The 57671-nt window shown below is 35.2% G+C and carries 55 protein-coding genes (2 of these 55 cut by a window edge); 10 read left to right on the top strand and 45 right to left on the bottom strand.

The window, feature by feature from the left end; genetic code table 11:
- From ACLI50_RS08350 to ACLI50_RS08335, 4 genes are all read left to right on the top strand, one after another.
- Positions 1-1059: the 3' portion of a S41 family peptidase gene (locus tag ACLI50_RS08350; RefSeq protein WP_411413557.1), read on the top strand. It extends 582 nt beyond the left edge of the window; 1059 of the gene's 1641 nt are visible here — the last part of the coding sequence; the start codon falls outside the window, past its left edge; the stop codon is at positions 1057-1059.
- Between the two features lie 132 nt (positions 1060-1191).
- The gene (gene porX / locus ACLI50_RS08345; protein WP_110010007.1) at positions 1192-2736 is read left to right on the top strand and encodes a T9SS response regulator signal transducer PorX; all 1545 of its coding nucleotides are present in this window, start codon (positions 1192-1194) and stop codon (positions 2734-2736) included.
- A gap of 118 nt (positions 2737-2854) precedes the next feature.
- On the top strand, positions 2855-3232 hold the full coding sequence (locus ACLI50_RS08340; protein ID WP_411413556.1) for an MliC family protein: 378 nt from the start codon (positions 2855-2857) through the stop codon (positions 3230-3232).
- An 88-nt stretch (positions 3233-3320) separates the two neighbouring features.
- Positions 3321-4085 (top strand): exodeoxyribonuclease III, encoded by a 765-nt coding sequence (locus ACLI50_RS08335; protein ID WP_202840999.1) that lies wholly within the window; start codon positions 3321-3323, stop codon positions 4083-4085.
- A 62-nt stretch (positions 4086-4147) separates the two neighbouring features.
- Here the strand turns inward: ACLI50_RS08335 and ACLI50_RS08330 are convergent, their stop codons facing one another.
- The 39 genes from ACLI50_RS08330 to ACLI50_RS08140 form a co-directional block, all read right to left on the bottom strand.
- Complete coding sequence (locus ACLI50_RS08330; RefSeq protein WP_202841000.1) at positions 4148-4519, bottom strand: septal ring lytic transglycosylase RlpA family protein; 372 nt, start codon at positions 4517-4519, stop codon at positions 4148-4150.
- A gap of 566 nt (positions 4520-5085) precedes the next feature.
- Positions 5086-5733: a hypothetical protein gene (locus ACLI50_RS08325; protein WP_202841001.1), complete on the bottom strand. Its 648-nt coding sequence runs from the start codon at positions 5731-5733 to the stop codon at positions 5086-5088.
- Positions 5734-5814: 81 nt separating this feature from the next.
- Positions 5815-6441 carry a phage tail-like protein gene (locus ACLI50_RS08320; protein WP_202841002.1) on the bottom strand — a complete coding sequence of 209 codons (627 nt, stop codon included), beginning with the start codon at positions 6439-6441 and terminating at the stop codon, positions 5815-5817.
- A gap of 371 nt (positions 6442-6812) precedes the next feature.
- On the bottom strand, positions 6813-8114 hold the full coding sequence (gene rimO, locus ACLI50_RS08315) for a 30S ribosomal protein S12 methylthiotransferase RimO (protein ID WP_202841003.1): 1302 nt from the start codon (positions 8112-8114) through the stop codon (positions 6813-6815).
- Between the two features lie 95 nt (positions 8115-8209).
- Positions 8210-8755 carry a dTDP-4-dehydrorhamnose 3,5-epimerase gene (rfbC, locus tag ACLI50_RS08310; protein WP_110010014.1) on the bottom strand — a complete coding sequence of 182 codons (546 nt, stop codon included), beginning with the start codon at positions 8753-8755 and terminating at the stop codon, positions 8210-8212.
- Between the two features lie 14 nt (positions 8756-8769).
- Positions 8770-9339 carry a sugar transferase gene (locus ACLI50_RS08305; RefSeq protein ID WP_202841005.1) on the bottom strand — a complete coding sequence of 190 codons (570 nt, stop codon included), beginning with the start codon at positions 9337-9339 and terminating at the stop codon, positions 8770-8772.
- A 15-nt stretch (positions 9340-9354) separates the two neighbouring features.
- Positions 9355-10491, bottom strand: coding sequence for a DegT/DnrJ/EryC1/StrS family aminotransferase (locus ACLI50_RS08300; protein WP_202841007.1), 1137 nt, complete (start codon positions 10489-10491; stop codon positions 9355-9357).
- A gap of 20 nt (positions 10492-10511) precedes the next feature.
- On the bottom strand, positions 10512-11105 hold the full coding sequence (locus ACLI50_RS08295) for an acetyltransferase (RefSeq protein WP_110010017.1): 594 nt from the start codon (positions 11103-11105) through the stop codon (positions 10512-10514).
- 9 nt (positions 11106-11114) lie between these two features.
- Entirely contained in the window at positions 11115-11717 is a 603-nt protein-coding gene (locus ACLI50_RS08290) for a sugar transferase (protein ID WP_202841009.1), read from the bottom strand.
- A 21-nt stretch (positions 11718-11738) separates the two neighbouring features.
- Positions 11739-12944, bottom strand: a complete 1206-nt coding sequence (locus tag ACLI50_RS08285) for a glycosyltransferase family 4 protein (RefSeq protein WP_202841011.1) — start codon at positions 12942-12944, stop codon at positions 11739-11741.
- Positions 12941-14077 (bottom strand): non-hydrolyzing UDP-N-acetylglucosamine 2-epimerase, encoded by a 1137-nt coding sequence (gene wecB, locus ACLI50_RS08280; RefSeq protein ID WP_343639498.1) that lies wholly within the window; start codon positions 14075-14077, stop codon positions 12941-12943. Before wecB ends, ACLI50_RS08285 begins: the two co-directional genes overlap by 4 nt.
- A 4-nt stretch (positions 14078-14081) precedes the next feature.
- Positions 14082-15155 (bottom strand): EpsG family protein, encoded by a 1074-nt coding sequence (locus ACLI50_RS08275; protein WP_202841015.1) that lies wholly within the window; start codon positions 15153-15155, stop codon positions 14082-14084.
- Between the two features lie 3 nt (positions 15156-15158).
- Positions 15159-16277, bottom strand: coding sequence for a polysaccharide biosynthesis C-terminal domain-containing protein (locus ACLI50_RS08270; RefSeq protein ID WP_202844137.1), 1119 nt, complete (start codon positions 16275-16277; stop codon positions 15159-15161).
- Positions 16278-16279: 2 nt separating this feature from the next.
- Positions 16280-16702: a WxcM-like domain-containing protein gene (locus ACLI50_RS08265; protein WP_202841016.1), complete on the bottom strand. Its 423-nt coding sequence runs from the start codon at positions 16700-16702 to the stop codon at positions 16280-16282.
- 3 nt (positions 16703-16705) lie between these two features.
- Positions 16706-17740 carry a polysaccharide biosynthesis protein gene (locus ACLI50_RS08260; RefSeq protein WP_343639502.1) on the bottom strand — a complete coding sequence of 345 codons (1035 nt, stop codon included), beginning with the start codon at positions 17738-17740 and terminating at the stop codon, positions 16706-16708.
- On the bottom strand, positions 17724-18854 hold the full coding sequence (locus ACLI50_RS08255; protein WP_411413555.1) for a glycosyltransferase family 4 protein: 1131 nt from the start codon (positions 18852-18854) through the stop codon (positions 17724-17726). Before ACLI50_RS08255 ends, ACLI50_RS08260 begins: the two co-directional genes overlap by 17 nt.
- Positions 18851-19486, bottom strand: coding sequence for a hypothetical protein (locus ACLI50_RS08250; protein WP_343639504.1), 636 nt, complete (start codon positions 19484-19486; stop codon positions 18851-18853). Before ACLI50_RS08250 ends, ACLI50_RS08255 begins: the two co-directional genes overlap by 4 nt.
- 710 nt (positions 19487-20196) lie before the next feature.
- Positions 20197-21315 (bottom strand): glycosyltransferase family 4 protein, encoded by a 1119-nt coding sequence (locus ACLI50_RS08245; protein ID WP_343639506.1) that lies wholly within the window; start codon positions 21313-21315, stop codon positions 20197-20199.
- Entirely contained in the window at positions 21308-22549 is a 1242-nt protein-coding gene (locus ACLI50_RS08240) for an MATE family efflux transporter (protein WP_411413554.1), read from the bottom strand. The genes ACLI50_RS08245 and ACLI50_RS08240 overlap by 8 nt, the downstream gene beginning before the upstream one ends.
- Before the next feature lie 11 nt (positions 22550-22560).
- Positions 22561-23202, bottom strand: a complete 642-nt coding sequence (locus ACLI50_RS08235) for an LbetaH domain-containing protein (protein WP_202841024.1) — start codon at positions 23200-23202, stop codon at positions 22561-22563.
- Positions 23192-24148, bottom strand: a complete 957-nt coding sequence (locus tag ACLI50_RS08230; RefSeq protein ID WP_411413553.1) for an NAD-dependent epimerase/dehydratase family protein — start codon at positions 24146-24148, stop codon at positions 23192-23194. Before ACLI50_RS08230 ends, ACLI50_RS08235 begins: the two co-directional genes overlap by 11 nt.
- 32 nt (positions 24149-24180) lie before the next feature.
- Complete coding sequence (locus ACLI50_RS08225; RefSeq protein ID WP_343639513.1) at positions 24181-25287, bottom strand: DegT/DnrJ/EryC1/StrS family aminotransferase; 1107 nt, start codon at positions 25285-25287, stop codon at positions 24181-24183.
- Positions 25288-25289: 2 nt separating this feature from the next.
- On the bottom strand, positions 25290-26303 hold the full coding sequence (locus ACLI50_RS08220) for a Gfo/Idh/MocA family protein (RefSeq protein ID WP_411413552.1): 1014 nt from the start codon (positions 26301-26303) through the stop codon (positions 25290-25292).
- An 8-nt stretch (positions 26304-26311) separates the two neighbouring features.
- The gene (locus tag ACLI50_RS08215) at positions 26312-26884 is read right to left on the bottom strand and encodes an acyltransferase (protein WP_202841031.1); all 573 of its coding nucleotides are present in this window, start codon (positions 26882-26884) and stop codon (positions 26312-26314) included.
- Between the two features lie 12 nt (positions 26885-26896).
- Complete coding sequence (locus ACLI50_RS08210; RefSeq protein ID WP_343639518.1) at positions 26897-28021, bottom strand: DegT/DnrJ/EryC1/StrS family aminotransferase; 1125 nt, start codon at positions 28019-28021, stop codon at positions 26897-26899.
- Between the two features lie 31 nt (positions 28022-28052).
- Entirely contained in the window at positions 28053-29243 is a 1191-nt protein-coding gene (gene lhgO / locus ACLI50_RS08205) for an L-2-hydroxyglutarate oxidase (RefSeq protein ID WP_202841035.1), read from the bottom strand.
- Between the two features lie 6 nt (positions 29244-29249).
- On the bottom strand, positions 29250-30545 hold the full coding sequence (locus ACLI50_RS08200; RefSeq protein WP_202841036.1) for a nucleotide sugar dehydrogenase: 1296 nt from the start codon (positions 30543-30545) through the stop codon (positions 29250-29252).
- Entirely contained in the window at positions 30545-32935 is a 2391-nt protein-coding gene (locus ACLI50_RS08195) for a GumC family protein (RefSeq protein WP_343639521.1), read from the bottom strand. Before ACLI50_RS08195 ends, ACLI50_RS08200 begins: the two co-directional genes overlap by 1 nt.
- An 8-nt stretch (positions 32936-32943) precedes the next feature.
- A complete protein-coding gene (locus ACLI50_RS08190) occupies positions 32944-33765 on the bottom strand; it encodes a polysaccharide biosynthesis/export family protein (RefSeq protein WP_411413551.1) in 822 nt (273 codons plus the stop codon).
- Positions 33766-33805: 40 nt separating this feature from the next.
- On the bottom strand, positions 33806-35734 hold the full coding sequence (locus tag ACLI50_RS08185) for a polysaccharide biosynthesis protein (RefSeq protein ID WP_202841042.1): 1929 nt from the start codon (positions 35732-35734) through the stop codon (positions 33806-33808).
- 356 nt (positions 35735-36090) lie between these two features.
- Positions 36091-36549: a regulatory protein RecX gene (locus ACLI50_RS08180; protein WP_202841043.1), complete on the bottom strand. Its 459-nt coding sequence runs from the start codon at positions 36547-36549 to the stop codon at positions 36091-36093.
- A 57-nt stretch (positions 36550-36606) separates the two neighbouring features.
- Entirely contained in the window at positions 36607-37872 is a 1266-nt protein-coding gene (gene glyA / locus ACLI50_RS08175; protein WP_343639526.1) for a serine hydroxymethyltransferase, read from the bottom strand.
- A gap of 150 nt (positions 37873-38022) precedes the next feature.
- Positions 38023-38925, bottom strand: a complete 903-nt coding sequence (locus ACLI50_RS08170; RefSeq protein ID WP_411413550.1) for an NAD(P)/FAD-dependent oxidoreductase — start codon at positions 38923-38925, stop codon at positions 38023-38025.
- Between the two features lie 129 nt (positions 38926-39054).
- Entirely contained in the window at positions 39055-40581 is a 1527-nt protein-coding gene (locus ACLI50_RS08165; protein ID WP_411413549.1) for a glycosyltransferase family 39 protein, read from the bottom strand.
- A gap of 50 nt (positions 40582-40631) precedes the next feature.
- A complete protein-coding gene (locus ACLI50_RS08160; RefSeq protein WP_202841046.1) occupies positions 40632-41198 on the bottom strand; it encodes a hypothetical protein in 567 nt (188 codons plus the stop codon).
- Between the two features lie 125 nt (positions 41199-41323).
- Positions 41324-42535 (bottom strand): efflux RND transporter periplasmic adaptor subunit, encoded by a 1212-nt coding sequence (locus tag ACLI50_RS08155; protein ID WP_202841047.1) that lies wholly within the window; start codon positions 42533-42535, stop codon positions 41324-41326.
- Between the two features lie 106 nt (positions 42536-42641).
- A complete protein-coding gene (locus ACLI50_RS08150; RefSeq protein WP_110010041.1) occupies positions 42642-43913 on the bottom strand; it encodes an ABC transporter permease in 1272 nt (423 codons plus the stop codon).
- 71 nt (positions 43914-43984) lie between these two features.
- Positions 43985-45214: an ABC transporter permease gene (locus tag ACLI50_RS08145; RefSeq protein WP_343639537.1), complete on the bottom strand. Its 1230-nt coding sequence runs from the start codon at positions 45212-45214 to the stop codon at positions 43985-43987.
- 91 nt (positions 45215-45305) lie between these two features.
- Positions 45306-45995, bottom strand: coding sequence for an ABC transporter ATP-binding protein (locus tag ACLI50_RS08140; RefSeq protein WP_034699055.1), 690 nt, complete (start codon positions 45993-45995; stop codon positions 45306-45308).
- Between the two features lie 424 nt (positions 45996-46419).
- Between ACLI50_RS08140 and ACLI50_RS08135 the strand changes: the two genes are divergently transcribed.
- From ACLI50_RS08135 to ACLI50_RS08115, 5 genes are all read left to right on the top strand, one after another.
- Positions 46420-47394, top strand: coding sequence for a ribonucleotide-diphosphate reductase subunit beta (locus ACLI50_RS08135; RefSeq protein WP_411413548.1), 975 nt, complete (start codon positions 46420-46422; stop codon positions 47392-47394).
- A 108-nt stretch (positions 47395-47502) separates the two neighbouring features.
- Complete coding sequence (locus ACLI50_RS08130) at positions 47503-47793, top strand: hypothetical protein (RefSeq protein WP_202841051.1); 291 nt, start codon at positions 47503-47505, stop codon at positions 47791-47793.
- Positions 47794-47848: 55 nt separating this feature from the next.
- Positions 47849-49507: a ribonucleoside-diphosphate reductase subunit alpha gene (locus tag ACLI50_RS08125; protein WP_062673967.1), complete on the top strand. Its 1659-nt coding sequence runs from the start codon at positions 47849-47851 to the stop codon at positions 49505-49507.
- A 162-nt stretch (positions 49508-49669) separates the two neighbouring features.
- Positions 49670-50560 carry a DUF72 domain-containing protein gene (locus ACLI50_RS08120; RefSeq protein WP_411413547.1) on the top strand — a complete coding sequence of 297 codons (891 nt, stop codon included), beginning with the start codon at positions 49670-49672 and terminating at the stop codon, positions 50558-50560.
- Positions 50561-50675: 115 nt separating this feature from the next.
- Positions 50676-50906, top strand: a complete 231-nt coding sequence (locus ACLI50_RS08115) for a hypothetical protein (protein ID WP_137905090.1) — start codon at positions 50676-50678, stop codon at positions 50904-50906.
- A gap of 43 nt (positions 50907-50949) precedes the next feature.
- Here ACLI50_RS08115 and ACLI50_RS08110 read toward each other — a convergent pair whose 3' ends face one another.
- Positions 50950-51543 carry a hypothetical protein gene (locus tag ACLI50_RS08110; protein WP_110010046.1) on the bottom strand — a complete coding sequence of 198 codons (594 nt, stop codon included), beginning with the start codon at positions 51541-51543 and terminating at the stop codon, positions 50950-50952.
- 68 nt (positions 51544-51611) lie between these two features.
- On the opposite strand from ACLI50_RS08110, the gene ACLI50_RS08105 reads away from it, so the two are divergent.
- Positions 51612-52847, top strand: a complete 1236-nt coding sequence (locus ACLI50_RS08105) for a porin family protein (RefSeq protein WP_411413546.1) — start codon at positions 51612-51614, stop codon at positions 52845-52847.
- Here the strand turns inward: ACLI50_RS08105 and ACLI50_RS08100 are convergent.
- From ACLI50_RS08100 to ACLI50_RS08080, 5 genes are all read right to left on the bottom strand, one after another.
- Positions 52844-53488, bottom strand: a complete 645-nt coding sequence (locus tag ACLI50_RS08100; protein WP_110010048.1) for an HD domain-containing protein — start codon at positions 53486-53488, stop codon at positions 52844-52846. The two genes, ACLI50_RS08105 and ACLI50_RS08100, sit on opposite strands and share 4 nt — an antisense overlap.
- Complete coding sequence (locus ACLI50_RS08095; protein WP_411413545.1) at positions 53485-54330, bottom strand: alpha/beta hydrolase family protein; 846 nt, start codon at positions 54328-54330, stop codon at positions 53485-53487. Before ACLI50_RS08095 ends, ACLI50_RS08100 begins: the two co-directional genes overlap by 4 nt.
- A 90-nt stretch (positions 54331-54420) precedes the next feature.
- A complete protein-coding gene (locus ACLI50_RS08090; protein ID WP_411413544.1) occupies positions 54421-55311 on the bottom strand; it encodes a PfkB family carbohydrate kinase in 891 nt (296 codons plus the stop codon).
- A 67-nt stretch (positions 55312-55378) separates the two neighbouring features.
- Positions 55379-56014, bottom strand: coding sequence for a DUF4241 domain-containing protein (locus ACLI50_RS08085; protein WP_343639558.1), 636 nt, complete (start codon positions 56012-56014; stop codon positions 55379-55381).
- A gap of 86 nt (positions 56015-56100) precedes the next feature.
- Positions 56101-57671, bottom strand: the 3' portion of a protein-coding gene (locus ACLI50_RS08080) for a valine--tRNA ligase (RefSeq protein ID WP_343639560.1). Its footprint extends 1045 nt past the window's final position; only the last 1571 of its 2616 coding nucleotides appear in the window; its start codon lies off the right edge, out of view; the stop codon is at positions 56101-56103.

The following is a 57671-nucleotide window of genomic DNA, read 5'->3' as shown; positions in this document are numbered from 1 at the left end:
ATGATTCCCAAATTTCTATTGGTTGATAATGATGAAAATTTTCACTTAACATTAGCAGAACTAGTGGCTAAAACGGATGATTCACACGCTTATCTTTCTTCAAAGGAGATTCAGCTTCATCTGTATGGTCAACGAAAAGTTCCTGTAGAATATATTTATGCTGAAGGAAAACTAGTGATTACAAAAGTTAATGACACACGGCCTGAACATCAAGGCCCACTGCATACCGGAGATGTTATTTATGATATTGAAGGAAAAACTATTCCACAGATGATCAACAGTTTGGGAAAGTATGTACCTGCCTCCAATTCATGGGGCAAGGTCAGCAAAATAAAAGACAAGCTGCTTTTCACTAGCAATGATTCTGTTTCTTTAAAGATTGAAAGAGAAGGACAAAATATAGAAATAAAAACCAGAACATATCTTAGTAAGAATATTATTCGTGAAAAGAAACCTGTTGTAAAAAAGTGGAAATTGATGGATGATGAAAAGACAACCGGATATGTTAATATGGGGATGATTGAAAAGGATGATCTTGATGAGATGTACAGCAGTTTAAAATCCACAAAATCCATTATCTTTGATCTCAGGAATTATCCAAAACAAACGATTGTACCCTTAAGCTTTCTTCTTCTTCCCAACCCGGTAATCTATTATCAGTTTACTTTTCCTGATACCAGCTATCCCGGCAAATTCTACAGCAGAAAAAATGTCATCGGCAGGAAAAATCCTGAATACTATAAAGGAAATGTCATCGTTTTAGTAGATGAGAATACACAAAGCCAGGCAGAAACCACGACAATGATGTTCAAACAGCATCCGAAAGCTAAAATTATTGGTAGTAATACTTCAGGAGCCAACGGAGATGTCATTATGTTTAAAATTGCTGATCTCAATACACGGTTTACAGGCCTAGGTGCTTATTATCCTGATGGCAGGGAAACCCAAAGAATAGGAATCATTCCCGATATTCTGGTAAAACCAAGTATTGAAGGGATAAAAAACGGAAAAGATGAAGTGCTGGAAAAGGCTTTGGAGTATATAAAAACCACTAATTAAGTGAAGTGAAAATGTGAATTATCCTACGCCATTTTCATTTAACTTATATTTAACTTTTAATCTTTTGAATTTGTGAGATTTTAAAAGGATTTGGTCAACATTTTGATACAATAACCATGTAAAAAATAAATTATGTCAGAAAAGATATTATGGATAGATGATGAAATAGATTTACTTAAACCTCATATCGTATTTTTAGAAAAGAAAGGTTATCAGGTAACGCCTGTTAACAATGTAAATGAGGCTTTGGAACTTATGGATTCAGAGAAATTTGCTTTAACGCTAATTGATGAAAATATGCCGGGTATTTCCGGTCTGGAGGCAATTCCTATGATTAAGGAAAAAGATAATGCCTTAAAAATCGTCATGGTAACCAAAAGCGAAGAAGAACACATTATGGAAGAAGCGATCGGTTCCCAGATTGCCGATTATATATTAAAGCCTGTAAATCCCAATCAGATATTACTGTCTTTAAAGAAAAACCTTCAGCAGGATAATCTTGTGGAACAAAAAACAATTTTACAATACCAGCAGGAATTCAGAAACCTTTCCATGGAACTTTCTTATTTGAGAACGTATCAGGAATGGGCTGAGTATTATAAAAAGATTCTTAGCTGGGAAATCAAATTTGATAAGGTAGCAGACAATGAATTTGCCGATCTTCTGCAGTCTCAGAAGGAAGAAGCCAATATTCAGTTTGCCAAATTCATTGAGAAAAATTATGAAAACTGGCTTACAGATTCAGACAAACCGATGATGAGCCACACGCTTTTCAAGGAAAAAGTGAAGCCTGAAGTGGAAAAAGAGAAAGTTCTTTTACTGATGGTGGATAATCTTCGGTATGATCAGTGGAAAGTAATCGAACCTTTATTTACAAAATACTACAATAAAATATCGGAAGATTATTATTATAGTATTCTTCCGACAGCAACACAATATGCAAGGAATTCTTTCTTTGCAGGATTAATGCCGTCTGAGATAGAAAAACGCTTCCCTGATAAATGGTTTAATGATAACGAAGAAGGAAATAAAAATGAGTTTGAGCGTGACTTCCTGGAAGATCAGATGAAGAGAATCGGTCTTGGTTCAAAGTCTATGAAGTATCTTAAAGTACTGAACGCTGATTTTGAAAGAAAGATCTATGACGATTTCAACCAGCATAAAAATAATGACCTGCTGGTTATTGTGTACAACTTTATTGATATCCTGTCGCATGCAAAAACAGACAATCATATTGTAGACCAGCTGATTCGTGATGATAAGACTTTCCGTTCCCTTACCTTCAACTGGTTTGAAAACTCTTCTTTATTGAAGATCATTAAGGCAGCTGCAGAAAACGGATATAAACTGGTGATCACAACAGATCACGGTACTGTATATGTTAAAAAGCCAAGTAAAGTGGTAGGAGACAGAGAAACTTCTACGAATATCAGATATAAAACAGGCAAAAGCTTAACGTATGATGACAGTGACGTATGGGCTATTACCAATCCGGAAAAGCTTTTCCTGCCCAAAGGAAATTTAAGTTCGAAATATATTTTTGCTAAAAACAATATATTCCTGGCGTATCCTAAAAATTACAATCATTTTGTTAATTACTATAAAGAAACTTACCAGCATGGTGGAATTTCACTTGAAGAGTGTATTATTCCTATCAGTATTTTAGAACCCAAGTAGTTTTTTTCATAGTTTATTTAATTTTGGGTTTAAAGGCGGAAAAAATCGCAAGATTTTTTCCGCCTCTTTTTTAAGGCACTTATTTTGCATATCAACAGACAACCTTAAATATATATTTATGAAAAAACACATTTTTATTGCAGCAGCATTCTCAGCATTATTTTTAACCTCATGTAATAAAGAAAAGACAACAACAGATTCCACTCCCGCTTCTGTAGACAGTGTTGTATCCAAGCCATCTGATTCAGCAGCTGTTTCAGGTACTCAGGATGAAATTGTAAAAAGTACTTCGAAAGACAAGAACGGGAAAACCCTGGATATGACTTTCAACAATACCAAAAATACGGCTACTGTAGTATTCAACAATGAAACCATTGAGCTTCAGGGACAAAAACCTGCATCAGGAATATGGTACAAGAATGACCATTATGAACTGAGAGGAAAAGGCGAGGAAATAGAACTGACAAAAGACGGTAAAACAGTTTTTAAAAATTAAAATCACTTACTCAGTATATAAAAGTCGGATTTGAAATTCAGAACCGGCTTTTTTTATTTCCCTACATTTGAAAAAATTTATTTTGTTTATGAGATTAATCACCTACAATGTTAATGGAATCAGGGCGGCTTTTACGAAAGATTTTCTGGGCTGGCTGAAGACTGCCGATCCGGATATCATCTGTATTCAGGAGAGTAAGGCCGGAAACGATCAGATAGACATCGAAAGCCTTGAAAAATTGGGATATCACAGTTATTGGCACTCAGCGGTAAGAAAAGGCTACAGCGGGGTCGGAATTGCCTCAAAAATAAAACCCAACCATGTAGAGTATGGTTGTGGTATCGAAAGCTATGATAATGAAGGAAGAATCATCCGTGCAGATTTTGACGGATTTTCCGCGATTTCGGTATATGTTCCTTCTGCATCTAATATTGAGAGGTTAGATTTTAAAATGCAGTTCTGCCATGACTTTCTTGGGTATATTAAAAATTTAAAAAAAGAAATTCCTAATCTTATTATCTCCGGAGACTTTAATATCTGCCACGAGGCTATCGATATTCACAATCCTGTCGGTTTAAAGAATGTTTCAGGGTTTCTTCCTATGGAAAGAGAATGGATGACCAATTTTATCAATGAATGCGAACTGATTGACAGTTTCAGGTTCTTTAACAATGAACCTGACAATTATACATGGTGGAGCTACAGACAAAACTCAAGGGAAAGAAATAAAGGCTGGAGACTGGATTATAATTTCACTTCCTATAGTTTAAAGGATAAGCTCAGCAGGGCTGTCATTTTAAAGGAAGCGGTACATTCCGACCATTGTCCTGCTTTAGTCGAACTGGATGTATAAAACAGATATCCATACAAAAAGCCAGCTGAATCAGCTGGCTTTTTTTAATTTAAATCATAAAATTAATCGACAATTTCATATTCGACTGGAATAGTACCATGACTGATATCTCCAATCTCATCGAACGCAGCTTTAGACATATCTAAAGATCTTGATGAATGGTAAGGCCCTCTGTCATTAATTCTCACTATTACCTCTTTACCATTTTTAAGGTTGGTTACCTTAACGTTTGTTCCAAATGGAAGCGTTCTGTTTGCTGCAGTAAACTTTGAATTATCAAAGATTTCTCCACTAGCGGTTTTTCTACCGTTAAATCTATCGTGGTAGTACGATGCATAACTTGTTTTTTTCGCATCTAAGGTATTACTTGTAAATGAGTAAACACCTAGGGTTGAAATCATCATTATGATTACGAGAATGAATCTTTTCATCATTTTGAACTTTTATTGGTTTTGACGGGACAAAAGTATCAGGAATCTTCAGAAAACCCTACTCCATATGTTAAAATCAGTTAACAAAACACTAATAAAAAGTTAACAATCCTTGCAAAGCACTATAAATAGGGCTTTTAAGTTACACTGTTAAAAAATGTTAAAAAAAGATCTAAAAAGTTAACATAATTAACTAATTCATGCATAATTTAAAAACAACAAATCTAAAATAGATTGATAATCAATATTTTACAAAAATCATAGAGTTAAAATAAAATTTCAAAACTACTTGTTAAAATTTTAAAGTCTTAAAATTCAACTTTAGGAAAAAACTTTTCTCAGAAGCTCTTTAGCTTCATCTGTTGAGATTATGCAATTGATTTTTAACACCTTTTTATTTTGTTAAAATGTAAAGTCTGATTCATTATCAGTCCATATTTGATTTCAATTGTTCAAAAAGTGATTCAATCACGATGTATTACCCGAAAAAATAAAAGAACATCCTTCTCTGTAAAAAGCAAAAAACCAATGATTTCTCATTGGTTTTTATTATATAATTAAGTATTATACTATTTTAAATATTCTAAAACATAATCATATGTACCACTTGGATATACTACAGACATACTAGGAGAACCTGTAACAGCAGCTCCAGTAGATATATCATATGAATACAATTCTCTGGAATATACATTATTAGTACCTGCCTTATAAATAGTAATTCCGTACAATGCTGTAATTCCACCTGGCGCTGGGATTGTTACTGCAGTAGTAGTTCCATTTGCAGTAAAAGTTCCTTTGATACCATAAATCTGCGCATTATTTACTTGTCTGTTTGTAACAGTTTCAGTAGTAAGAATATTTTCTTTCGGAGCAGACCCTAATGGTAACCATTGTCCTGAAGCCGAAGAGAATGCTGGTGTTGGAGTAGGGTTGCTGAAATAGTAAAAACCTACACCTACCGTTTGGTTTCCGATACCTGATCCTGTAGCAGGAGTAGTACCAGCAGTGGAGTTATATACAATCATCCCATCATATGCTGTAGGGAAATTAAGTGCACTAGTTACTGGTGTTACAAAAGTGAACGTAGTTAAATTTGTTCTAGGAAATGCTAATCCTTTACCATTACTAGTTGATGTTGTAAAGCCGTTTGCAGAAGCATCTAAGAATACGGATTGTGTAGCTACTGTAGCACTGACAGTACCATTTGATCTCAATTGAGCGAAAAAAGTGCTTGATGCCGCAACAATGGCAAACAATGCTGATGTTAAATATACTTTCATAATTGTGTTTTGTTATTAGAATGAACTATAGCTATACCAGTTTGTCCCATCACAAATATAAGACAAAGATCCACCTGATTGAAGAGGTGTCGTTGAAGCAGTACTATGAGCTCCCGATACACTAAAGAAGGCTCCATTGGTTGCATCTATAAATGTAATAGTTTTACCGTTGGTTTTCGTTAATGTAGCTAAGTTAAATGTAACATTTGAAGTAACCAGGATTGCATTATTCAAGTCTGCATCTGAGATTGTAGAAGCTGTTTGTGCTCTTACAGTCATTCCTGAAGGAGCTGCACCACCCCCAAAAGGCTTCCATTCTGGAACCGTATTATCAAAATAATAGAAACCAGGGCCAGTAATTTTAGCTTTTCTAGCTCCTGTACCGGTTCCTGAAGTAATGTAAACAATGGCTCCATTTTGAGGCGCAGCATATGTTCCACTAGTATCATCCTTAGCGGATAATTCGGCTGCTGTCATACGAGGGACTAATAAGGCGTCAGGTCTTGCATTATCCGTAGTGTTTGCTACTACATCTAAAGTCGCGGCAGGTGTGGTTGTGTTAATCCCCACTCGCCCCTGTTGAGCTTTAGAAACAGCCGAAAGGCCAACAAGCATAATTGCTGTTAATAAAAATTTTTTCATAAGTTTTTAAAGATTTTTAATTACATTTTTTTTCATCAATATTTCCAAAAAGAGATGATACATCTCAACTTGTGAACATTAAAACAAAGCCAAAGTAATACAATAACTATTTCAATTGACTTTTAGCTTATTTAATGATTAACTTGCTGAAAGCACATGATTTAAAAATATTGCTTCTTGCGCAAATTTAAGGATAATTTTCGATTTTAATTACATTATAAAAGAAAATTAAAAATTCTTAATTACACAAAAAACTCTAATTATATGATTATCAATAAAATAAAAATATATTACCGAGAAAATTCTATGTTAATTTTCATTAATAATTTGATTTTGGAAATACTATTTTGACTTGATTAGTAAGCCTTTAGCTAAACTAACTCTCCGTATAAGTCAAACTCTTCGGCAGAAGTAATTTTCACGTCTGCAAATTCACCAATAGAAATATAAGTATCTTCAGCTGAAACCAAAACCGTATTATCTACATCCGGTGAATCGTACTCAGTTCTTCCGATGAAATAATTACCTTCTTTACGGTCAAAAATACATCTGAATACTTTACCGATTTTTTCCTGATTTTTTTCCCATGAAATCTGAGACTGCAATTCCATAATTTCTTCTACTCTTGCCTCTTTTACTTCCTGTGGAATATCATCTTCCAAAACATAAGCTGTAGTATTCTCTTCATGCGAATAGGTAAAACATCCTAATCGGTCAAACTTCTGCTCTCTTACCCATTCTTTAAGTTCCTGGAATCTTTCTTCTGTTTCACCGGGATATCCAACAATAAGCGTTGTTCTGATTGCCATATCAGGAACTTTCTCTCTGAATTTTCCTAAAAGGGCATCTGTTTTCTCATGCGTAGTTCCTCTTTTCATAGATTTCAACAAGTCTGAATTGATGTGCTGAAGAGGAATATCTATATAATTACAGATTTTAGGTTCTTCGCGGATAATATCAAGAACATCTTCAGGGAAACCGCTTGGGAAAGCATAGTGAAGACGAATCCATTCTACTCCTTCTACTTTTACCAACTCTTTTAAAAGATCACCTAATGCTCTTTTTTTATACAGATCCAACCCATAATAGGTAAGATCCTGGGCAATAAGAATTAATTCTTTTGTCCCTTTTTTTGCCAGTTTCTGAGCTTCCAAAACCAGTTTTTCGATGGGTGTTGAAATATGCCCTCCTCTCATCAAAGGGATGGCGCAGAAAGAGCATGGCCGGTCACAACCCTCAGAAATTTTAAGGTATGCGTAATGTTTTGGAGTTGTTGTTAATCTTTCTCCTACCAGTTCATGTTTATAATCTGCTCCCAGATGTTTTAAAAGTACCGGAAGATCTCTTGTTCCGAAATATTGATCTACATCCGGGATTTCTTTGATCAGATCCGGTTTATATCTTTCAGACAGACATCCTGTAACGAATACTTTTTCCACCTCGCCTCTGTTTTTAGCGTCAACGTAATCGAGGATCGTATTGATAGATTCTTCTTTGGCATTATCAATAAATCCGCAGGTATTGATGACCACAATGTCCCCACGGTCTTCGTGAACCACTTCTTTGCCATTGGCTTTCAGCTGGCTCATTAATACTTCAGAATCATATACATTCTTGGAACATCCAAGAGTGACTACATTGATTTTCTTCTTCCCTACAGATTTTGTACGCATCGTTTTGATTTTGAGTCTGCAAAGATACAAAATATTGGAGAGTTAGGATTAAAAAATAAAAACCACTTTATAAAAGTGGTTTTCAGGGATATGCTTTAAAAGTTTTTTTCTTTAAATCCAGGAGCGTTCTGATCTTTTTCGGAAAGTATGGCATCTTTTTCATCTACCTTCCAATCGATATTAAGATCAGGATCATTGAATTTTACACTGCCTTCTGACTCTTTATTGTAAAAATTATCACATTTATACGAAAATACAGCATGGGTACTTAATACAGAAAAACCATGTCCGAAACCTCTCGGCACATAAAGCTGTAATTTGTTTTCAGCAGTAAGTTCTATTCCGAACCATTTTCCGAATGTAGGAGAATCTTCCCTAAGATCTACAGCCACATCCCAAACGCTTCCTTCAAGACAGGAAACCAGTTTTGCCTGGGCATGTTCTCCTTTCTGAAGATGCAGGCCTCTTAATACTCCGTAGGAAGATCTGGAAATATTATCCTGCACAAAGTGCCCGTTCATTCCGGTAAGTTCTTCGAATTTTTTTTCATTAAACTTTTCAAAGAAGTAGCCTCTTTCATCTTCAAATATGGTAGGCTCTATGATGTAGCAGTCTTTAAGCGGGGTTTCTTTAATTTTCATAATAGTTAAAAACTCTATTTCAATGTGGTTATTAATGTTTTAAACAAGATCTTTATATCGTTTTTGAAAGACATCTTTTCAAAATAGTCCAGATTCATTTTTACTTTGTTCGGAAATAACACTTCATCATTGTAAGCTAAAGGATCTTCCTGGTTTTTCAGAAGGTATTCTTCGTCTCTATATTTAATACTTGCTTCACAGGTAAGCCCGGGTTTCAGCTCCAGAACTTTCCTGTCTTCTCCGACAAGTTTATCGTAATATCCTTCAATATCAGGCCTGGGACCTACAAAACTCATATCACCTTTTACAATATTAAACAATTGCGGAAATTCATCGAGCTTAAATTTTCTGAGAGTCTGCCCTATTTTTGAGCATGTTCTCTTCTGTTCATGAATTGTTTTAATCTTAAAAATGGTAAAAGGCTTTCCATACTGCCCTATCCGGGTCTGAAAAAAGATTCCGTTGGAAGATGTATCCAGACTTGCAATCACAAATAAAATAATCAGTACAGGCATAAGAAAAAGGATCAATATTGCCGATAAGACAAAATCAAAAACTTTTTTCCAATATTTATACTGATTCATTAAGTTCAAATAATATTAAAGTCCAAAGTAAGAATGAACAACCTTTGCTATTCTTTCTTTGTCATCCTCTGACAGATTAGAGCCTGAAGGAAGGCATAATCCGTTATCAAAAAGTTTTTCAGAAACATTCCCGCCATAATAAGGAGAAGTTTCAAAAACCGGCTGCAAATGCATAGGTTTCCAAAGCGGTCTTGATTCTATATTATCTTCTAAAAATGCAAGTCTTAAACCTTCTCTGTTTTTTCCTGTCATTTCCGGATCAACAATCACTGCAGATAACCAGTGGTTGGAATAAAAATCATCATTCGACTCTGAGAGTACAGTTACCCCTTCAATATTGCGGAAAAGGTCAACATAGAAATTGTGCATTGCTCTACGGGCAGCAACCCTGTCCTTAAGCACTTCCATCTGTCCTCTTCCTATTCCTGCTACAATATTGCTCATTCTGTAGTTGAAACCGATGTGTGAGTGCTGATAGTGGGGAGCATTATCTCTGGCCTGTGTAGAAAGGAAAACGGTTTTATCTTTATCTTCCTGAGTATGACAAACCAAAGCTCCACCTCCTGAAGTGGTAATAATTTTATTTCCGTTAAAACTTAAAATTCCAAAACGGCCGAATGTACCGCAAGCCTGTCCTTTATAAGTTGAGCCCAGGGCTTCAGCAGCATCTTCTATCAAAGGGATCTGGAATTCCTGAGCAATGGCAGTAATTTCGTCCATTTTTGCCGGCATACCATACAGATGTACTACAATGATTGCTTTAGGTTTTGTTCCTTTTTGGATTCTGTCTTCGATGGCTTCTCTCAGTGCTTTAGGGCACATATTCCATGTAACCGGTTCACTATCAACAAAAACAGGAATTGCCCCACAATACGCAATTGGATTGGCTGAAGCAGAGAAAGTCATGGATTGACAGATCACCTCATCGCCATGTACAATTCCGCATTCGATAAGAGCAAGGTGTAATGCTGCAGTACCTGCAGACAGCGCAGCCACTTTTACACTTCCACCTAAAAACTGCTCCAGATCACCTTCAAATCCGTTAACATTAGGTCCCAACGGAGCTACCCAGTTTTCTTCAAATGCTTCGTTGATGTATTTTTGTTCATTCCCTCCCATATGCGGTGAGGACAGCCAGATTTTAGTATTCATATTTTTGATTAGTAACTTGTTTATATAATATTTTTCTTGATAATTCTCCCCGGATTTCCCACAATAACTGAGTAATCGGGAACATCGGTAATGATGACTGCACCGGCACCAATTACACACCATTTTCCTATTTTGATTCCCTGGATTACAGAAGCTCCTATTCCAATCTGAGAGCCTTCACCTACTTCCACTCCTCCGGCAAGTGCTGAGTTGGGAGAAATATGAACAAAATCTTCAATCACACAATCATGATCTACAGATGCATTGGTATTGATGATACAATGTTTTCCAATGGCCGTATCTGCATTAATTACCACGCCTCCCATGATTACTGTTCCTTCTTCTATTTTCACAGAACCTGAAATGATTGTTTTGGGATGTATTAAAGTGCCAATTTTATGATTAATCTGTTCTGCGATTTTCTTACGGATCAGATTGTTGCCAATTGAAATAATCAGTTTTTCTTTATCATCCGGTAAATTATTCAAAACCGGAGATCCATAGCATTCCTTTTTAGTGACATCCTGATCTATAAATGCCTTAATTTTTATGTCATTAGCAGCAGCAATATCTGCAATTACCTTTCCATGTCCGCTTGCTCCAAATAAATACATAGCTATTAATTAATTTCCTTGAAATGGTTCTATGGTAACGTGTCCATCGGCTGAAATACCTTCTTTTATAAAAACTTTCTTTATAGTAAGAAATATTATTTTCAGATCCAGGATAAAGGATACATGATCCACATACCAGACATCTAAATTAAACTTTTCTTCCCAAGAAATAGCATTTCTACCGTTAATCTGTGCCCAGCCGGTAATTCCCGGTCTTACTTCATGTCTTCTTGCCTGATGATCATTATAAAGCGGCAGATATTGTACCAGTAACGGTCTTGGCCCTATTAATGCCATATCTCCTTTCAAAACATTAATCAGTTGAGGAATTTCATCTATAGATGTTTTACGGACAAACGATCCCACTGCCGTAAGTCTCTCTGCATCTGGCAATAGATTACCTTCAGAGTCTGTTTTGTCATTCATTGTTTTGAATTTTATAATGGTAAAAATTTTACCGTTTTTGCCAGGTCTTTTCTGAAAGAAAAAAGGTTTCCATTCATTTGCGATGGCCAAAGCAATAAAAAAAACAATAAACACAGGACTTATTATAAGCAAACCGGTTAAGGCTAATATAAAATCAAAAACTCTTTTTACAAAAACACGATACATCTTTTTCTTTTCTCTTTATTTTTAAGCGTTAATAATTTTATCATAAGATTGTTGTACCAAAAATTCTCTTTCCAGGAATTTTCTGCTGTTTTCTCTCATTTCTTCAAAATCATTACTGTCCATTTCTACAAATTTATCTATTGCTTTTATCATCTCCTGAAGATTTGCCGAATGCACGGCTATGCCACAATTATTCTTAACTACATCTGTTCCGATATCTGTAGAAGAGTCTGTAGCTGTAAGGACCGGCAATCTGAACTCAAGATATGAGAGTAAACGAGATGGATAATTCGGGATGGTGAAATCTTTATGCAGAAAGATCAACCCGACATCACAGGACTGTACCAGCAGGTCATACTCAGTTTTTGGAATAGCAGACAAAAGCAAAGCATTTTTGGGGCGGAAAGTATCAAACCACTTCCTCATTTTGCCAAATTCTGTTCCTGAGCCCACTATCACAAAAAATAATCTGTCATCTTCTGATTTAGTTTTTAAGGTTTCTATCACAAAATCAATTCCCTGAGGTTTTCCCAAATTCCCACCATAAATAAAGATTTTCCTATTTTCAGGGATGCCATACTTAGCATGAATTTCTTTATATTGGTAACTCATTTCTTTATTTATAGGTAAGAGCTCAATAGCATTTGGATTTACCTCCAGTTTTTCTTTGGGAATAAAAGGATTATGCTCCATCACAAATTTTAGATTGGCATCAGACATACACCCAATTTTATCTGAAATCAAATATAATTCTTTTTCTTTATTTCTAAAGTAGTTGTATAGTAATCCTTTCTTAGACATCAGCTGCATATCAACAGCATTCTGGGGGAAGATATCCTTTAGGAGCAGATATGTTTTAGCCTGATCTCTTTTTTTGATATATTTAATAAGGTTTGTAAAAGTAATAGGAGGCGTGGCATAAATAATCAGATCAAATTTTACTTCTGGCAAGTGTTTATTGATGGCTCTCAGAAATAGTTTATCGATTGTTAAGGTAGAAATTCCCTTTTCAATAAAGTTCGTTTTCTGGATATTAAGTGTCTTTACATTCAGAAAAACAGTATTCCCTTCTTTTTTCACATTAGTTTTTTGATTTTCGCATCTTTCAACAGGGGAAACTATATACAGGTAATGCCCATGCTGGGAAAATTCCCGCATTAAATCTTGATAAATACCACGTTCTTTTAAGGTATTTATCTTCACTAAGGTAAGAAACATTATATTCATAATTTACTCCAGACTACTCTGTTAACGTAATCGGTATAGCTTACAATAATTCTAACCGTTTTTTCTGACACATTGGGCATAGAATAATCTGCCACAAGTCTGTAGTTTCTATTTTCTCCTGTCTGCTGCTGCTTAAGCTGTACCAATCCCTGCAAAATTCTCTCAGGAGATAATCCCACCATCATAACAGAAGCTTCTTCCATAGCTTCAGGTCTTTCATGTGCTTCTCTGATGTTAAGCGCTCTGAAATTAAGGATTGAGGATTCTTCTGAAATAGTACCGGAATCCGACAGTACAGCATAACTTCTCATTTGAAGAGCATTGTAATCATGGAACCCAAGGGGTTTTAGAAACTGAATTTCAGATCTCACCTGCACCTGCATTTTATCAATCATATTTCTTGTTCTGGGATGAGTTGAAAAAATGATTGGATATTGATATTCTTCTGCAATTGCATTAAGGCTGTTGATGAGTCCTCTGAAATTTTTATCTGAATTAATATTTTCTTCTCTATGGGATGATACTACAAAATACTTTCCTTCTTCAAGATTTAATCTAGTAAGAACATCGGAATTTTTAATTCTGGGAAGATAATGATTCAGAACCTCGTACATCGGGGATCCCGTCTTAATGATTCTGTCAGCAGGAAGTCCTTCTCGCAAAAGGTATTCTCTGGCAATATCAGAGTATGTTAAATTGATATCTGAAATGTGGTCTACAATTTTCCTGTTGGTTTCTTCGGGAACTCTTTGATCAAAACACCTGTTTCCGGCTTCCATGTGGAAAATCGGAATCTGTCTTTTTTTGGCAGGAATAGCACATAAACATGAGTTTGTATCTCCGAGTACTAAAAACGCATCTGGCTTCACTTCCTCGAGAAGCGGATCAATTTTAACCAAAATATTTCCAATTGTTTCTGCAGCTGTTTTTCCTGCTGCTTCCAGGAAATGGTCAGGTTTTCTTAAACCTAAATCGTCGAAAAAGATCTGGTTAAGTTCATAGTCGTAATTTTGTCCTGTATGGACTACAATGTGTTCTACTGCTTCAGAAGTATCTAAAGCGGTTAACACTCTTGATAATCTAATGATTTCCGGCCGTGTGCCCACGACTGTCATTACTTTTAATTTCATCATATGGTTATAAAAAAGTTATTCTTATAAAATGGAGAACTACAAAGGTAAAAAACGCGAGTAAAGTTTGCGAGAACAACCTGTATTTGTTTCTCAATTTTTCATCGTTATTAATAAAAAACGGATAAAAAATGATTAATGAAGCTAAAAACCAGGATAAATAGGCAAATCTATGAGCGTGATTTACTCTTACCAAAAATAAAAATATAGTATTTGTAAAAATAAAAACATTCACTATCCTATGATAAGTGACATCTTTTATCTTTTCAATGAATATAAAATAATAAGAAATTGCCATGATAACCGAACTATAGGCAATCAGATCCCAACGGAATACCTGCTCATCAATATTTTCTATAAAATATTGTGCTCTTTCATCCGGGATTAAGTTGGCAACAGTATGTTCAATTTCAATTCCAAAAAAATAAGAAGCAGGAATTGCCAATCCCCAAATCCAATAGAATTTTCTATCAACTTTGCTTATCAGTCCTGAGAAGATATATACCAATACCGGAAGTCCCAAAGAAAAATGAGATCCAAATGCTAGTAACATGAGTAAAGACTTCCACCATTTGTTTTTAATAAAAACCCCATATAAAAACATGACGGATGCCATCCCCTGTCTGATACCATATACATTATAATTCCAGTAATAAAGGGAAGCTGTATGACAGATAAAAAATAATATCCAGTGCTTTTTAGAAATATGTTTTGATACCAATACCAACAGTGCTACCGATACTAAACCACATAAGATAAAAAAACCTCTCTCATTGGTAATATAAGAGGTAAACAAAATAAAATACCCGAAAAACAAATCCTTATTCGGCATGGGCGAAATACCTTCTACACGTGCTATATCAAAGAATTCCCTATACATTTCGGAGTCTGTGAAACCAGTGATACCTACGGGTCTGAAACCAATAAGGATAACTAAAAACAGAGGAATAAGATAGAAATAGCCTGTATTTCCATCTATACTGAGTAACCGTTTTTTTGAATAACTATCTATCACAACTGCTGTGACCAGCAATGATGTAAACAGATAGAATACAATTGAAAAAGCAACCGGTGTATACATTGATTATACTTTTACGAAATATGTATCAGGATCTTCCGGGTTGAATGCTTCGTTAATCCAAAAAATGGTATAAAGATCTTCATTTCCTATATTCTTAATATTATGGGTATACCAGATAGGCATATCTACATAAGCGGGCTCATCCCCTTTCAGATAAAAATCGAAAATTTCATCAGTATCAATTTTTCGCAACTGGATAAGTGCTTCTCCTTTTATTACTGCGAACCTTTCAATTTTTCTGGTATGAAAATGGTCTCCTCTCGTAATTCCGGGAACTGTTGTAGAGAATGAACACTGACCGCCTATTCCAAGTCTGATCACCTCTACAAAAGCTCCTCTCGGATCTGTATGTTGTGTGAATTTGACAGGATAATGGTTTTTAATATCAAAATAACAACGGAAAGTATTAAACAAGTTCAGATCAAAAGCTGATGTAAGCTGTGGAACCTCACCATTATCAAAATATAATTTTTTATAATTTTCAAGTTTTAACAATACTTCAGAGACTTTATTTACTGAAGTATGCTCTACTTCGTAAAACTCTTTGGAATCTGACGCTTCTATCTGGCCGATGATTTCCTGTACGAGCTCTCCTACGTAGATTAGCTTCACTTCGCCGTCATTATCAATAACAGGGGTTTCACCATGTGTAAGCTTGTAACAGAAGGTGGCAACGAAAGAGTTATAGTTTGGCTTTCCAAAAGGTCCGAAAACATTAGGAATAATCATTCCTGTAAATTTTCCGCCAGCTTTTTTTGCCCAGTCTGCCAAAAGCATTCTTCCTTCTTTTTTCGATTTTCCATATAGATTATCTCTTTCTTCCTGAGAAGATGATGAAAATAAAACATGAGCCTTTGATTCTGTTCGTTCCAAAGAATCTATTAATTTCCTTACGAGTTCAATATTGTTACTGAAAATCACTTCAGGATCCGGATGACGATTCATTGCTGCAAGATGTACAATGACATCACATTGTTTTGCAAATGCATCCAGCTGATCCGGATGATCAAAAAAAGATCTGTCAAACTCAATCCTTTTATACCGCTCAGGCTTTAGCCCCAGTGTATTGTACAGATGTGATCCTACAAAACCGTTTTGTCCGGTTATTCCTATTTTTATCATCATTACATATTTTCAAAATAATCCAGAGGGAAACGATGGTCATCATCAATTTCACCTAAAGAATAATTTACCATTACTAAAAGTTTCGATCCCTTTTCTTTTGCCTGAATTGCAGAGGCATACCCTGCCGGCATATGAAGTACATCCAATTTTTCGTCATTCAACTCAAAAGTAAGAATCTGAAGATCTTTTGAGGGTTCACCCCAGTGATCAATTTTTACCAATTTAATCATAAAAGCTCCCTGGATGGCTGTAAACCAACGTTGTTCTGTCTTATGTCCGGCCCATCCTCTTATATAATCGATATTACTATTCTCAATGCAATATATTCTTTTTATTGCAGAAGCATTATAATTATTATTGAAAAACAGATTTCCTCTTTCATCAGCATATTTTCCACCCTCAATAATTTCCGGATTATTCATTTTTTAGTCCGGATATTGCATTACATCTTCTCCTAATACTTCTTTTCTGATCAAAGGAAGCTTCAAAAGAAGTTTTTTCATTCCTTCAACATCCTGCTGCTTCGTATTATGAGAATGATAATCTTCTATTTTTGAAATGTCTTTCATACCTTCTGAAAAATACTTATCATAATTAAGATCTCTGTTATCTGCAGGAATTCTGTAGAAATCTCCCATATCTTCTGCCTTCAGCATTTCTTCACGTGTACAAAGAGTTTCATAAAGCTTTTCCCCATGTCTTGTTCCAATTACTTTTATCGGACTGTCTGCTTTAAACAATTCTTTAAGAGCCTGAGCCAGATCACCGATAGTTCCTGCCGGTGCTTTATTGACAAATAGGTCTCCAGTATTTCCATTTTCAAAAGCAAATAAAACAAGTTCGACAGCTTCCTCCAATGACATTAAAAATCTCGTCATCTTTGGATCTGTAATAGTAATAGGTTCACCGTTTTTAATCTGTTTAACAAATAATGGAATCACAGAACCTCTGGATGCCATAACGTTTCCGTATCTCGTAAGACAAACTGTTGTATTTTTCAAATTTCTGGAAGCTGCTACTACTACTTTTTCCATCATTGCTTTGGAAATACCCATAGCATTGATAGGATAAGCTGCCTTATCCGTACTCAAACAAATCATTTTCTGAACATGATTTGCTTCAGCTGCATCAATTACATTCTGTGTTCCTTCTACATTGGTTTTTAATGCCTGCATCGGGAAAAACTCACACGAAGGTACCTGCTTCAAGGCTGCAGCATGAAAAACATAGTCTACTCCTCTCATAGCCTGTTCAATACTTCTGTAATCTCTTACATCTCCGATATAAAATTTCAGTTTATCATTTTTAAATTGATTTCTCATATCATCCTGCTTCTTCTCATCACGGGAAAAAATACGGATTTCTTTAAAATGATCGGTATTGATAAATTTTCTTAGAACGGCTGTTCCGAAAGAACCTGTTCCTCCAGTAATTAGTAATACTTTATTTTGAATATTCATGGAAAATTTTTATTATATTATTATAATGACTGATAAAAGAATAGCTGTTCTTAAAATGTTTCTGAGCATTCAGACTCATTCTTTTAAAGTCTTGTTCATTCACGTTACTGATCATTTCTGCAATAGCCTCAGGATCGTTATAATTTACAAAAAAACCTGTTTCTTTATCCAGATTCATATACTGAATGTCTCTGTATTGGGTTGTAATCAGCACACAGCCATTCTTTAATCCTTCTATCAGAGATATAGGCTGCCCTTCTGCATTATAATTGGTGGGTAGAGTCAAAAAGTCAGCATTCTTTAAAAGCTGATCTTTGGCTTCACCCTGAACCAACCCTTTATAGACAACATTGTCTTCCAGCTTATTTTCTTTCACAAAATTATGAAAGTAATCTTTTGCTTTTTCAACGCTGTCAAAAGTCACATCATCCGAGTTACTTAAAAAGTTTCCACAGAAATAAACTTGTGGAGAAATATTATATTTTTCTTTAAGAATCAGGGACGAATGCAAAACATCCAGATAGCCTTTACTCTCAATAAGATTAGAAAGATACAGGATCACCGGTCTGGTCGGATTATATTTTTTTTCTATTGACTCGTCGTTATCAAATTCCGGAATTCCATTAGGAACTACCTTTACTTTTTCTTTATAGTTATCTACAAAATCAAAAAGATCAGTATATACTCTGGACAAAACAATAATACAGTCACATTGGTCGTATGTTTTTTTAATTATTTTCTGAAGGAAAGGAGACTGTTCAAGATAGAATGTTTTAAAATTGCCTCCATGCAGGTGGGCTACGATTTTCTTTCCGAATAATGCAGAAATCCAGACAAACATAAAATCTCTGTAAAAGCCCAGTCTGGACTGTGCAACTGCAATGTAGATAATCTTTGATTTACCCATTGTCTTCATATAAAAGTAAATCAGTTTGATGCAGGCTGTAAGATATTCCAGTACCTTCTGAAAATTACTGTCGGTATCTACGCTTACTGTGATATACTTGAACGGAATCATTTGCTTTTTCAGTTCGTCCAAAAGCATATCAAAACATATAGACTGACCACTTATATTTTTAGGGGAGGATTTTACTCCCATTAAAACAAATTTCATCTTTGTAGTTTTATATTACCCGGGCTAAAAATTCTGATAATAACAAATACAATTACCAGGGTAATAGAGTTAATAATAATATTAAGGAGACCAATATTCGAAAAGGCAACAGATCCCGAAATAAAGAGTGTATAAAAATAAATATATTTAAATCGTCCTTTCTTACATCCCTGATAGAGAGTATTGGCAATTCCTCCAAGAAGAAAGTAAGCCAATAACAGTCCTATAATTCCAAAGTTCATATAGGCTGCATAATTACCTACAGGAAAGGAAGTCATATAATCATCATCTACACGGTAAGGTTTATCAATAAACCGTTTTTCGTTTGACATTACTGCCAGGTAAAGGCCATCATCTCCTTTTGGTAGCTTACTTACATCGCTTCTTATAATGGGATGCAGTAAAATTTTTACTACATCTACATATCCTTCTCCATACCAGAAGCCATGTCTGTCAAACATATCTATGATAAATAAATACCTATCCAGTCCACTCATATCAGAAAGCAACTGATAAGACTGATAAGAGTTTTCATCTTTAGTTGTCATCACAGATACCAATCCTTCATTATTCCATGCTGCCGTTCCTCTGAATTTTGGGATGATATACATTACTCCGAAGAAAAGTGCCATCAATAAGATGTACTTGGGCTTAAAGAATTGTTTAATAGATGCTGGCTTTTTTATTTGTATAACAATAAAACAGAATATAAGCATGTACAATATCTGAGTACGTCCGCCGGTAAGCAGGGAAGATAACAGGAAGGTAATAAAAAACACTCCCAGGTTGATCTTTTGTACCAAGTTTAACCGGTCTCTTAAAAGATAGAGATATAATATATAATATCCGATAATTTGTTGAGTGAAATAGATATATCCCAGTTTACTTATATTTTCATTTCTATTGATAAAAATTTGAAAAAGATTGTCAAGCTGTAAGGATTTAAAGTTATAAACAGAAAGTAAGTAAAATATAATACTTAATAAAAATAACAAATTCTTACTTTGTCCCACCGTAATAATATCCAGCTTACTAATCAAAGAACTTAACATTTTTTTCAGAAAAGATACAGTCCCTACAATAAAAAAAATAATACAGCCTACATGCAAAAGAATATACTTGAACAGCAAGTTATTTAAATTATCAGGATCAACAGGTGTATAGATAATATCAGGATGTTTCACTATATAGAACATATAGGGAGTAGCCAATACCGAAAAAAACAATATAATATTTATGGGTAAAAGAAAATCATACTTTTCATACCCAAAAAGTCTGTAATTCTTCCTAAAAAAGAAAAATACCAGAGTAAGAAATATTATATATAATATTATAAAAAAAGTCATCTAAACTGTTTTAGAATTTTCTCATTGATAGAAAGAAATGCGGGCCATGAATATTTTTCTTCTGCCAGTTTTCTACATCTTGCAGGCATTCCATCCTTTTCAGAAATATTTAATATTTCCAACACTTTTAAAGCTATATTTTTAGGATCTGTAGTAGATATTCCACCTACATTTTCGTTACAATAGGTATCAAGGATCATAAATCTTTCTTCCTCATTATCAGCAAGCATAATGACTGGGACTCCTGAACTGAAAGCTTCAAGTGTTACCAGTCCTAAATTGGGACCGTCCACAGTTTGTAAGTAAAGATCAAACATTGGAATAACTTCATTAACATTATCTATAAATGGTCGCAAAAAGACTTTATCCGATAATTGAAAATCTTTTATCATACCCAGTAGTCTTTCTTTTTCAGGACCTTCTCCATAGATAACACCTATTGTATCTTCATCCTCAATATGTCTGAAGGCTTCTACAAAAAGATCAACCCTTTTTATAGGATAGAGTCTGCAACATATTCCAACAATCCTCTTATTTAGAGGTAAATTAAACTGCTCTCTCTCTTTTTTATCGGCAACATTAAATTTATTAATATCTACAGGGAGCCTGTTGATTATTACTTTCGAAGGATCTACCTTATTTTTTTGCTTTAGCTGTAAAGATAGGTATTCACTCAGTCCGATAAAAATGTCCGTACTTCTATTAGGCAGGTTAGTTTTCCAGATAAATTTTTCTTTGGCATCAGCATTTTCATATACATGCATGGTTATATATATGATTTTAATTTTTTTATTAAAAATTTTTAATAACCAAAAAATCAGTGCAGAATCAGGCTGGCTACAGTATATTGTATCAATATTATGATCCTTAAGGTATTTTTTTACTTTAAAAATCTTTGAAAGCATTTTAAAAGTATTGGTTCTATCAGAATCATCAAACTGATGTATTTTTTTTCTATCAATAGCAGGGAAACGTTCCAGTAAATCCATATTGCATGAAAAAACAGCATAATGCAGATTATCATACTGCTGCTCCAAATTTTCGAATAACTGTGCAGAAAAACTTTCTGCCCCCCCAAAACACAGTGTATTAGAAACAATCAATATGTTATTCATTTCCTTTTAAAATTTGTTTGTTAATAATATACATAGAAATACCAAATAAGCTACCACACCAAAGTATATTATATCCTAAAAAAGCAATTACAGACCCCCTAAGACCAAAATAAAACGTAAACGGATAATATAATAATGCTGCAACAACAATCATAAAGACTGAAAAATACAAGGCCACTTTATTTTTATCCATCACTGTAAATAGGTAATTGTAAGGTATCTGGATGAAATAAACCAAAATTGAAATTAAAGATAGTTTCAATAACCACAAGTGGTTCATATCGAAATTCTTGAAGAGATAATTGATGTAGTCTGAAACAAAATAAGAAATCAATAAAATAATAAGTCCTGCAGCAAATAATGGAATTGCAAGTTTTATTGAATTTATTTTTAGCCTTTGAAGTGACACTTTATACCATTCTACCTGTTTATTAATCAAAAAACTACTGATTGCACTTGTAAAAATAGAAAATATCCCCAGAATAGTAATAATTATACTAAACAGACCAAAATCCTCTGGGCTGCATATCTTTTTTACAATAAATAAATTCAGCCTTGCAGATAATAAGTATATGGTGCTGCTCATTAACAGGGGCAATGTTCTTTTAAAAAGATCAGTCTGATAAGTATCAAGAAATATGATTTTTTTAACAATTCCCTTTTCAAAAAAAAGAAGAATAAAATTGACCAAACACCAGATTATACTGTTGAATAAAAATATATAGCTGATCTGATGGAGATCAAACCCCTTATAAATCCCAAGAATGACAAAGGATATAAGGCTTATATAGTGCATGCTTTTTAATATTGAAAATTTTAAAATTTCCTCCTTAGAAAGCAATGTATAATAATAAGTTTCAGACAAAGAATCGATTCCTCTGGAAACTATCATTAGCAGTACTATTTCGCTGAAAAGGTTTAGTTCCAATAGTACAAATGAAATAATAAATATAGATAATGAAATCAGGATTCTAATGATATATAAAGATATGGCATATTTATCCCTAAGTGCTGTCTTCAGTACAAAATCACGCCGCATAGTTGTTAACAAGGCAACAGCTAAAACACTGGAAACCAACTGCCCCACAGTATTAGCAAATGTAAGTTCTCCAATTTCTGCTAGAGATGCTTTCTTGGAAAAAGAGATCAGGATAACAAAAACTGAAAATCCGGCAATATACTCCGGTGCAGACATCAACAGCATATTTTTGAAAGCTCTAATTTTATGTTTCATAAATCTCCTATTTAGTCTGATTTCTCAGAATATTCCTTTGCAGGATTACCTTTTACCATTTTATTATCTCCAATGTTACCAACCACATTGCTTCCTATACCAATAAGACTTCCATTGCCTATCTTTACTCCATTTCTGAAATTTGAAGAAGCTCCCAAATAGCAGTTCTCTCCGATGATGACATCTCCACAAATAGTATTATTCGCTGCAACCAAGGTATAATCCCCGATTTTAGAATCATGATGAACAACAGTATTAGGGAGAATACAAATATGATTTCCTATTTCTGCGTTTGCAGTAGCTACAACTCCGGCCATAATAAGGACGTTTTTTCCTACCTTTACATTCCTTCCGATAACAGCTTTAGGATGGATAAGTGTTGTAAATCTGTCAGTCTCTATTTCAAGCCCATCAATTATTTGCTTTCTTTTTTTATAAGAATCAGGACTGCCATTGACAGCCAGGACTTTAGCTTCAGGAAATTCCTGAAATGCCTCTCTGCTATAAATTTTAATGCCATACTGTTCCGTTCCGATCATCGAAGGATTATCAGAAATAAAACCTATACAACACTGCTCTTCAGACAGACAGTCTAATGCCTCAATACCAGTCCCGCTATAAGGAAATATTAATATTTCTTCTTTAGTTTTCAATAGATTTAAAGTATTCAGCTGTTCTTAAAATACCTTCTTCAAGATCTACTTTTGCTTCAAAGCCTAAAATTTCTTTTGATTTTGCTACACTTGGGATTCTCATTTCAATGTCTGCACTAAGAGCATCTTTGAAGATGATTTTACTGTTGCTCTTCAGTACTCTGCATACAGATTCAGCCAGTCCCAGTGTTGTAATAACCGTTCTCTGGTTACCCAAATTGAAGCTTTCTCCGATAGCTTTCGGGTCTTCAATACATCTGATCAGGCAGTCTACAAAATCATCAACAAAGCACCAGGCTCTGATTGCCGTACCGTCTCCATAGATATAGATATCTTCATTTTTAAGCGCTTTTTTGATGAAAATCTGTAAAGCACCTTCCCCGGTTTGTCCAGGACCATATACGTTGAAAGGTCTTACAGTAACCACCGGAAGTTTATACTGCTTGTAATACGCGTGAGCCAAATGTTCTCCGGCAAGCTTACTTACTGCATATACCCATCTTGCTTCTCCTACGCTTCCTGCAACCGCAGTGTCTTCTTCTCTACTTTTGAAAGCGTGGCTACCAAAAATTTCAGAAGTACTGAAGTCTACAAATCTGTCTTTTATTCCATTTATTTTTGCTGCTTCCAACGCATTCGCAGTTCCGATCATGTTTACGCTCATTGTTCTTACCGGATCTTTGATTACAGTATCAATACCTGCAATACCTGCTGCGTGAACAACAACGTCAGCACCTTTCATGCTTTCTGTTAAAAATGCTAAGTCTAAAACATCTCCTTTGATGACCGTCAAATTCTGGTGATTTGCTAACCCGCTTGAACTTAATGTATCTCTGTGAAAGTTATCATACACCACAATTTTATTATTCTCTATGTAATGTTTAATCAGAGTATTGGCAATAAATCCTGCACCTCCGGTGATAAAAATCGTTTTGTTAGTTATCATTTTAAATAAATTTTTTTTGATTCGTTATATCGTTATATTTTGTTGACTATTTGCGAGATTTTGAAGACTGTATCTTCTGTCAGTTTTTCATACAATGGTAAGGCAATTCCCTTAGAATATGCCCTGTAAGCATTCGGGAACTTTTCTCTATAATCCAGATTGTATTTGTCTGCATAGTATTTCATAGCAGGAATACATTGAGCTCCGTAGTTTGCCCCAATTTTATTACTTCTTAAAAATTCAAGCACTTCATTTTGCTGTAAACTGTCGTCGATTAAGACGTGAAAAGTCTGCCATGTATGGTTTCTTCCTTCAGGCACTACAGGTAATGTGATCTTTGGGTTATTAATTTCCGATAGATACACCTCTGCCAAAGTTTGTTTCATCGTAAGGATATTATCCAGTCTCTGGATCTGGCTGTGAGCCAGTGCTGCCTGAAAGTCCGTCATTCTATAGTTGTATCCTGCTTCTACAAATTCCATTCTGCCATCCTGCATTTCAATACCATGATTTCTAAGTATTCTTACCTTAGCTGAATACCCGGGATTATTCGTTGTCAGAATTCCTCCTTCACCGCTGGTAATACTTTTACGTGGATGTAATGAGAATGAACCGAAATCACCAAATGTCCCTACTTTTTTGTTATTCTGAGTTGCTCCCAAAGCACATGCAGCATCTTCAATAACATACAGATTATGCTCGCGGGCAATATCCATTACACTTTCTATGTCGCAGGCTAAACCAAACTCATGAACAGGGATAATAGCTTTTGTATTCGGAGTAATAACTTCTTTTATTTTATTGACATCAATATTAAATGTATTTTCATCAATATCTACAAAAATACATTTTGCGCCTACCAGTTCCACTACATTAGCTGTAGCCACATAACTGAATGCAGGAACAATGACTTCATCACCAGCACCAATTCCTAATGTAATTAATGCCAGGTGCAAAGTAGAAGTTCCGTTACTCAGAGCTGAAGCATATTCTGCTCCCAAATAATCAGAGAAGAAGGTTTCTAATAAACCAACATTCTCTCCCTGCACCAGCATTCCTGATTTTAAAACATCCACAACACGGTTAATATCTGTTTCATTAATATCCGGGCTTGCCAGCGGAACAAAATTTGACAACATAATTATTTTTTTAATTGATAAATCCTTTCAATAATATCTACTACTTTCAACCCTTCCAAAGCATTTGTTGTAATAGTATTTCGTCCTTTTAACACGTCTACTACATTTTCAATAATGTAGTGATGGTTGGCTGCAGAGCCTTTGTATGCGCCATAATCATTTCCAGGGTTTGTAGGTGGTAATTCTGGCATTACATAATCTTTCACATTGCATACCTCCACTTTATCCATATATTGGCCGCCAATTTTTATAGCACCGTTCTCTGCAATAATTGTCATTGAACTTTCAAGGTTTTGATTCCATACTGAAGTAGAATAGTTTAATGCTCCCATCCCACCGTTTACGAAATCGAAACTAATAAATCCTGAGTCTTCAAAATCTGTAAGAGTCTGATGATTAAAATCTGCAAATTTTGCCTGTATATTGGTAATATCACCGAAAAGCCAATACATAATATCGATAAAATGAGAAAACTGTGTAAATAATGTTCCTCCATCCAGATTTTTCTTTCCGTGCCATGACTCCGGCTTATAATATCTGTCATCACGATTCCAGTAGCAATTAAGCTGAACCATGTATATTTCACCCAATTTTCCGTTTTCTACCATACCTTTCACCCAAGCAGAAGGTGGAGAGTAACGGTTTTGCATTACCGCAAAAACCTGTTTGTGTTTGTGCAAAGCCTGGAAAATAAGTTTTTCCGCATCCTGCTTGTTCAAAGTCATTGGTTTTTCCACTACAATATGCTTTCCGGCATCAATGGCTTTATAAGATTGTTCAAAGTGGAATCCGTTGGGAGAAGCGATATTGATAACATCTGCTTCTATCCCTGATTTCAAAAATTCATCTAACGATGCAAAGAAAGGAACATCATAGCTTTCAATTCCTAAAGCAGCTTTATCCTTTATGTCTATAAGAGCTACAAGCTCACATTCTGAATTTCTTGTGATCATCTCGGCATGTCTCTTGCCAATATGTCCGCAGCCCACTACTGCAAATTTTATTTTTTCACTCATTTGCATATTTAAATTTTTGAAACTTTATTATTTTCTAATTTATATTTTTCTCCACTTTCTTCACAAACGGCAATATTATCTGCATCAAACTGAAGTTTATGCCCGAATTCGCTCATCCAACCCATTTGTCTGGCTGGGTTTCCCACTACCAATGCATAATCCGGAACTTCTTTTGTAACCACAGCTCCTGCACCGATAAAAGCGTACTGACCTATATTGTGCCCGCAAACGATAGTTGCATTAGCACCGATGGAGGCACCTTTTCCAACATGAGTCTTCAGATATTCATTTTTTCTGTTTACTGCACTTCTGGGATTTATCACATTGGTAAAAACCATTGAAGGACCTAAGAAAACGTCATCATCACATGTTACTCCTTCATAGATGGAAACATTATTCTGAACTTTTACATTTTTCCCCAAAACGACTTTAGGTGAAATGACAACATTCTGTCCAATATTGCATTTTTCGCCCAAAATGCAACCTGTCATCAGATGTGAAAAGTGCCAAATTTTGGTTCCGTTTCCTATTTGACATCCATCGTCAATAACGGCCGTTTCGTGTGCAAAAAAATCCGACATATCTGCTTTATATTAATTAAAATAATTCTTAATTTCTGTAATAATAATATCCAGTACTTCCTGATCAAATTCTGTATGTACAGGAAGAGAGATTACTTCTTTGCAAAGCTTCTCTGTAACCGGAAGACTAAAACCTTCTTTCACATATTGAAGAAAAGCTTCCTGTTTGTAAAGAGGCAAAGGATAATATATCATACTTGGAATATTCTTTTCTGCCAGATATTTTTGTAATCCATCTCTTTTTCCATTTTTCACTCTAAGGGTATACTGATGAAATACATGGGTAGAATTCGCAGCTCTTTTAGGAGTTTGAATTTCTGATATACCAGCAAGATTGGCATCATAATAATCCGCCATTCTGTTTCTGGAAGCTGAATACTCATCCAAATGTTTAAGCTTAATTTTCAATACTGCAGCCTGAATGGTATCCAATCTTGAGTTACAGCCTAAAACTTTATGATAGTATTTCTTTTCCTGACCGTGATTGGCAATCATTCTGATTTTGAAAGCCAGTTCATCATCATTCGTCATCAATGCACCTCCATCGCCATAACATCCAAGGTTTTTTGATGGAAAAAACGAAGTACATCCGATATGTCCGATAGTTCCCGTTTTTTTTACAGTTCCATCTGAAAATGTATAATCAGAGCCTATTGCCTGAGCGTTATCTTCTATAACAAAAAGGTTGTGTTTTTCTGCAAATTTAAGAATTTGTTCCATATCAGCACTTTGGCCATATAAATGAACAGGAACAATCGCTTTGGTATTGGGGGTAAGATATTTTTCAAGACCTTCCAGCTGTATATCAAAAGTATCTTCATTTACATCTACCATTACAGGTTTTAATCCTAAAAGACCAATAACTTCAGCAGTCGCTACGTAGGTGAAAGCAGGGCAGATTATTTCATCTCCAGGCTGCAGATTAAAGGCCATCATGGCAATCTGAAGAGCATCTGTTCCGTTAGCACATGGAATCACATGTTTTACTCCCAGATATTTTTCAAAATCCTGTTGAAATTCTTTTACAGCAGGACCATTAATAAATGCAGTATTATCAATACATTCTTGAATACTAATATCTACCTCTTGTTTTATTTTCAGGTACTGACCTTTAAGGTCAACCATTTGAATTTTCATATTTTAGTTTTTTGAGTGGATATAAAGTGTTTTAACTTATAATAAGTTCACTAATTTTATTTCCTATAGAAAGGCAAGATGTAGCCGCCGGAGAAGGAGCATTTCTAACATGAATAATATTTCCGTTTTTCACGATGTCAAAATCATCAATCAATCCTCCATTTCTGTCACAAGCCTGTGCTCTAACTCCTGAACCTCCTGATAAAAGATCATTCTCCTGTATTTCCGGTAGAAGTTTCTGAAGTGCTTTTGTAAATGCAGATTTGGAAAGTGAACGGTACATTTCTCCCATTCCCGTTTTACCATATTTTGCTACAATTTTTCTAAATCCTGGCCATAGCATGGTTTGCATGGTTTCATTGAAATTGAAATCGAAAAAATGGTATCCTTCTTTTTTGAAGGCCAGAACAGCATTAGGGCCGGCTTCAATATTACCGTCAATCATTCTGGTAAAGTGAACACCGAGAAATGGAAAACTGGGGTCAGGTACCGGGTAAATAAGATGTTTTACCAGGTATTTTTTTTCATCCTTGATTTTATAATATTCTCCCCTGAAAGGAATAATGACCACATCATTTTTTTCATTGGTCATTTTGGTTATCTTATCAGAATATAATCCTGCACAGGAAATAAGTTTTTTGGTCTTAAACTCGGAAATATTAGTGCTGACAATAATTTCAGATCCTTTATCAATAATGTTTTTTACTTCATTATTAAATCTTACTTCACCTCCTGATTCTTCAAAAAGTTCTTTTATTTTTTTTGCGATTCCAGGATAGTCGATAATTCCGGTTTGTGGAACTTTAATTGCTTTTACGCCTTCACAGTGGGGTTCAATTTCGCGAAATTCTTCTCTGGAAAGATATTTTAAATCCTGAAGTCCGTTTTCAACTCCTCTTTTATATATATTATCTAAAAGGGGTAATTCTTCCTGTGAAGTAGCTACAATTATTTTTCCGCAAAGATCATATCGTATGCCGTATTTCTCAGCAAAGTTAATAACGGAATTATACCCTTCGATACAGTTTTTAGCTTTAAGGCTTCCCGGTTTGTAATAAATCCCACTATGGATTACTCCACTGTTATGTCCCGATTGGTGCAATGCCACATCGTTTTCTTTTTCCAAAATGAGAATCTTAGAATCAGGATTTTTCAGCTTAGTCTGATAGGCTGTAGCCAATCCTACCAGACCTGCACCAATGATTATAATATCATAGCTCATGATCTTTTATAATCTTGCATCAACCAGATTTCTGTCTAAACATGCTTTGGTATCAAAAACCACTGCATTTTCTTTTTTAAGCAGATCCAGATCCATTTCCAGGAACTCATTATGAGATACTGCAATCACTAAAGAATCATACTTTTTACCTTCCTGAAGAACGTCAAGAATATCAATTCCATATTCGTGCTTTACTTCTTCTTTGCTTGCCCACGGATCATAAATATCAACATTTACTCCGAAATCAGCAAGTTCTCTATAGATATCTACAACTTTAGTATTTCTGACATCCGGACAGTTTTCTTTGAATGTAACTCCTAAAATCAGCGCATTCGAATTTTTGATCACTCCTCCTTTTGCAATCAGAAGCTTCACGACTTTAGCAGCCACAAACTTTGCAATAGAATCGTTTACTCGTCTTCCAGATAAGATCACATCTGGATGATATCCCAGCTGTTCCGCTTTGTGTGCAAGATAATAAGGATCTACGGAAATACAGTGTCCTCCCACCAATCCTGGTTTATATTTAAGGAAATTATATTTTGTTCCTGCAGCTTCCAATACATCATTCGTATCAATACCTACCCTATCAAAGATTAATGCTAATTCGTTAACAAAAGAAATATTAACATCTCTCTGTGCATTTTCAATAGCTTTTGAAGCTTCTGCAACTTTAATACTAGGTGCTTTATGAGTTCCGGCTGTAATGATTTTCTTATATAGATTATCTACTTCTTCGGCAATCTTTTCTGTAGAACCTGAAGTTACTTTTTTAACACTGGTAAGCGTATTTACCTTATCTCCCGGATTAATTCTTTCCGGAGAGTAGCCTACAAAAAAGTCTTCATTAAACTTAAGTCCTGAATATTTTTCAAGAACCGGCACACATTCTTCTTCTGTACACCCAGGAAAAACTGTAGATTCATAAATAACAATATCATCTTTTTTAATAATTTCTCCCAACATTTTTGAGGCCGAAATCAATGGATTAAGATCGGGAGCATTATATTTATCAATAGGGGTAGGAACTGTTACAATGAAAACATTAGCTTCAGCAATATCAGATAACTGGCTTGTTGCTTTATAACCTAAAGAGCCATTAGATTCCCTGTATTTTTTCAGTCCGTTATTTAATTTATCAACATCAGCTTCAAGCGTTATATCCTTTCCGTTATTAAGCTGATCAACACGCTGTGTATTGATATCAAATCCAAAGACAGGATAATGATCTGCAAATTCAAGAGATAAAGGAAGACCTACATAACCCTGGCCTATAACCGCTATTTTATATGTTGTTGCCATTAACTAAATTTATTTTTTATTTTTTGAAACCAAGATTGTTCTGTATGCTGGTTATAGCCATAACCGTATTTGTTACTATATCCTAAATTTTCTCTGCTTACATCATTAAGAACAAATCCTACATTTCTGATTTTTCTCTGATCAATATTTCGGTTGGCAAATTCCAATAATGCCTTTTCTGTGTATTTAGATCTGGAAACATAAATGGTTACATCGGAAAGTTCAGCAATAAGGAAAGTATCTGTTACAAGAAGCAATGGTGCAGTATCGAGAATAATATATTCATATTTTTCTTTCAATTCCGTCAGAAGAATTTCATAACGGCCGTTAGATAGCAATTCTGTCGGGTTCGGTGGAATCATTCCTGAATAAATTACATCCAGATAAGGATTAAAAGATGATACATGAATAATGTCTTCAAGTTTAGTATCGTCATTGTAAAGATACTCCGTAAGCCCGGCAAGTCCTTTTCTGGCAGGATTATATCTCTGAAGCTGCGGGTTTCTGATATCAGACCCTATGATAATTGCTTTTTTCTTAGGATTGGCTAATGTTAAAGCCAAGTTTACAGATGTGAATGTTTTCCCTTCTCCTTTTACCGTTGAAGTAACAAATACTATTTTTCCTTTTTTCTCTTTTGAAAGCATGAAATTCATATTGGTAATAAGAATTCTGAATGCTTCCGCCATAGGAGTAATATCATTCATTTTAACAATCTCAGAGTCTCCTTTTTCAAGACTTGGCAGTTCTGCAATAATAGGTGCATGTACCAGCTTTTCAAGATCGTGTTTTGTAACAACCTTATTGTTGAAAATAGTAGATAAATAAATAATCAAAAATGGAATTAACAGTCCCAAAAACAATGATGAAATAAGGACAATCTTTCTGTTAGGTGCAATAGGGCTTGATGACGCGTATGCTTTATCTATTATTCTTGCTTTAGGTGCAGTAATAGATTCAGCAATTGCTGTTTCTTCTCTCTTTTGAAGTAATAACAAGTATAAATTCTCCTTAATCTGCTGCTGTCTTTCAATACTTCTGAACATTTTTTCAATAGAAGGAAGTTTAGATATTTTATCTGAAACTTTATTCTGCTCACCAAGATATTCATTTCTTGCCAGCTCAAGACCTGTTTTGTTTCTCTGCAAACTCTGCTCAATAGATTGACGCATTGTGTTGATCTGTTTGGTAATATCTACCACTGTTGGGTTTTCTACAGTTGCAGACTCTAAAAACCTGTTTCTCTGAAGAACCAGCTGGTTGTAAGTAGCAATTCCTGCAATAGCTTCAGGGTTTTTTAGTCCTACATTGGAAGGTAAAGCCTGATACTGGCCCTGTTTATTTACAAAACTGATCAAAGCATTAGTAAGTTCCAGCTGTGCATCTACATCAAGCTGTTTTTCTCTTGCTGCGGCAGAACTTTCCAGGCTTATTTTTGCTTCTGTTTCAAGATCTGTAAGGTTATTTTTGGATTTAAATATTTCTTTTTGACTTTCTACATCCCCAAGTTCTCCAGTAAGTCTTTTAATTCTGTCTTCAATAAAGTCCAATGTCTTTTTAGATTCAGAATTCTTATCTAAAATAGCGTCATTGTTATATGCTACAACCAAAGCATTAAGTACATCTTCCGCTTTTGTAATTTGTGGATAGCTCATATCCAATTTTAATACAGTAGCATCCTTATTAATTAAGCTAACCGCAAGCATGCTTTGCAGCATGTCTACTTTTGCATCTACTGTTGAAATGTAAAGTTCAAGATCATTCAGATTTACTTTTTTTAAAGCAGCCGGATTATATTTATCATTTTTAGTGATAATAATATTGGCAAAGGGAAGACCTATTGTCTTACCATAACCGGTAATAATTTCTTTTTGAGGTTCGTCTGTACTTACTATTAGTTTTTCCCCCTCTATTTTTAGCAGAACAGGAGTAGAAATCCCCCCCGGTTTTTCATTAATTACCCTTACTTCAATCGGTGAGGTATCTTTATAGAGTTCAATTTTTCTAAGTTTAGACTTTGCAAAAATATCGGTCTGAAGGTTTTTATTAATGACTACTTCTTTCATTAGTCTTTTTGACTTCAGCATCTCAATTTCATTAGCAATACTGTTTGTTTTCAGACCACCTAAATTCGAAAAGTCTGGTAAAACACCCAAATCATTATTTATGGGAGACGAGGAGTTTTTAGCATCTTTTACAAGTACTGTTGTCTGTACATTGTAAACAGGAGTCATAAATTTCAATGCAATATAGCCAATTACCAAAGCAATAAAGGCACTCAGAGCAAACCACGGCCATTTTCTTAAATAGGGCTTTACTATTTCATTAATATCAATATTCCTTGAACTATTTTCTACTTCTAAAGGTGCTGAAGACTGTTGGGTGTTCATTAATTTTTTTATTTCTTAAATAAACTTATTACTACTGCTATTGCTGTGATAGCTATAGAAGCTGCCGTAAGGTAAAGAGTTGTATTGGGATTCTGTTTTGCTAAAACATCTTTGGTATTACTTGAGGAAACAATAATGGCATCCCCTTGCTTCAGGTTGTAATAAGGAGAATTAATGAGATTGGCATCCCGAATATTAATACGGCCATGAGAAACAACACCATTTTCTGTTCTGATTACCAATATGTCTTCTCTTTTCCCATATTGCGTCAGGTCACCAGCCATACCTAATGCATTTAAAATAGTTGCCTGCCCGCTTGCTATAGTATAGTCTCCCTGTCTGCTGACTTCTCCAAGTACTGTAACTTTAAAATTTGAGAGCCTGATATTAATTGTTGGGTTAATAACATATCTCGTCATTTTTTCTCTAAGTTCGTCTTTAAAAGCGGTCAAACTTTTATCCGATGTATTCAGTTTACCTAATATAGGGAAGTCGACATCTCCATTTGCATCTACAATATAAGTTGGTCCTGAAATTACTGTTGATCCCTGATTAGGAGTATTTCCGCCGGCCATTGCATTTGTCTGGATAAGTTCTGAGGAAGAATAATTCTGATTAAAAGGCTTTACAACATCCATATCTTTTGCAGTGATCAGAATAACCAACTGATCTCCCACCTGGATTGTGTTTGCTGAATTTTTCGCAGATGCATTAATTGCGACCTGTTCTATATTCTGCATATAATTTAAATCATTCTTAGCATTGGGGTTCACTTTGCAGGAAATCACCAAAGAGGACACCAATACTAATGTTAATATTTTTCCTTTCATTATCTTGTTAAATTGTGCAAATATACATTTATATTTTTTCCTATTTATCCAAAGCTTCATAAATTGAATTATTGCTTCGGAATTCCGGCACTATTGTTTTAAGAATCCTTACAACCTCCACTTTATCCCTTCGCAGGGAAGCCTTGGTAATTTCTTTAGTAAGCCTGTCTATATCTTCAAATCCCATTGAAGGATCTTTAGAAATCATAATTTTGTCGTTATGAGTAGGAAGTGTTTTTGCATCATCACTCAGAAGTTCTTCATACAGTTTTTCTCCCGGTCTCAATCCCGTATAGATGATCTTGATATCTATATTAGGTTCGAATCCTGATAACTTTATCATTCTTTTCGCAAGATCAATAATTTTTACAGGCTCACCCATATCAAAAACAAAGATCTCACCTCCTTCTCCCATTGTTCCGGCCTGAAGTACCAGTTCACATGCCTCAGGAATTGTCATGAAATATCTTACAATTTCCGGATGAGTAATTGTTACCGGCCCTCCGGCTTCAATCTGCTTTTTAAAATGAGGAATTACAGAACCGTTGGATCCTAATACATTTCCAAATCTTGTTGTAATAAATTTGGTAACGTTACCTTCAACATTCTGAAGCGATTGTACAAAAAGTTCAGCAGCACGCTTTGAAGCTCCCATTACATTGGTTGGATTTACAGCTTTATCTGTAGATACCATTACGAACCTGTTTACTTTATACTTGCTGGATAGTTTTGCAACAATCTTAGAACCTAATATATTAACAAAGATCGCTTCATGAGGGTTTTCCTCTACTAAAGGTACATGTTTATAAGCAGCCGCATGATATACCATTGAGAAATTATAGGTCTGGAAAAGAGATTCCATCCTGTGATGATTGGATACATCTCCCAAGACAAATTTGAAAGCGATATGAGGGAACTTTTCTCTCATTTCAAGTTCAATTTCATAAAGTGGTGTTTCTGCCTGATCTAAAACGACAATCAATGAAGGATTGAAAAGAGCAACCTGTCTTACGATCTCACTTCCAATGGATCCCGCTCCACCGGTTACTAATACTGTTCTATCAAAATGTCTGCTTTTAACTTTTTCGTTCTGGATTTTGATAGGTTTTCTATTTAACAAATCTTCAATCTGAAGGTTTCTAATAGACCCACCTAGATCACTGTCTCTCAGTTTTTGTACTGATGGTGCTTTAAAAACATTAAGATCTTTCTCTAAAAATAGATTCACCCATGAATTCATCTCATCTCTGGCCATCATTTCTTTAACAATAAGAACGCCGTCAATAATAAGATCTTCTTTGGTATTTTCTTCTATTTTTTCTTTTTCATAAATGGGCTTTCCCAACAGGGACGCTCTTTTAGAATCTGTTCTTTGTGTCAAGAAACCTACTACCTGATAAGGTAAACTCGGGTTATCAAGAATTGCACGTGCAATAGCAATAGACTGCTCATCAATTCCCAATACTAAAATTCTTTTTTTCAGTGCGCTTCTTCTGTATTCCCTCACAATATGGAAAAATTCCTTCACATAGAGTCTGAAAAGAAATAATCCCATAAATGAAATTACGAAATAAAGCATCAGATAAGGAGTAAGGATAAACTTACTTCCTGTGATCCAGAAATAGCAGATGTTTATTGTTCCGATAGCCAGCATTGTGCAAAAACAGGATATCAGAAGCTTAAATAAGTCTATAAATGTGGAGTGACGGATAATCCCGGCATAAGTCTTGAAGACATACATAAAAGCAGCATTCACAAGGATAATAAAAGCGAAAATCAGGCTTTTATCATCATGATATATAAATTCCTGCTTGGTAATCTTTGCGATAATGTAAGTGGAAAGAAATAAAGATATTACAAGAATAATAATGTCTATTACAAGAATTATCCATCTAGGAAGATATCTTACGTCTGAGAGATTGACAACATTATCCCCTCCAAATATTGTTTTTCTAAGAGAATTGTACATTGTCTGTATTGGTGTTCATATTTAATTAGGTATAATATCTGATTATCCAATCAAAGATAATTTTGATACAATCATGCAAAAATAAATAAATTTATTTCAATATGTTGAAATCAAAAATAAATTTGATGTTATATTTATAAAATCTAACAATTTCATTTCGATACAGCTAAATCCAGAGACAAAAATCATACCATATAAACTCTTTATGAAGATAATATTTACCTGTATAAATTCTTGTTATCAGCTGTTTTTCTTTAAAATAATTATTAAATGTTTATATATCAACATATTTCCATGAACTGATTGTTTTTTTTCTATAAGTCATACTTCAAGTTTTTTTTTAAATTTATTAATATTTAGCCAAAAATATCGATTATTTTCTCATATTCAAAACCTTTACTCATCAAATGTTTTATAGTTTTGGTTTTTTTTTGATATTCTTTCAAGCCTGTTTGTTTGGTGTAATAATTATCATAAATTTTTCTGATTGTTTTTTCATAATCAACATCATCAATTTCATCAAAACATGAGTTTATCAACTTCTCAGAAATCTGTTTTTGTTTCAGATTGATTTTAATTTTGGTTTTCCCCCAATGTTTGATGTAAAATTTCCCCCGGATATAGCTTCGGGTAAACCTTTCTTCGTTGAGATAATTTTCTTTCAGAAGAAATAAAATAATTTCTTCTTTCGCTTCATCAATAAGCAAAAACTCCCTCATCTTCTGTTCCACTTCGGCATGACAGCGATCCTGGTAAACACAGTAATTAACCAGTTTCTGCTTAATTTCATCGAAGGTATACGATTTCTTTTCCATTTGAATAAAAAAAGAATGAGCAATCCGCCCATTCTTTATATGATATTGGAATGTCTGTTAGTAATTGAACAGAGCTTTACCTTCCATTAATTCGTTCACTTTCTTTCTTACAGATCCAAGAACCTCTTCATTTTTGATATTGTCTACCACTTCAGAAATCAATCCTGCAATAGTATCCATATCGTTTTCTTTCAATCCTCTTGTTGTAATCGCAGCAGTTCCCAATCTGATACCAGATGTTGTAAATGGTGATTTATCATCAAATGGAACCATATTTTTGTTACATGTAATATCAGCAAGTACCAATGCTTTTTCGGTTTCTTTACCGTTTACTCCTTTATTTCTGAGATCTACCAGCATCAGGTGATTATCTGTACCACCGCTTACGATATCAAAACCTCTGTCGATCATTGCTTTTGATAATGCCTGAGCATTAGATTTAACCTGTTTTGCATAATTTTCGAACTGTACATCCAAAGCTTCCCCGAAAGCTACAGCCTTACCAGCAATCACGTGCTCAAGAGGTCCTCCCTGAATACCCGGGAATACAGCTCCGTCCAGCACCTGGCTCATCATTTTGATTTCTCCTTTTGGAGTTTTGTGACCGTATGTATTTTCAAAGTCTTTTCCCATCATGATCATACCTCCTCTTGGTCCTCTCAGCGTTTTGTGAGTAGTAGTAGTTACAACATGACAGTGTTCGAATGGTGAGTTTAATAATCCTTTTGCTACTAAACCAGCCGGGTGAGCGATATCTGCCCAAAGGGTAGCCCCAACTTCGTCTGCTACTTCTCTGAATTTAGCATAATCTAAATCTCTGGAATACGCTGAGAAACCTGCGATAAGCATTTTTGGTTTTTCTCTCAACGCTACTTCTCTCATTTGGTCATAATCAATAAGACCTGTTTCCTGCTGAACTCCGTAAGAAACTACATTATATTGAATTCCTGAGAAGTTCACCGCAGAACCGTGAGTAAGGTGTCCTCCCATTGAAAGGTCCATCCCCATGATTTTATCACCTGGTTTCAAAACGGCAAGATAAATGGCTGCATTCGCCTGAGAACCGGAATGTGGCTGAACATTCACGTAGTCAACTCCGAAAAGTTCTTTAGCTCTGTTGATCGCTAAAGTTTCAACCTCATCTACTACTTCACATCCTCCGTAATATCTTTTTCCGGGATATCCTTCAGCATATTTATTTGTCAGTACACTTCCCATTGCTTTCATTACATTTTCAGAAACAAAATTTTCTGATGCAATAAGCTCTAAACCATGGGTTTGTCTTTGTCTTTCCTTTTCAATCAGGTCGAAAATAATATCCATTTTACTTTTAGTTTTTGAAATTTTCACCCCAAATGTACGGAATTTTCATCGAGATTTCCCTATTGAAAAAATGATTTTTAAACACTAAAAAAAGAAAAGACCTATGAATAAATCCTGTATTATGATTGTCTTTATTGTACTAAAAAGCCTCTAAAATTCTTCATCTGACAGTTCCTTATTCACTATGGCTCCTGCAAAATTACCCTGTGCAACGGCATTGGCTACGGAGCGCATCATGGTTACATTATCTCCACAGGCATAAACTCCGGGAATGCTTGTTTTCTGCATCATATCTACTTTAATAAATCCCTGTTCTGTTATTTCACAGCCCAGATCATCAACATTAATATTTTGCTCAAAAGGAATTTTCGCATACAAAGCCTGTAAAGGAATTTCCTTTCCATTTTTGAAAATAATTCTTTGAATGAAGCCGTTCGTATGTTCTATACCTGCAATTTCATCTTCGTTAAGAATGATTTTATTCTGCTTAAGTTTTTCAAGCTGTTCTTCGGTAAAAGCTGCTTTTCCATTTGTAAACAGCGTGAGATTTTTAGTCAGATTAAAAATCAGTTTCGAAAATTCGTAGCCCATATCTCCGTTGGAAAGAATTCCCGTAACCTCGTTTTTCACTTCATAACCATGACAGTATGGGCAATGTATCACAGAAATCCCCCAGCATTCTGCAAACCCGGGAATATCCGGCATTGTATCTTTTACGCCTGAAGCCAGAATCAGTTTTTTAGCCTTAAATTTTTCACCGGAGGAAATTTCAACCTCAAAACCTCCGATCGCTTTTTCTGTTTTCGCTACAGTTCCGTTGTAAAAATGCACTGTATTGTATTTTTCTACATCTTTTCTGGCAAGCTGTGCAATTTCTGATGGTGTTTTCCCATCGTGAGTGACAAAGTTATGAGAATGCGGAGTTTGTCTGTTGCAAGGTTTTCCGTTATCAATAATCAGGACATTTCTTAAAGATCTTCCTAAAGCCATTGCTGCAGATAATCCTGAATAACTTCCTCCTGTTATGATGACATCAAAGTTTTTGTTTTCCATAGTTTAGTTGATAATTGATAATTGAAAATGCAAAGTTAACCTAAAATCAATTAACGCAATAAAGTTGCAATAATATTTATCTATTAGCTTTATCCTATCTGCAAATTGTCATTTACAACTTTATTAAAATTATTTCCACCCATTTTTAACTTCGATAATTTCGTCCTGAATTCTCTTGTTAATATCTACTTTCGCTCCCTGCAAACTGAAAATTGCAGTTCCTCTTTCTCTCGCGTAAGGATTGGTAATGGAATCTTTTAATGTTGCAACTTCGAAAAAGGAACCGGATTCTTTAAGTTCTTTTCCTGCTTCAGATGCCTCTTTAACCCTGATTACATTTTTATATTTTTTGCTTACATCTATCCAATTGATATAATCTGCATTAAATGACACCGCCACGACCCCGGCTTTTGAGTAATAATTAATAGCTCCGGTCTGTCCGTAATTATCACATAGTACCATGGTATTTCCGGTTTTTGACAATCTGGAATACTCTTTATCTACTTTTTGAGCCAGCTCTTTCCAACCCTGCATATCAGCAAAATCCTGTGGCAGCGGATGATCTTTTCCATCTTCCCAGCGAAGCAGTCCTAATTTTTTATACTGGCTTTGGTGGGATACGATATATTCAGGACTTTTATTTGGAAAAGCCACATTATACAAAGGCAGGAATAAAAGTATTGGAATAAGTATGCTAACCGGTTTTAAAAATCTTTTCCAGCCTTTTTCAAATACATTTCCGAGAAAAACAGCACCAAAAGCAATATAAACAGGATAGAGCCCTATCGCGTAGTAATCTTTTGCTTTAAAGAACAAAAACACAGTAATTGTGATGATATAGCTCCAAAAGAAAAACCTGTATTTTTCAAAAGGTTTGTATAACAGCAATGCTCCCCAGCCAGCAATAATCACAAAAATAACTCCGGCAAAAAATAAAATCTGGGATTTCATAAAATCCATTCTATCTACATGTACAAGCTGCCGTTCAGAAAGTTCTTTCATATGATGGACAACCGGGAACTGATTCTGATACTGCCAGAGGAGATTAGGAAAAATAATAATTAAAGCCAAAACAGCTGCCCAATATATATGAGGCTGCATAAAAACCTTCCTTTGCTCCGTCAGTAATAAGGCAGGAATAAGCCCTAATAATGAAAAGGCAATATTGTATTTATTTAATAATCCGATTCCGACAATGACGGCTCCTGTGTAAAGCCACTTTACTTCTTGGGAATTGAAATATTTGATCAGGCTGTAATAAAGGAAAAGCCAGAGAAAGATCTCCAGAGATGTCGGCTGGAACAGCATATTGACCCGAAGAAGTACTGAAAATAATATTCCTGTAGAAGCCAGTATTTTAGCAAACAGGCTTCCCTTGAGTTCTTCCACAACTTTCCATGTAAGGACAATCGTCAAAGTTCCAAACAGAGCTGGAAAAAATTTAACCCAAAATATGGAATTCCCCAACATTTTAATGATCCAGGCTATCCAGGAATTGGCAGGCGGAACCGAAAGATATCCCCATGCAGGATGATTCGCCTGATCAAGATGCAGGTATTCATCCCGGTGAAGTTCATACTCAGGGCTTATCAGAGAGTATTGAAGGGCAAACTTTGCAACGATAAAAAGAAACAGAATCCAATAGTCTTTTTTCATGGGATATAGTTTGGAATTTTAAAGATAAGACAGTTTCAACCTCTTTTCCGTTACAATATTATTTCAAATCTGTTATCAATAATTTCAGTTTTTATCTTCTGGATATTGTCAGACCAATACTTTATTTCGTCATTCTTCTCAGGACATTTTTCTATAGGAAGCTTCTGGCAGGCAGCTAAATATTCCTGATATGTTTTCAATATATTATTCAGATACGTTTCATAGTCTTTAGGATTTCCAGGAATATACCCTATTCCATCACAGCCACATGAGTGAAAGCATTTCCCTGTTTTAAAAAGGCTTTCTATAATCTTCCATTCTTTGAGAGCTGTTTTTTTAGGGGCTTTAAAATCTTTCCCCATATCAGCCATCATACTGCTGCATTCAGGACATTTTATAGTCCGGTTTTCAATCTCTGAAACAATTTTTTCCAGCTCTTGTGTTCCTGCCTTTGTAAAAGCATATCCTACATTACGGACTGACTTCCCTGGTTCATGGTATACTTTTTCTTTTTCGATCCTTTTTATAATATCATAAGCATCCGGCTGTTTAAATGATTTCCGGCATTTGAAACAGACATAATGTGATTTATAAGTTTTCTGGGCGTAGCGACACATTTTTTCATGGATTTATATATTCAAATATAAGAATTTACACCTGCAAAAGATTTTGACGTAAAAAAGAATCCCCGAGAAAAAAATTCCTCAGGGATTCACAGTTTAAAAGTGTATAGTGTAGTTTATTATTTTTTATTCGCTTTTTCTTTAAGCTCTTCTTTATCTTTATCAGATGGATTCCACACTTTAATTTCGGTGTCTTTTGTAATATTTGATCCCGGAAGAATCTGAACATTGATCCCATCACTTGCTCCCAGTTTTACATATACTTTTTTGAATTTCCCGTCTTTTTGTTTCACTTCCACGAAAGGAACATCTTTTCCTTGTTTCTTTTCATACTGAATTAAAGACTCATCCAATAATAATGCATTTTTCTGAGAACTTAAAACAATTTCACCGTTGGCAGAAAAACCTGCTCTAATATACTCATTATTAGGATTAGTTACATTACCTTCTACCGGAAATTTAATAGTTCCTGCATTATCCTTACCTTTTGGAGCAATCATGGTTAGTTTTCCGGGGAAAGTTTTATTCTGAAGAGCACCGATCACGATGTTCATATCCATACCTTCACTTAGCTTTCCGGCCTGGGCTTCATCAATTTCACCTTTAAAGATCAGAACATTCAGATCTGCCACTGAACAGATGGTAGTTCCGGCGTTAAAGTTATTGGCTTCAATCACCTGGCTTCCTGCTTTTACAGGAACTTCAAGTACAGTACCTGATGCTTTGGAACGGATTTCTGTAGTGGCCAAACCTTGTCCTTTAAGTTCAGGAGTTGCCCCTGTTTTAGCGATCTGCAATCTTTTTTGAGCGGTATTCAACTGCTGCTGGGCATTTTTCAAAGTCTGCTGCTGAGAGTACAACTGCTGCTGAGCGTTCAGATACTCCTGCTTAGAAGCGACTCCCTGCTTGTAAAGCTTATCCTGCATATCAAACTGCTTCTGCATGTTTCCTACATTCATCTGGGCATTACTGATCTGAATCTTTGCATTCTGAACTTCCTGCTGAGCGGCATTTACTTCAGAGATACTCGGAACAATTTTTACGGTAGCAATTAACTGCCCTACTTCTACCTTATCTCCTTCTTTTACTAAAATTTTATCTATAATCCCTGCAATGTTGGGCTTGATTTCAATTTCTTCTTTGGGAACAATTTTTCCTGTTGCCATTACTTTATCATCCATATTCTGAACGGTAGGCTTACGGGTAAGGAAAGCTTCTCCTTCTTTAGAGTTTGATTTGATAAGATAGCCAAGCCCTGAGAACAATGCCACTGCAAATAAAAGCCCTAATACTATATAAATGGCTTTTTTCCAGGTGAATTTCTTTTTCATATGTATAGTTTATTTTTTATTCAATAGATTGAAAGATTTAAAATTTAAAGATTGATTCTCTATAGTCCTTTTTCTAAATCTTAAAATTGTTTTATTTTCAAATTAATTACTCTGTTCTTAATGCTTCAATAGGCCTGATCTTTACGGCTCTCTGTGCCGGAATCATCCCGATTATTAATCCCAGAATCACCATGACAGCCATCGCAGCAAATACGTTTCCGTAGTTCACTGTCGGATTATAGAAAGGAAATGAATCCTGCCCCTGGGTAACCGCATTGAGAATCATTAATACAAAGATTCCAAACATGAAACCTATTAATCCCGAAGAGAGTGTAATAACAACACTTTCCAGGAGAATCTGATTTCTTACTTCCGCAGGTTTTGCTCCCAACGCTCTTCTGATCCCGATTTCTTTGGTTCTTTCTTTTACTGTAATCAAAAGGATATTTGAAATCGCGATAACTCCCGCAAGGATAGTCAGTGTACCTACAATGATTGTTAACAGCTGCATTCCCGTAAGGAAACCTGTGAGCTTTTTAAATTCTTTTCCAAGGTTGAAACTTCCGAAAGCATTGGTATCTTCAGGGGACACTTTATTTTTGCTTTTTAAAACCTGTTTTACATCTTCTTCTACGGAATTGACATTGGCATTCGGCTTACTAACAATGGCAAACATGTCTATCTGATCTCCTGCATTATACATTTTCGTATAAGTGGAAAGTGGAATGAAAGCCGTTTGATCATTTTCAAATCCTCCTCCTTTTTTTACCCGGAAAACGCCGATAACATTGAAGAACAACCCTTTAATATTGATTGATTTTCCTATTGGATTCTCTTTTTTCTTGGAATCAAAGAAGTTTTTGTAAATCTCTTCTCCAATAACAACTACATTTTTATTCCCGGAAACATCGGCATCATTGATATAACGTCCGAAGATCAGTTTCTTTTCTGAAATTTTATTTCCCACAGAATAATCTCCGGTAAGCGAATAGGTTCCGTTCTTACCGTTTCTGGACATTGCTTCCCCGGGAGTTCCTGTAAAGCTTCCTCTCGCATTTTGCGGCGAGATATAATCTATGGCTGTTACTTTTCTTTTCAGCATTTCCATATCGTTTAAGTTCAGATGAACTTCTCTTCCTTTAGGAAATCCTTCATATGGAATTGATGTTTTTTGTGCCCACAGGAAGATTGAATTGGTGGCAAAACCGGAAAATAATTTATCAAAACCATTCTCCATTCCTTTTGCTGCTCCAAGAAGGCTTACATACAAAAACATTCCCCATCCTACACCGATCATGGTAAGAAATGTCCGGAGTTTATTATTCCTCAATGAATAATAAATTTCCTGCCAAGTATCTTTTTTAAATATGATATTCACCTTGTTGAATTATGAGTTATACATTATGAGTTATGAATTCCATCAATCTGCATTTTTGCCTTTTGTTTATATTATTCCGTTCTCAGCGCTTCAATCGGTTTGATTCTGGAAGCTCTGTATGCGGGTACAAATCCTGCGATCAGTCCTGAGAAAATCAGTGCAATGAATGCCATAATGATGGATCCCCAGCCTACACTTGGGTTTTTAATAAAAAACTCTTCAAGGCTGTTCCCGATAAGGTTTAAGGTCAAAACACCTATTCCTACTCCAACAAGTCCGGACACCACTGTAATCACAACACTTTCCTGAACAATCAGCCCTACAATTCCGCTTGGTTTTGCGCCAATAGCTTTTCGTACTCCGATTTCTTTGGTTCTTTCTTTTACGATATACACCATAATGTTACTGATCCCAATGATTCCGGCAAGCAATGTTCCTAATCCGATAAACCCTACAATTGCTGTAAGTACCGCCATAAACATGAATGTGTCGTTCATATTTTTAGCATTATTCCAGACACGGACACCGTTTTCATCATCAGGAGAAACATTTTTCCTTAATTTCAGCTTATCTTTAAGTTCATCTCCGTATTTAATGGCTTCCTGAGGAGTCAGTTTATCACTGTATGAGATATAGGCAATATTCACCGTATCGGAACCTTTTTTCATCTGCTGCAAAGTGGTAATCGGCACCGTGATATGTCTTTCATCCCAGTCTCCACCATCATCTGAAAATACGCCCACCACTTTAAACATAGTTCCATTGATATCCAGTTCTTTTCCTACAGGACTTCCGTTCTTGATCAAATCCCGCTGTACCATTCTTCCAATGACTGCCACATTTTGCTTTCCTTCCAGATCTCTTGGAGAAATATATCTGCCGTCTATCATTTTCCGGTTCTCAATCACCTGCTCTCCGGGTTCTGCTCCATGGATCTGATAGATTCCGCTTTCTTTACCATATTTCACCATTAAACTGGCATTGTATCTCGGGCTGGAAGCTCCTACATTTTTTTTCTCAGCGTTAATAAGAAAATCATAGTCACCATTATTCAGTGTAACGGTTCGGTCTGACTGCAGTCCTTTATAGGCCAATGTCGTTTTTCCGGTAGTAATGGTGATCAGGTTTTTGGCATCACCTGAGAATCCTTCAGAAAAAGCATTCTGAAGACCTGTTCCAATTCCAAAAAGTACGATGAAAATAAACAGTCCCAAAGCTACTGTAAACCCTGAAAGCACTGTCCGAAGTACATTACTCCGGATAGAACTGAATATTTCCTGCCAACGATCTAGGTCAAACATTTTTATCGGTATTTAAAGATTGAAAAACTTAAAGATTAAAAAACAGAATCATTAAATTTTCAAATTATCTCATTTTCAAATTATCAAAATCCTAAAGCACAATCTGCTTAATAAACTCATCACTTTCAATAATCCCATCTTTCAGTACTACATTTCTTTTGGTCTGTGCAGCTACATCAGGTTCGTGGGTTACAACGATGATTGTTTTTCCTTCATTATTGATATCCTGAAGAAGTTTCATAATATCATGAGTGGTTTTGGAGTCTAATGCTCCGGTTGGCTCATCTGCCAGTACTACTTTAGGATCTGTAATCAAAGCTCTTGCAATGGCTACTCTCTGCTTCTGCCCTCCTGAAAGTTCACTTGGAAGGTGGTTGGCCCATTGTGCCAATCCTACTTTTTCCAGATATTCCATAGCTTTCTGATTTCGCTCTTTTCTTGGTACATTCTGATAATACAAAGGCAGGGCAACATTTTCCAAAGCTGTTTTATAATTGATAAGGTTAAAAGACTGGAAAATAAATCCCAGAAATCTGCTTCTGTATTCTGCAGCCTTTACCTCGGATAAATGTTCAATAGGAACTCCATCCAACTCATAGGTTCCGGAATCTTTTTCATCCAGAATTCCAATAATATTAAGAAGGGTAGATTTTCCGGAACCGGAACTTCCCATAATGGAAACAAACTCCCCTTCAGAAATATTCAGATTAATTCCTTTGAGAACATGAAGCTTGCTTTTCCCTGTATCGTATGACTTATTTAAATCCTGAATTACTAACATTAAGTGATGTATGTTTTATACCCAATAAGTAGATGATATTTTCAAATTGTTACAAGAATAAAAATTTATTCAAATATTTTTTTGTTTAATACATTAATCCTTTATTAATAATACTTTACAAAATATTGTTTAACTGTAACTCCCAATTTATATCTATTTATCCTCAAGATTGCTGTCCAGCCTATTATCCGAGCCAGTTTCATGTAAATGTGGAAAACTTTTCAGGCTAAAAGTCAGCCTATTAGTATTTACCCCTTTCAAAATCAGTTCTTTTTTTCGAACTTTGCTATTAGTTCTTTACAAGAAATATGAATTTGGGGAAGTGAATAACTTTAATTCACAACTTCCAGATAAACAAAAAGTTAAGTATTTCCTGAACGTTATCCACAAGGATCTAAATTATTTAATTATAAAGATATTTAATATGGGAATTTTTGATAAAAGAGTAAGTTATAAGCCATTTGAATACCCGGAGGTTCTTCAATTTGTAGAAGCCATCAACAAATCGTTCTGGGTGCATTCGGAAGTGGACTTTACTGCAGATGTTCAGGATTTTCATTCGCAGTTGGAACCACATGAGAAGCATGCTGTGAAAAATGCGCTGTTAGCCATTGCACAGATCGAGGTGTCTGTAAAGACATTCTGGGGAAATTTATACAACCACCTACCAAAACCGGAATTCAATGGATTAGGATCTACTTTTGCAGAATGCGAATTCCGCCATTCTGAAGCATATTCCCGTTTATTAGAGGTATTAGGATATAATGATGAGTTCCTTAATGTTATCGAAATTCCTGCTGTAAAAGGAAGAATAGAGTTTCTGGGAAATGCTTTAAAACATGCTAACTCTGCAACACCTAAAGAGTATGTTTCCGCTTTATTATTATTCAGTATTTTAGTGGAAAACGTTTCTCTTTTCTCGCAGTTTGCCATCATCCTTTCTTTCACAAGATTCAAAGGGTTTATGAAAAATGTTTCCAATATCATTGCATGGACTTCCGTAGATGAGCAGATTCACGCTAACGCAGGAATTTATCTGATCAACAAAATCCGTGAGGAACAGCCTGACTTGTTAACAGACAGCGACATCGAAGACATTTACACTTTGGTGGATGAATCTATCGCAAGAGAAGGAGACATTCTTGGCTGGATCTTTGAACTGGGAGAAATCGACAACGTTTCTAAAGAAGATCTGTTAAACTTCATGAAATACCGTGTGGATGACAGCTTGAAGAAAATCAACATGAAAACAAAATACAACATTACTCCTGAACAATACAGACCAATGGTATGGTTCGAGGAAGAAGTTTTCGCCAATTCATTAGATGATTTCTTTGCAAAAAGACCTGTTGACTATACAAAACACGATAAGAGTATTACAGCAAACGATTTGTTCTAATATTGGGGCGCGAGCGAAGCGAGCGTCAAAGCGGTCAGTATCAGGACTACCCTTTTCTGATTAATAAGTGAAATTGTTGTTCATCAGTAAAGCACAAATACAAAAGAAATGATTAATGTAATAGTAACCTATACGGTAAACCCCGAATTTGTTCCAAACAATAAAACCAATATCCAAAAATTTCTGGTAGACTTCAAAAATTTAGATGCTTCCACTTTTGAATATAAGGTTTTTGTAAAGGAAGATGGTGTTACTTTTGTACATTATTCAAACTACATCAATGAAGAAGTTCAGCATGAGGTTTTGAATGTTCCGTCTTTTAAAGAATTTCAGAGATTAAGAGATGAAAGCGGGCTGAACGGTTCCCACAAAGTAGAAATTTTACAATCAATAATATAAAAAAACAAAATTCCGGAGTGATTCTCTCATTCCGGAATTCGAAAATATAACATCTATGGAAGAGCAAAATTCAAATATATGGTGGCTCAATGAAGAGTCTGAGCAAATGCTGAACAGAGGATATCTGTTGAAAGGTGAAACGGTAGACGGCGCTATCGACAGAATTACCACTGCCGCTGCAAAAAGGTTATATAAACCTGAACTTCAGCCGGCTTTCAAAGAGATGATCACGAAGGGATGGATCAGCTTCTCTTCTCCTGTATGGGCTAATATGGGAACAGAAAGAGGTCTTCCTATTTCATGTTTTAACGTTCACATTCCGGACAGCATTGAAGGAATTACCCACAAAATGGGTGAAGTTATCATGCAGACTAAAATCGGAGGTGGAACTTCAGGATATTTTGGAGAGTTGAGAAACAGAGGAACCGCTGTAACGGATAACGGAAAATCTTCAGGAGCTGTTTCATTCATGAAGCTTTTCGACACGGCTATGGATGTTGTTTCTCAGGGAGGAGTAAGAAGAGGTGCCTTTGCTGCTTACTTAGATATTGACCACGGGGATATTGAAGAATTTCTATCCATTAAAGATATCGGCAGCCCGATTCAGAACCTGTTTACCGGAGTATGTGTACCGGATTACTGGATGCAGGATATGATCGATGGTGATATGGAAAAACGTAAAGTTTGGGCAAGAGTATTGGAAAGCCGCCAGCAAAAAGGGCTTCCGTATATTTTCTTTACAGATAACGTCAACAGAAATAAACCTCAGGTTTATAAAGACCTGGGAATGACCGTGAATGCAAGTAACCTTTGTTCTGAAATCATGCTTCCGTCTACTATGGAAGAATCTTTCATCTGCTGTCTGTCTTCCATGAACCTGGAATTGTATGATGAATGGAAAGATACAGACGCTGTAAAACTGGCAGTATACTTCCTTGATGCTGTATTATCAGAATTTATTGATAAAACTGAAGGAAACTATTACCTACAGGGTGCAAGAAACTTCGCGATGCGTCACAGAGCTCTTGGATTAGGAGTTTTAGGATACCACTCTTATTTACAGAAAAACATGATTCCGTTTGAAAGTTTTGAAGCGACTCAGTTCAATGCGAGAGCATTCAGACATATCAAAGAGCAGGCTGAGCAGGCTTCAAGAGAACTTGCCAACATCTATGGAGAACCAGAAGTATTGAAGGGATACGGATTAAGAAATACCACAACAATGGCTATTGCTCCTACCACTTCAAGTTCTGCCATCTTAGGACAGACTTCTCCGGGAATCGAGCCTTTCTCTTCCAACTATTATAAAGCAGGTCTTGCGAAAGGAAACTTTATGCGTAAGAATAAATACCTTGCACAACTATTGAAAGAAAAAGGACTGGATAACGAAGAAACATGGAGAACAATCATGCTGAACCACGGATCGGTACAGCACCTGAACGAGCTTACTCCTGAAGAAAAGGCAGTATTCAAAACGTTCAAAGAAATTTCTCCAATGGAGATTATTTCTCAGGCAGCGCAGAGACAGCAATATATTGATCAGGCACAGTCTCTGAATCTTCAGATTCCTTCTACAATGCCTGTAAAAGATGTCAACTACCTTTATATTGAAGCCTGGAAAAAAGGAGTTAAAACACTTTACTACCAAAGAAGTTCATCTGTTTCAAAAGAAATGATGGTTAACTTCGTATCATGTTCAAGCTGCGAGGCATAGGACCAAGTAATAAACACGCTATATTTACAAAAGCATACCGAAAGGTGTGCTTTTGTCGTTTTCAATACTGATTCTGTCTGATTACTTTCCATAGAAATCATAGAATGCTCTGAGATTTTTGGTTTATATTTGTGTTCATTGTTTAATACCAAAACTACAGATATGAAATTCGGACAAGTAGAAGACCCATCAAAAATAGATTTCACATTACCTAAAGATCATCCCAAAACGAAAGAAATACTGGCCCTTAATAAAAAAGGCCTGGAAAATATTTCTATCGGGTGTGCAAAATGGAATAAAACAGATCTCAAAGGATTCTATCCTAAAGGAACCAAGGATGAACTCACCTATTATGCCACTCAGTTTAATTCTATCGAATTGAATGCTACTTTCTATGGAATGCCCACTCCGGATCAGGTAAAAAACTGGAAAGAAAAAACACCGGAAAATTTTAAATTCTTTCCTAAAATCACAAATACCGTTTCCCATTTCAGAAGGCTGATTGATGTGACGGATCCTGTGACTCATTTTGCTTCCGCTGTTATTAATTTTGATGAAAAACTGGGAATGGCTTTTCTTCAGCTTCATGATAATTTTAAACCTAAGGATTATGACAGACTGGAAAAATTCGTAAAAGAATGGCCTAAAGAAGTTCCATTAGCCATAGAACTCCGAAATACGGAATGGTTTACCGATGAAGAAATACTTAATACAACATGCGAACTCTTTGAAGCTCATAATATTACCAATATCATTGTAGATACTGCAGGAAGAAGAGATATGCTTCACATGCGTCTTACCACACCCAACGCATTTATCCGTTATGTGGGAGCCAATGCAGAAAGTGACTACGAAAGACTGGATGACTGGCTGAAGCACCTTACCAAATGGAAGAAAGAAGGTCTTCAGAACCTTTACTTCTTTGTACACCAGAATATTGAAAAAGCATCTCCTCTATTATCTGCTTATTTTATCAAAAAAGTGAATGAGGAATGGAAAACGGATATTCATATTCCGCAAATGGCAGCAGAAAGCACCGGAACCCTCTTTTAATATGATATAAAGTCAATGTGGAGATAGACTGTAGCTTATTCCTTTACATAACGAAAAAATTCATATATTAGAGTATAATGTATTTCACTCAACATTATACTTTAAAACATAAATCATGGAAAAGGAAATTTGTACAATCAGTATTGCTACCAACTGGCTTGGTGATGACTATATTTTTTATGAAAACCATACGATAAAAAGAGTATATGATAATCACAGTCTGAATTTCAACAAGATTGAATGGCTTGAACCCAAAGAAATCAGTAAACAAAATAAGGATAGATTGATTAAAGCCTGTCCTGAAGAGTTTAAAGAGCGGATTATGCAAATTCTGGATTATCCTTAATAGAAACAAAAAGGTAATGAGTATTTGAAACTCATTACCTTTTTTATTTATTTTTTCTAAGAAGCAATACGAGATTGAGAAACAGGAGCAGGAAGTCTAATGTAATCCAGATACCTAGCTTTGTATTCTCATAATTATAAGCATCCACCTGTTTTTTGGCAGCATCAGAAAGCTTCATACTTTGATTGATGTAGTTCTGCACTTCTACAATCTGGTCGATATTTTTATTGGGTACAGAATGTTGAGAAAAGTACACAAGGTTTTTCTTTCCAAGATAGCCTGCAATCCAATATTCATCAGACTTATCCATTTTGAGGTACTCTATTCTGTAGTATTCCGGGCGTATTTTTCCGATATGTTTAGGTTCAAGAGTAGTATTCTGATCTGTTTTATTTACTTTGATTAAATAAAAGTCTAATGCCTGCGGAAGCTTATTAATCACCTGGAGCCCCACAGAATTATCCACAAATGCCACAGCACTTTTCTTGATAAACCAATACGTAAAAACAGAAATTGAAAAAACCACCGTTACAATACGAAACAGCTTTGCCCATCTGGCCACGCTTCCTGATTTAACCTTAAAGAGAACCAAGGAAAGAACAGAAGCTAAAAATATTATGAAAATAATGAGTGTCATATTTTACAAAGATACTTCTTATCTCTATTTTATCTATATTTGCGCCCATATTTTAACTTTAGATAACCATGAAAAAAACATTCTCGGTACTATTTTCCTTCTGTATTGCATTAATCTGCGCTCAGATAAAATTTGAAAAAGGTTATATCATTAATAGTAATGATGTAAAAAAAGAAGTACTTATCAAAAATCAGGGATGGGCAAACAACCCGAACAATTTCATTTACAAAACGGATGAAAAATCAGAAGAAAGCACAGGAAATCCCTCTACAATTAAAGAATTCGGGATTTATAATGATGTAAAATATGTTACCTACAACGGTAATATTGATTATTCTTCTGATAATACGGGAGAACTTTCTTCCAGCAAGGAACCAGAATTTAAAAAGGGACCTGTATTCCTTAAGGAAATCGTTACAGGTAATAAAAATCTATACTCTTATCAGGGGCAAAATATAACAAGATATTTTTATTCTGATTCTGATTCAAATACTTCTATCCAGCCATTGATTTATAAAAAATACTTTTTTAACGGAAACAATCTGCAAATTGCAACAAATGAGGAATATATTGATCAATTGAAAGCTATATTTTCAGATGACAATATAGCCCAGACAAGTGCTCTAAAAATAAAATATACAAATAATGACCTGAAGAAAATTTTCTCGACATATAATAATAAAATTTCAGGAACCAACCAAGAAGTTCCGTCCAAAATTAAAAGAAATTCAAAGTTTAACTTAGCTATCAGACCTGGACTTAATTTTTACTCACCAGTGGAAATAACAAAAACCTTTAGTAATGACGGCCTTCCTTCAAAAACTGGATTCAGGATAGGAGTTGAGGCAGAACTTATATTACCTTTCAATAAAAACAAATGGTCAGTTGTAGTTGAACCTACATTATCTCTTTACAATAATAAGGCAACTATAAGAACAAATGATAATTTGTATAATATAAATATAGACAATTATTCATTTATCAGTATTCCTCTAAGTGTAAGACATTACATGTTTATCAATGATAAATCAAAAATCTTTATTAATGCAGGTATAAACGTTCTAACTCTGAAGACCAGTTCAGCAAAGGATTTTTCCGTAGATTATGCTGGATATGTATTTGACAGATTAAATCTATCTTCATCTCAGGCTTTCAAAAGCGCGGTATTTGGAATAGGATACAGTTACAATAATAAATATATTATAGAAGTAAGATATAATACAGCTATAAATCTGTTTGAAGAAAAAGGACCTGAGGCAAACCTAAAATACGCTTCCTTAATTCTGGGATATAACATTTTCTAATCTACATTCCATTCTTTATAAAACTGGTCGAGGAAATTCAGCATATAATTATGTCTTTCTTCGGCCATTTTTTTCCCTTTTTCAGTATTCATCATATCTTTCAAAAGCAGTAATTTTTCATAGAAATGATTAATAGTTGTCCCGTTAGATTTTTTATATTCTTCTTTTGACATTCCCAGTTTGGGTTTCATATCCGGATGATACATCAGGTTATTTTTAAAACCCCCAAAATTGAACGTCCTGGCAATTCCAATAGCGCCTATGGCATCAATACGGTCTGCATCCTGTACAATCTGAAGTTCGATGGGTGGGTTTACCGGCGCCTGATCTCTGTTTTTGAACGAAATATTTTCGATTACAAATAAAACCTTCTGAATGGTTTCTTCAGGCACATTCTGTCCTTCAAGAAATGCTCTCGATATTTTCGGAGCAATAGTTTCGTCACCATTATGAAATTTAGGATCAGCAATATCATGAAGAAGGGCAGACAACTCTACAACCTCTTTGTCACAGTCTTCTGTTTCTGCTATCTGAGCAGCCAGCTTCCAGACCCTTTCAATATGAAACCAGTCATGTCCGGCTTCTGCCCCCTCTAATTTTTCTTTTACAAATGCTACAGTGTTATCAATCGTACTTTTCATTTATCTGTCAGTTCATTTAAAATAATATCCCAGAGTTTGCTGTTGTAACTTCTAAAAAAATTAATATGTCCGATTTCTTTTTTATCAGATTCTGAAGCAGCCACCAGTCTGTACGTAGGTTTAAGATTTGAATAGGTATTATTCAATAAACTTAATACTCCTTTTTCCGTTAACCATACATCATCTTCAGCCCGGATTACAAATACTTTCTGGGTTAAATTTTTAGAAAAATCATCAATTTTTTCCAACAGCTTGTTGGTTGATTTCTTGTTTAAAATTAAGCTTCTCCAGTCATATGCACAATTTTTTGGAAGACTTTCTCCCAATCCAAACCAATGCGCCGGAAAATATCCTAACAGTGAAGTAGTTAAAGGCTGCGCAATTCCAAAGCCTAAATACGCTTCAACTTTTGTTCTCCCTTTAAGGTTTCCTACAAAGGCATTTTGAGTTCCTACAAAAACAAATTCTTCAAAGATGTTGGAATCCTCATTCATTCCCAGAATCAATGCACCTACAGAATGCCCCAAACAGTACTTTTTATAGTCTTTAAATTCTGATTTGATATATTGAGTTACCGTTTTATAATCTTTTGACCCCCAAAGTCTCATTGAGCCATGGAATCCTCTCATATTTTTCGGTTTGGAAAGTCCAATTCCCCTATAGTCGTAGGTAATGACTGTAAATCCCTGTTCACAAAAGTAGCTGGCAAAAGAAAAATAGATCTGCTGCTTTACCCCTGTCGCCGAATTGATCAGTAATAATTTTCCATGGTCTCTTTCCGGTTTAAACAAATGGGCAGTTAGTGTGACATGGTCTTCTGTGGTTAATATTAGTTTTTCCATAGTATAAAAAGAAAAAATCCACTATAAAAGTGGACATTTTACTTATATTTTTATGTTAAGTTTCAGACTTTTGATATGTCGTAAATAGCTTTAGGAAAAGAAATCTGAGATTCTTGGCAATCCTGTCTGAGAGCCTTTACCTCCGGAAACCCTTGATGAAACTTCATTCCCGAATTTCACACAATCTTCAATAGAATTCCCATGGCATAATGCAATGGCAAATCCTGATGTAAATGCATCCCCCATTCCCATTTTATATACTTTTTCGTCTTTATCGTTTCTGTAATATTTCATTTCTGTACCATCAAAGTAAATGGTTGAATTGGTGTCATCCCTTACAAATACCTTATTGAAATATTTTTTAAGAACTTCTTCTCTTTTTTCTTCCCCAAAAATAACATACAGTTCGTTACTCTTAGCCACAATAAAGTCGACCATTTCTAAGATCTCTTGACTGACTCTCATGGCAGGTGAGGCATATAATCCTACTTTTTTTCCGTATTTCTTAGCTTTCTTAACGGTATGCTCTACAACATCCATGGAGACTTCAAGCTGTACAAGCACAAGATCGGTGGTGTTGAAATATTTCTCTGCTTCGTCTATATGCGATTTGCTGAGATATTTATTGGCTGCAGGTACTACAACAATTGCCGCATTTCCGTGAGAAGTCGTCACATAGGCAGTTCCCGTAGCTTCTTTATCTGTTTCATGAACAAATCCTACATTTACATTTTCGCTTACCAGATTCCTCATGATCTGCTGCCCAAGAGGGTCCATCCCAACGCATCCGATAAAGTATACACTTGCTCCCAACCTGGCTGTACCTACTGATTGATTAGCACCTTTGCCTCCAAAATAACTATCTGATTTGACAGCTAAGACGGTTTCGTTAGGCAAAGGGAGTTTTTCGGTTTCAAGAACCAAATCTATCGATGAGCTGCCCACAACAATAATACGAGGCTGTTCTGATGAGAAATTCATTGTGTTTTGTATTAGCTTTAAAATTTATAACTGACAAAATTGTGTCTCAAAAATAACTAATTTAAAATTAACTTATCTCAATAAATTCAGTAATTATTTTCACGGGTTGTTGATCTTTATCATAAGCGATATAGCTGGCATAAAATCCCTCTCCGTATCCGGTTTCAAAAGCAAATATAGTTCCGGGATGTTCTTTTGCCGGTTTAAGAAAGGCATATTGATCTATGGCACCGTTTTCATCAAAGAAATAATCATGGAAAAACTCTTCATAGATTCCCATAAAATCTCCTCCTTTATTCTGATACAATCTCTGTTCCAGTTCGTTAAGACTGTTTTGGGTATCGACATCCATCAGGCATCCCATCCCGCTTTCCACAGGATATCCAAACACTTCTCCTTCTTCAAGATCTTTTATTTTCTGTCCTGCTGTAGTTGCCAGTTTCCATTCTTTAATTTCAGAATCACTGAATATAATCTCTGCATAGGCCACACAGTTACTTTCTCTTTCTTTATGAAGCATTACCGAAAAATCTCCTTTTGGAAATTCTGTAGTAAAAGGTAGCATATCATTGGTGATCAAGGGATCACAGGCAACCAGTTTCCCGCTGGAAAGGTAAATCTTTCCTACTTCAAAACTTTCAAGTAACGGACTTTCTACAAAGTCTTTCGAGAATAGTTTTTGTATGTTTTCTATATGTGTCATTGTATTTATTCTTTTAAACCATCAGGCTGGATACAATTTTCATCTGTACCCAGCCTGAGATTTTGACAAAATTTATTGTCTATACTTTATAAACTTTTCAGTTTTTCTTCAAGGATCGCAATCTTATCCTGAGCATCTTTTTGCTTTTGACGCTCTACTTCTACGATTTCTGGTTTTGCATTCGCAACAAATTTTTCATTGGAAAGCTTCTTCTCTACTGAAACCAGGAATCCCTTCAAATATTTCAGTTCTTCCTCAGTTTTAGCTTTTTCCTCTCCTAAATCTAAGTTTTCACTTAAAGGAATAGAAACTTCAGTTGCTCCTACCAGGAAGGTAAAACTCGGCTTATCAGTTTTCTGTCCGAAATGGATATCAGAAACATTAGCAAGCTTTCTTACTACAGCTTCATTGGCAAATTCAGATGCATTGGTATAAACCTCAACTGCTTCTCTTGGTGATATTCCTTTTGTCTGGCGGTAGTTTCTAACTCCTGAAATCAATTCAGCTGTGATTTCAAAGTTTTTAATTACTTCTTCATTAAAGCTTTCTGCATTCTTCTGTTGAGCAATAACCAGCGCATCATCAATACTTCTTTCTGAAATCAACTGCCAGATCTCTTCAGACTGGAATGGCATGAAAGGATGAAGGAGCTTCATCAATTCTTCAAAGAAATAGATCGTTTTATGATATACTTCTTTAGAAATTCCTTCGCCATAGTTAGGTTTAATCGCTTCAAGATACCAACCGCAAAAATCATCCCAAATTAATTTATAGATCAAATGCAATGCATCAGAAATTCTGAATTTCTCGAATTGATCATTAATTTCAGCAATTGTTTTATTAAGCTTGTTTTCAAACCACTCAATAGCCTGATTATCGGTTTCAATAGCTGGCTTATCTTCATGATTCCACATATTGATCAGACGGAATGCATTCCAGATTTTCGTCATGAAATTTCTTCCCTGAAGCATTAAATCTTCATCAAAAAGAAGGTCATTTCCAGCTGCAGAACTCAATAGAATTCCTACACGTACTCCATCTGCTCCATATTTGTCCATTAATTCAAGAGGGTCCGGAGAGTTTCCTAAAGATTTTGACATCTTTCTTCTCTGCTTATCTCTTACAATTCCTGTAAAATAAACATTTTTAAACGGAACTTCTTTTCTGTATTCCAATCCGGCCATAATCATTCTGGCTACCCAGAAGAAAATAATATCCGGACCTGTAACCAGATCAGAAGTAGGATAATAATAGTTGATATCTTTGTTTTCAGGATCAAGCAATCCGTCAAACACAGACATTGGCCATAACCATGATGAGAACCATGTGTCTAATGCATCGTCGTCCTGTCTAAGGTTTTCTGCAGTCAGATCCGAATTTCCTGTTTTTTGTTTTGCCAGTTCTAAAGCTTCACCTTTAGTTTCTGCCACTACGAAATCATTTTCTCCTTCTCCATAGTAATAAGCAGGAATCTGCTGTCCCCACCACAACTGACGGGAAATATTCCAGTCACGGATGTTCTCCATCCAGTGCTTGTAGGTATTTTTAAACTTTTCAGGATAGAACTTAACCTCATCATCCATTACTACATCCAAAGCGGGTTTAGCAATTTCAGACATTTTTAGGAACCATTGTACTGAAACTTTAGGCTCAATAA

This window comes from Chryseobacterium cupriresistens, assembly GCF_046614675.1.
In the GTDB taxonomy this organism is placed as follows: Bacteria; Bacteroidota; Bacteroidia; order Flavobacteriales; family Weeksellaceae; genus Chryseobacterium; species Chryseobacterium cupriresistens.
This window is presented reverse-complemented; position numbering and strand designations above follow the sequence as displayed.

Coding starts and splice junctions, on each gene's coding strand:
- porX (WP_110010007.1), top strand. CDS start 1,192: ATGTCAGAAAAGATATTATGGATAGATGATGAAATAGATTTACTTAAA.
- ACLI50_RS08340 (WP_411413556.1), top strand. CDS start 2,855: ATGAAAAAACACATTTTTATTGCAGCAGCATTCTCAGCATTATTTTTA.
- ACLI50_RS08335 (WP_202840999.1), top strand. CDS start 3,321: ATGAGATTAATCACCTACAATGTTAATGGAATCAGGGCGGCTTTTACG.
- ACLI50_RS08330 (WP_202841000.1), bottom strand. CDS start 4,519: ATGATGAAAAGATTCATTCTCGTAATCATAATGATGATTTCAACCCTA.
- ACLI50_RS08320 (WP_202841002.1), bottom strand. CDS start 6,441: ATGAAAAAATTTTTATTAACAGCAATTATGCTTGTTGGCCTTTCGGCT.
- rimO (WP_202841003.1), bottom strand. CDS start 8,114: ATGCGTACAAAATCTGTAGGGAAGAAGAAAATCAATGTAGTCACTCTT.
- rfbC (WP_110010014.1), bottom strand. CDS start 8,755: ATGAAAATTAAAGAAACCCCGCTTAAAGACTGCTACATCATAGAGCCT.
- ACLI50_RS08305 (WP_202841005.1), bottom strand. CDS start 9,339: ATGAATCAGTATAAATATTGGAAAAAAGTTTTTGATTTTGTCTTATCG.
- ACLI50_RS08300 (WP_202841007.1), bottom strand. CDS start 10,491: ATGAATACTAAAATCTGGCTGTCCTCACCGCATATGGGAGGGAATGAA.
- ACLI50_RS08295 (WP_110010017.1), bottom strand. CDS start 11,105: ATGTATTTATTTGGAGCAAGCGGACATGGAAAGGTAATTGCAGATATT.
- ACLI50_RS08290 (WP_202841009.1), bottom strand. CDS start 11,717: ATGTATCGTGTTTTTGTAAAAAGAGTTTTTGATTTTATATTAGCCTTA.
- ACLI50_RS08285 (WP_202841011.1), bottom strand. CDS start 12,944: ATGAATATAATGTTTCTTACCTTAGTGAAGATAAATACCTTAAAAGAA.
- wecB (WP_343639498.1), bottom strand. CDS start 14,077: ATGATGAAATTAAAAGTAATGACAGTCGTGGGCACACGGCCGGAAATC.
- ACLI50_RS08275 (WP_202841015.1), bottom strand. CDS start 15,155: ATGTATACACCGGTTGCTTTTTCAATTGTATTCTATCTGTTTACATCA.
- ACLI50_RS08270 (WP_202844137.1), bottom strand. CDS start 16,277: ATGATAAAAATAGGAATAACCGGACAAAACGGTTTTGTAGGATCACAT.
- ACLI50_RS08265 (WP_202841016.1), bottom strand. CDS start 16,702: ATGAATAATCCGGAAATTATTGAGGGTGGAAAATATGCTGATGAAAGA.
- ACLI50_RS08260 (WP_343639502.1), bottom strand. CDS start 17,740: ATGAATATTCAAAATAAAGTATTACTAATTACTGGAGGAACAGGTTCT.
- ACLI50_RS08255 (WP_411413555.1), bottom strand. CDS start 18,854: ATGAAATTTGTTTTAATGGGAGTAAAATCCTCCCCTAAAAATATAAGT.
- ACLI50_RS08250 (WP_343639504.1), bottom strand. CDS start 19,486: ATGGCACTTTTCTTCGGAGTAATGTATATCATCCCAAAATTCAGAGGA.
- ACLI50_RS08245 (WP_343639506.1), bottom strand. CDS start 21,315: ATGAATAACATATTGATTGTTTCTAATACACTGTGTTTTGGGGGGGCA.
- ACLI50_RS08240 (WP_411413554.1), bottom strand. CDS start 22,549: ATGAAACATAAAATTAGAGCTTTCAAAAATATGCTGTTGATGTCTGCA.
- ACLI50_RS08230 (WP_411413553.1), bottom strand. CDS start 24,148: ATGATAACTAACAAAACGATTTTTATCACCGGAGGTGCAGGATTTATT.
- ACLI50_RS08225 (WP_343639513.1), bottom strand. CDS start 25,287: ATGTTGTCAAATTTTGTTCCGCTGGCAAGCCCGGATATTAATGAAACA.
- ACLI50_RS08220 (WP_411413552.1), bottom strand. CDS start 26,303: ATGAGTGAAAAAATAAAATTTGCAGTAGTGGGCTGCGGACATATTGGC.
- ACLI50_RS08215 (WP_202841031.1), bottom strand. CDS start 26,884: ATGTCGGATTTTTTTGCACACGAAACGGCCGTTATTGACGATGGATGT.
- ACLI50_RS08210 (WP_343639518.1), bottom strand. CDS start 28,021: ATGAAAATTCAAATGGTTGACCTTAAAGGTCAGTACCTGAAAATAAAA.
- lhgO (WP_202841035.1), bottom strand. CDS start 29,243: ATGAGCTATGATATTATAATCATTGGTGCAGGTCTGGTAGGATTGGCT.
- ACLI50_RS08200 (WP_202841036.1), bottom strand. CDS start 30,545: ATGGCAACAACATATAAAATAGCGGTTATAGGCCAGGGTTATGTAGGT.
- ACLI50_RS08195 (WP_343639521.1), bottom strand. CDS start 32,935: ATGAACACCCAACAGTCTTCAGCACCTTTAGAAGTAGAAAATAGTTCA.
- ACLI50_RS08190 (WP_411413551.1), bottom strand. CDS start 33,765: ATGAAAGGAAAAATATTAACATTAGTATTGGTGTCCTCTTTGGTGATT.
- ACLI50_RS08185 (WP_202841042.1), bottom strand. CDS start 35,734: ATGTACAATTCTCTTAGAAAAACAATATTTGGAGGGGATAATGTTGTC.
- ACLI50_RS08180 (WP_202841043.1), bottom strand. CDS start 36,549: ATGGAAAAGAAATCGTATACCTTCGATGAAATTAAGCAGAAACTGGTT.
- glyA (WP_343639526.1), bottom strand. CDS start 37,872: ATGGATATTATTTTCGACCTGATTGAAAAGGAAAGACAAAGACAAACC.
- ACLI50_RS08170 (WP_411413550.1), bottom strand. CDS start 38,925: ATGGAAAACAAAAACTTTGATGTCATCATAACAGGAGGAAGTTATTCA.
- ACLI50_RS08165 (WP_411413549.1), bottom strand. CDS start 40,581: ATGAAAAAAGACTATTGGATTCTGTTTCTTTTTATCGTTGCAAAGTTT.
- ACLI50_RS08160 (WP_202841046.1), bottom strand. CDS start 41,198: ATGTGTCGCTACGCCCAGAAAACTTATAAATCACATTATGTCTGTTTC.
- ACLI50_RS08155 (WP_202841047.1), bottom strand. CDS start 42,535: ATGAAAAAGAAATTCACCTGGAAAAAAGCCATTTATATAGTATTAGGG.
- ACLI50_RS08145 (WP_343639537.1), bottom strand. CDS start 45,214: ATGTTTGACCTAGATCGTTGGCAGGAAATATTCAGTTCTATCCGGAGT.
- ACLI50_RS08140 (WP_034699055.1), bottom strand. CDS start 45,995: ATGTTAGTAATTCAGGATTTAAATAAGTCATACGATACAGGGAAAAGC.
- ACLI50_RS08135 (WP_411413548.1), top strand. CDS start 46,420: ATGGGAATTTTTGATAAAAGAGTAAGTTATAAGCCATTTGAATACCCG.
- ACLI50_RS08130 (WP_202841051.1), top strand. CDS start 47,503: ATGATTAATGTAATAGTAACCTATACGGTAAACCCCGAATTTGTTCCA.
- ACLI50_RS08125 (WP_062673967.1), top strand. CDS start 47,849: ATGGAAGAGCAAAATTCAAATATATGGTGGCTCAATGAAGAGTCTGAG.
- ACLI50_RS08120 (WP_411413547.1), top strand. CDS start 49,670: ATGAAATTCGGACAAGTAGAAGACCCATCAAAAATAGATTTCACATTA.
- ACLI50_RS08115 (WP_137905090.1), top strand. CDS start 50,676: ATGGAAAAGGAAATTTGTACAATCAGTATTGCTACCAACTGGCTTGGT.
- ACLI50_RS08110 (WP_110010046.1), bottom strand. CDS start 51,543: ATGACACTCATTATTTTCATAATATTTTTAGCTTCTGTTCTTTCCTTG.
- ACLI50_RS08105 (WP_411413546.1), top strand. CDS start 51,612: ATGAAAAAAACATTCTCGGTACTATTTTCCTTCTGTATTGCATTAATC.
- ACLI50_RS08100 (WP_110010048.1), bottom strand. CDS start 53,488: ATGAAAAGTACGATTGATAACACTGTAGCATTTGTAAAAGAAAAATTA.
- ACLI50_RS08095 (WP_411413545.1), bottom strand. CDS start 54,330: ATGGAAAAACTAATATTAACCACAGAAGACCATGTCACACTAACTGCC.
- ACLI50_RS08090 (WP_411413544.1), bottom strand. CDS start 55,311: ATGAATTTCTCATCAGAACAGCCTCGTATTATTGTTGTGGGCAGCTCA.
- ACLI50_RS08085 (WP_343639558.1), bottom strand. CDS start 56,014: ATGACACATATAGAAAACATACAAAAACTATTCTCGAAAGACTTTGTA.